Annotated in this window: 54 protein-coding genes and 1 pseudogene; 20 read left to right on the forward strand and 35 right to left on the reverse strand. The window is 66.7% G+C overall.

Annotation, left to right across the window (positions count from 1 at the left end):
* Positions 1-180 precede the first annotated feature (180 nt).
* From NLI89_RS15410 to rpmI, 7 genes are all read right to left on the reverse strand, one after another.
* Positions 181-1749 (reverse strand): peptide chain release factor 3, encoded by a 1569-nt coding sequence (locus tag NLI89_RS15410; protein WP_254687834.1) that lies wholly within the window; start codon positions 1747-1749, stop codon positions 181-183.
* 280 nt (positions 1750-2029) lie between these two features.
* Positions 2030-2911: an aldose 1-epimerase family protein gene (locus NLI89_RS15415; protein ID WP_254687835.1), complete on the reverse strand. Its 882-nt coding sequence runs from the start codon at positions 2909-2911 to the stop codon at positions 2030-2032.
* 274 nt (positions 2912-3185) lie between these two features.
* Complete coding sequence (pheT, locus tag NLI89_RS15420; protein WP_254687836.1) at positions 3186-5693, reverse strand: phenylalanine--tRNA ligase subunit beta; 2508 nt, start codon at positions 5691-5693, stop codon at positions 3186-3188.
* Positions 5690-6784, reverse strand: a complete 1095-nt coding sequence (gene pheS, locus NLI89_RS15425; protein ID WP_302675819.1) for a phenylalanine--tRNA ligase subunit alpha — start codon at positions 6782-6784, stop codon at positions 5690-5692. The genes pheT and pheS overlap by 4 nt, the downstream gene beginning before the upstream one ends.
* A 22-nt stretch (positions 6785-6806) precedes the next feature.
* Positions 6807-7148, reverse strand: coding sequence for a GIY-YIG nuclease family protein (locus tag NLI89_RS15430; protein WP_254687838.1), 342 nt, complete (start codon positions 7146-7148; stop codon positions 6807-6809).
* Positions 7149-7407: 259 nt separating this feature from the next.
* On the reverse strand, positions 7408-7773 hold the full coding sequence (rplT, locus tag NLI89_RS15435) for a 50S ribosomal protein L20 (protein WP_056054375.1): 366 nt from the start codon (positions 7771-7773) through the stop codon (positions 7408-7410).
* 19 nt (positions 7774-7792) lie between these two features.
* Positions 7793-7996 (reverse strand): 50S ribosomal protein L35, encoded by a 204-nt coding sequence (rpmI, locus tag NLI89_RS15440; protein WP_031395289.1) that lies wholly within the window; start codon positions 7994-7996, stop codon positions 7793-7795.
* A gap of 168 nt (positions 7997-8164) precedes the next feature.
* On the opposite strand from rpmI, the gene NLI89_RS15445 reads away from it, so the two are divergent.
* Positions 8165-10312 carry an AsmA family protein gene (locus tag NLI89_RS15445; protein WP_254687839.1) on the forward strand — a complete coding sequence of 716 codons (2148 nt, stop codon included), beginning with the start codon at positions 8165-8167 and terminating at the stop codon, positions 10310-10312.
* Positions 10313-10904: 592 nt separating this feature from the next.
* On the opposite strand, the gene NLI89_RS15455 is transcribed toward NLI89_RS15445, so the two are convergent.
* On the reverse strand, positions 10905-11729 hold the full coding sequence (locus NLI89_RS15455) for an inositol monophosphatase family protein (protein WP_254687840.1): 825 nt from the start codon (positions 11727-11729) through the stop codon (positions 10905-10907).
* A gap of 90 nt (positions 11730-11819) precedes the next feature.
* On the opposite strand from NLI89_RS15455, the gene NLI89_RS15460 reads away from it, so the two are divergent.
* The 3 genes from NLI89_RS15460 (at position 11820) to NLI89_RS21770 (ending at position 13966) form a co-directional block, all read left to right on the forward strand.
* Positions 11820-12356, forward strand: coding sequence for a peroxiredoxin (locus tag NLI89_RS15460; RefSeq protein WP_254687841.1), 537 nt, complete (start codon positions 11820-11822; stop codon positions 12354-12356).
* Positions 12357-12452: 96 nt separating this feature from the next.
* The gene (locus NLI89_RS15465) at positions 12453-13559 is read left to right on the forward strand and encodes a GGDEF domain-containing protein (RefSeq protein ID WP_254687842.1); all 1107 of its coding nucleotides are present in this window, start codon (positions 12453-12455) and stop codon (positions 13557-13559) included.
* A gap of 281 nt (positions 13560-13840) precedes the next feature.
* Positions 13841-13966, forward strand: a complete 126-nt coding sequence (locus tag NLI89_RS21770) for a hypothetical protein (RefSeq protein ID WP_302675817.1) — start codon at positions 13841-13843, stop codon at positions 13964-13966.
* Positions 13967-14007: 41 nt separating this feature from the next.
* Here NLI89_RS21770 and NLI89_RS15470 read toward each other — a convergent pair whose 3' ends face one another.
* Together NLI89_RS15470 and NLI89_RS15475 are read right to left on the reverse strand one after the other, a co-directional pair.
* Positions 14008-14625, reverse strand: a complete 618-nt coding sequence (locus NLI89_RS15470; protein ID WP_254687843.1) for a YbhB/YbcL family Raf kinase inhibitor-like protein — start codon at positions 14623-14625, stop codon at positions 14008-14010.
* A gap of 3 nt (positions 14626-14628) precedes the next feature.
* Complete coding sequence (locus NLI89_RS15475) at positions 14629-15138, reverse strand: hypothetical protein (protein WP_254687844.1); 510 nt, start codon at positions 15136-15138, stop codon at positions 14629-14631.
* An 81-nt stretch (positions 15139-15219) separates the two neighbouring features.
* Here NLI89_RS15475 and NLI89_RS15480 point away from each other — a divergent pair, with 81 nt between their 5' ends.
* On the forward strand, positions 15220-15648 hold the full coding sequence (locus NLI89_RS15480) for a DUF1810 domain-containing protein (RefSeq protein WP_254687845.1): 429 nt from the start codon (positions 15220-15222) through the stop codon (positions 15646-15648).
* Between the two features lie 83 nt (positions 15649-15731).
* Positions 15732-15857, forward strand: coding sequence for a hypothetical protein (locus NLI89_RS21775; RefSeq protein ID WP_259457500.1), 126 nt, complete (start codon positions 15732-15734; stop codon positions 15855-15857).
* 105 nt (positions 15858-15962) lie between these two features.
* On the opposite strand, the gene NLI89_RS15485 is transcribed toward NLI89_RS21775, so the two are convergent.
* Positions 15963-16610: a DsbA family oxidoreductase gene (locus NLI89_RS15485; RefSeq protein WP_254687846.1), complete on the reverse strand. Its 648-nt coding sequence runs from the start codon at positions 16608-16610 to the stop codon at positions 15963-15965.
* A 98-nt stretch (positions 16611-16708) separates the two neighbouring features.
* Here NLI89_RS15485 and NLI89_RS15490 point away from each other — a divergent pair, with 98 nt between their 5' ends.
* Entirely contained in the window at positions 16709-17296 is a 588-nt protein-coding gene (locus NLI89_RS15490) for an alpha-ketoglutarate-dependent dioxygenase AlkB (RefSeq protein ID WP_254687847.1), read from the forward strand.
* Between the two features lie 11 nt (positions 17297-17307).
* Here the strand turns inward: NLI89_RS15490 and gyrB are convergent, their stop codons facing one another.
* From gyrB to NLI89_RS15530, 8 genes are all read right to left on the reverse strand, one after another.
* Positions 17308-19839, reverse strand: coding sequence for a DNA topoisomerase (ATP-hydrolyzing) subunit B (gyrB, locus tag NLI89_RS15495; RefSeq protein ID WP_439144526.1), 2532 nt, complete (start codon positions 19837-19839; stop codon positions 17308-17310).
* A gap of 558 nt (positions 19840-20397) precedes the next feature.
* A complete protein-coding gene (locus NLI89_RS15500) occupies positions 20398-21192 on the reverse strand; it encodes an OmpA family protein (protein ID WP_254687849.1) in 795 nt (264 codons plus the stop codon).
* 107 nt (positions 21193-21299) lie between these two features.
* Positions 21300-22529, reverse strand: coding sequence for a DNA replication/repair protein RecF (locus tag NLI89_RS15505; protein WP_254687850.1), 1230 nt, complete (start codon positions 22527-22529; stop codon positions 21300-21302).
* 180 nt (positions 22530-22709) lie between these two features.
* Complete coding sequence (locus NLI89_RS15510) at positions 22710-23519, reverse strand: Coq4 family protein (RefSeq protein WP_254687851.1); 810 nt, start codon at positions 23517-23519, stop codon at positions 22710-22712.
* 56 nt (positions 23520-23575) lie between these two features.
* Positions 23576-24154: a hypothetical protein gene (locus NLI89_RS15515; RefSeq protein ID WP_254687852.1), complete on the reverse strand. Its 579-nt coding sequence runs from the start codon at positions 24152-24154 to the stop codon at positions 23576-23578.
* 33 nt (positions 24155-24187) lie between these two features.
* Positions 24188-24379, reverse strand: coding sequence for a type II toxin-antitoxin system Phd/YefM family antitoxin (locus tag NLI89_RS15520; protein ID WP_254687853.1), 192 nt, complete (start codon positions 24377-24379; stop codon positions 24188-24190).
* Positions 24380-24433: 54 nt separating this feature from the next.
* The gene (dnaN, locus tag NLI89_RS15525; RefSeq protein ID WP_056017955.1) at positions 24434-25552 is read right to left on the reverse strand and encodes a DNA polymerase III subunit beta; all 1119 of its coding nucleotides are present in this window, start codon (positions 25550-25552) and stop codon (positions 24434-24436) included.
* A 144-nt stretch (positions 25553-25696) separates the two neighbouring features.
* Positions 25697-26350 (reverse strand): outer membrane protein, encoded by a 654-nt coding sequence (locus NLI89_RS15530; RefSeq protein ID WP_254687854.1) that lies wholly within the window; start codon positions 26348-26350, stop codon positions 25697-25699.
* Positions 26351-26490: 140 nt separating this feature from the next.
* Here NLI89_RS15530 and NLI89_RS15535 point away from each other — a divergent pair, with 140 nt between their 5' ends.
* The 5 genes and pseudogenes from NLI89_RS15535 to NLI89_RS15555 all read left to right on the forward strand — a co-directional run bounded on the left by NLI89_RS15535 (position 26491) and on the right by NLI89_RS15555 (position 30607).
* A complete protein-coding gene (locus NLI89_RS15535) occupies positions 26491-27174 on the forward strand; it encodes a histidine phosphatase family protein (protein WP_254687855.1) in 684 nt (227 codons plus the stop codon).
* 155 nt (positions 27175-27329) lie between these two features.
* The gene (locus tag NLI89_RS15540; RefSeq protein WP_254687856.1) at positions 27330-27806 is read left to right on the forward strand and encodes an invasion associated locus B family protein; all 477 of its coding nucleotides are present in this window, start codon (positions 27330-27332) and stop codon (positions 27804-27806) included.
* Positions 27807-28401: 595 nt separating this feature from the next.
* Positions 28402-28539, forward strand: a pseudogene (locus tag NLI89_RS21780) (NYN domain-containing protein); the annotation flags it as partial.
* Between the two features lie 132 nt (positions 28540-28671).
* A complete protein-coding gene (gene rlmN, locus NLI89_RS15550; protein ID WP_254687877.1) occupies positions 28672-29856 on the forward strand; it encodes a 23S rRNA (adenine(2503)-C(2))-methyltransferase RlmN in 1185 nt (394 codons plus the stop codon).
* On the forward strand, positions 29849-30607 hold the full coding sequence (locus NLI89_RS15555) for a sulfite exporter TauE/SafE family protein (RefSeq protein WP_254687857.1): 759 nt from the start codon (positions 29849-29851) through the stop codon (positions 30605-30607). The genes rlmN and NLI89_RS15555 overlap by 8 nt, the downstream gene beginning before the upstream one ends.
* 426 nt (positions 30608-31033) lie before the next feature.
* Here the strand turns inward: NLI89_RS15555 and NLI89_RS15560 are convergent, their stop codons facing one another.
* The 4 genes from NLI89_RS15560 to hisS form a co-directional block, all read right to left on the reverse strand.
* Positions 31034-32263 carry a DUF4167 domain-containing protein gene (locus NLI89_RS15560; protein ID WP_254687858.1) on the reverse strand — a complete coding sequence of 410 codons (1230 nt, stop codon included), beginning with the start codon at positions 32261-32263 and terminating at the stop codon, positions 31034-31036.
* A 257-nt stretch (positions 32264-32520) separates the two neighbouring features.
* Complete coding sequence (gene prmC, locus NLI89_RS15565; RefSeq protein WP_254687859.1) at positions 32521-33384, reverse strand: peptide chain release factor N(5)-glutamine methyltransferase; 864 nt, start codon at positions 33382-33384, stop codon at positions 32521-32523.
* A 117-nt stretch (positions 33385-33501) separates the two neighbouring features.
* Entirely contained in the window at positions 33502-34575 is a 1074-nt protein-coding gene (gene prfA, locus NLI89_RS15570; RefSeq protein ID WP_056066153.1) for a peptide chain release factor 1, read from the reverse strand.
* A 145-nt stretch (positions 34576-34720) separates the two neighbouring features.
* Complete coding sequence (gene hisS, locus NLI89_RS15575) at positions 34721-35956, reverse strand: histidine--tRNA ligase (RefSeq protein WP_254687860.1); 1236 nt, start codon at positions 35954-35956, stop codon at positions 34721-34723.
* A gap of 49 nt (positions 35957-36005) precedes the next feature.
* On the opposite strand from hisS, the gene NLI89_RS15580 reads away from it, so the two are divergent.
* From NLI89_RS15580 to ppa, 3 genes are all read left to right on the forward strand, one after another.
* Positions 36006-36671: a DUF1345 domain-containing protein gene (locus NLI89_RS15580; RefSeq protein ID WP_254687861.1), complete on the forward strand. Its 666-nt coding sequence runs from the start codon at positions 36006-36008 to the stop codon at positions 36669-36671.
* Positions 36672-36866: 195 nt separating this feature from the next.
* Positions 36867-38792 carry a M61 family metallopeptidase gene (locus NLI89_RS15585; protein WP_254687862.1) on the forward strand — a complete coding sequence of 642 codons (1926 nt, stop codon included), beginning with the start codon at positions 36867-36869 and terminating at the stop codon, positions 38790-38792.
* A 74-nt stretch (positions 38793-38866) separates the two neighbouring features.
* Positions 38867-39445 (forward strand): inorganic diphosphatase, encoded by a 579-nt coding sequence (ppa, locus tag NLI89_RS15590; protein WP_254687863.1) that lies wholly within the window; start codon positions 38867-38869, stop codon positions 39443-39445.
* Between the two features lie 214 nt (positions 39446-39659).
* On the opposite strand, the gene NLI89_RS15595 is transcribed toward ppa, so the two are convergent.
* The 3 genes from NLI89_RS15595 to ispG form a co-directional block, all read right to left on the reverse strand.
* On the reverse strand, positions 39660-40136 hold the full coding sequence (locus NLI89_RS15595) for a GNAT family N-acetyltransferase (RefSeq protein WP_254687864.1): 477 nt from the start codon (positions 40134-40136) through the stop codon (positions 39660-39662).
* On the reverse strand, positions 40133-41032 hold the full coding sequence (locus NLI89_RS15600) for a DMT family transporter (RefSeq protein WP_254687865.1): 900 nt from the start codon (positions 41030-41032) through the stop codon (positions 40133-40135). The genes NLI89_RS15595 and NLI89_RS15600 overlap by 4 nt, the downstream gene beginning before the upstream one ends.
* A 309-nt stretch (positions 41033-41341) precedes the next feature.
* Positions 41342-42478, reverse strand: coding sequence for a flavodoxin-dependent (E)-4-hydroxy-3-methylbut-2-enyl-diphosphate synthase (ispG, locus tag NLI89_RS15605; protein ID WP_254687866.1), 1137 nt, complete (start codon positions 42476-42478; stop codon positions 41342-41344).
* A 116-nt stretch (positions 42479-42594) separates the two neighbouring features.
* Here ispG and NLI89_RS15610 point away from each other — a divergent pair, with 116 nt between their 5' ends.
* The 4 genes from NLI89_RS15610 to NLI89_RS15625 all read left to right on the forward strand — a co-directional run bounded on the left by NLI89_RS15610 (position 42595) and on the right by NLI89_RS15625 (position 46250).
* Entirely contained in the window at positions 42595-43116 is a 522-nt protein-coding gene (locus tag NLI89_RS15610) for a DUF1993 domain-containing protein (RefSeq protein ID WP_254687867.1), read from the forward strand.
* Positions 43117-43345: 229 nt separating this feature from the next.
* Positions 43346-44485, forward strand: a complete 1140-nt coding sequence (locus tag NLI89_RS15615) for an acyltransferase family protein (RefSeq protein WP_254687868.1) — start codon at positions 43346-43348, stop codon at positions 44483-44485.
* Entirely contained in the window at positions 44482-45402 is a 921-nt protein-coding gene (locus NLI89_RS15620; RefSeq protein ID WP_254687869.1) for an isoaspartyl peptidase/L-asparaginase family protein, read from the forward strand. The genes NLI89_RS15615 and NLI89_RS15620 overlap by 4 nt, the downstream gene beginning before the upstream one ends.
* On the forward strand, positions 45399-46250 hold the full coding sequence (locus tag NLI89_RS15625; RefSeq protein WP_254687870.1) for a S1/P1 nuclease: 852 nt from the start codon (positions 45399-45401) through the stop codon (positions 46248-46250). The genes NLI89_RS15620 and NLI89_RS15625 overlap by 4 nt, the downstream gene beginning before the upstream one ends.
* A gap of 146 nt (positions 46251-46396) precedes the next feature.
* Here NLI89_RS15625 and pal read toward each other — a convergent pair whose 3' ends face one another.
* The 9 genes from pal to NLI89_RS15670 form a co-directional block, all read right to left on the reverse strand.
* Positions 46397-46924 (reverse strand): peptidoglycan-associated lipoprotein Pal, encoded by a 528-nt coding sequence (pal, locus tag NLI89_RS15630; protein WP_248523970.1) that lies wholly within the window; start codon positions 46922-46924, stop codon positions 46397-46399.
* 51 nt (positions 46925-46975) lie between these two features.
* Complete coding sequence (tolB, locus tag NLI89_RS15635) at positions 46976-48385, reverse strand: Tol-Pal system beta propeller repeat protein TolB (protein WP_439144527.1); 1410 nt, start codon at positions 48383-48385, stop codon at positions 46976-46978.
* Between the two features lie 227 nt (positions 48386-48612).
* Complete coding sequence (locus NLI89_RS15640; RefSeq protein WP_254687878.1) at positions 48613-49647, reverse strand: cell envelope biogenesis protein TolA; 1035 nt, start codon at positions 49645-49647, stop codon at positions 48613-48615.
* A 24-nt stretch (positions 49648-49671) separates the two neighbouring features.
* Positions 49672-50109, reverse strand: coding sequence for a protein TolR (gene tolR, locus NLI89_RS15645; RefSeq protein ID WP_254687872.1), 438 nt, complete (start codon positions 50107-50109; stop codon positions 49672-49674).
* Positions 50110-50291: 182 nt separating this feature from the next.
* Positions 50292-50984: a protein TolQ gene (gene tolQ / locus NLI89_RS15650; RefSeq protein WP_248523962.1), complete on the reverse strand. Its 693-nt coding sequence runs from the start codon at positions 50982-50984 to the stop codon at positions 50292-50294.
* Positions 50981-51439 carry a YbgC/FadM family acyl-CoA thioesterase gene (locus tag NLI89_RS15655; RefSeq protein WP_254687873.1) on the reverse strand — a complete coding sequence of 153 codons (459 nt, stop codon included), beginning with the start codon at positions 51437-51439 and terminating at the stop codon, positions 50981-50983. Before NLI89_RS15655 ends, tolQ begins: the two co-directional genes overlap by 4 nt.
* Before the next feature lie 218 nt (positions 51440-51657).
* Positions 51658-52416, reverse strand: a complete 759-nt coding sequence (locus tag NLI89_RS15660; RefSeq protein ID WP_254687874.1) for a hypothetical protein — start codon at positions 52414-52416, stop codon at positions 51658-51660.
* Between the two features lie 410 nt (positions 52417-52826).
* Entirely contained in the window at positions 52827-53846 is a 1020-nt protein-coding gene (locus NLI89_RS15665; protein WP_254687875.1) for an NAD(P)H-dependent flavin oxidoreductase, read from the reverse strand.
* Positions 53847-54087: 241 nt separating this feature from the next.
* Entirely contained in the window at positions 54088-55341 is a 1254-nt protein-coding gene (locus tag NLI89_RS15670) for an aspartate kinase (protein WP_248523954.1), read from the reverse strand.
* A 52-nt stretch (positions 55342-55393) separates the two neighbouring features.
* Here NLI89_RS15670 and ubiG point away from each other — a divergent pair, with 52 nt between their 5' ends.
* Positions 55394-56134 (forward strand): bifunctional 2-polyprenyl-6-hydroxyphenol methylase/3-demethylubiquinol 3-O-methyltransferase UbiG, encoded by a 741-nt coding sequence (gene ubiG, locus NLI89_RS15675; RefSeq protein WP_254687876.1) that lies wholly within the window; start codon positions 55394-55396, stop codon positions 56132-56134.
* Positions 56135-56316: the final 182 nt, after the last annotated feature.

Raw genomic sequence — 56316 nt, forward strand, 5'->3', positions numbered from 1 at the left:
TCTAACGCTCATCGTAACCGGTGGTAGATTCCGTCAGATCGACTGGCGAAGCAGTGGTGCTGATATCGCGCTACCAATCTGCCGGACGTTAGGCAGCATACATCGCCACGAGCTAGAATTATGCGGGTGCGTGGTGCCGGCAAGTGGTTCGACAACACGCAGGAATGATCCCGACGCGTACTACCGCTCGCGCGTCGCGGCGAAGCGGATCTTCGCGTAGCGCTCGGCGATGTAGTTCACTTCCCATGCGCTCTTGGCGAGGAAGACCGGGTTGCCATCGCGGTCCTTGGCCATGGCGCCGCGGTTGATTTCGGCGAAGGTCTTGAGTTCCAGCGGGTCTTCCGCCGAGATCCAGCGCGCGGTCTCGTACGGCGCGGGCTCCAGCCCGGCGGCGACTTTGTATTCCGCATCCAGGCGCGAGAGCAGCACCTCGAGCTGGAGCTGGCCGACGACGCCGATGATCCAGTTCGAGCCGATGTCGGGATAGAAGACCTGCGTCACCCCCTCCTCGGCCATGTCGTCGAGGGCTTTGCGCAACTGCTTGGTCTTGGTGAAGTCCTTCAGCACGACACGGCGCAGGATTTCGGGGGCGAAGTTGGGCAGGCCGGTGAAGCGGATCGCCGCCTTCTCGCTGAGCGTGTCGCCCACCCGCAACGTGCCGTGGTTGGGGATGCCGATGATGTCGCCGGGGAACGCCTCGTCCGCCAGCTCGCGGTTCTGCGCGAAGAAGAGGATCGGGGAATGCACCGCGATCGGCTTGCCGTGGCCTGTCGGGGTCAGCTTCATGCCGCGCTTGAACACGCCCGAGCAGAGCCGCATGAACGCGATCCGGTCGCGGTGGTTGGGATCCATGTTGGCCTGAACCTTGAACACGAAGCCGGTGACTTCGGGCTCATCCGGGGACACAGGCGCAGGCTCGGCCGGCTGCGCGCGTGGTGGTGGCGCATAGTCGGCGAGCGCGCCGATCAGTTCGGCGACGCCGAAGTCCTTGAGCGCCGAACCGAAATAGACGGGGGTCAGGTTGCCCGCGCGATAGGCCTCGGGGTCGAAGCTGGAATAGCCGCCCTGGGCGAGTTCGGCTTCGTCGTTCAGGCGGATCATCGCTTCGGGGCTGAGGATCTTGGCAAGTTCCGGGTCGTCGATGCCGGTGAACGGGATCGCCTTCCCCATGAATTCGCGACTGTCGCCTTCGGGGCGGCTCAGCGTGTTGGCGTAGAGATCGTAGACGCCTTCGAACTCGCCGCCCATCCCGACCGGCCAGCTCATCGGGCAGACGTCGAGCTGGAGCATCTCGGCCACCTCGTCGAGCAGCGAGAACGGATCGCGGCCCTCGCGATCGACCTTGTTGACGAAGGTGATGATCGGCACGTTGCGCAGGCGGCAGACCTCGAAGAGCTTCCGCGTCTGCGGCTCGATGCCCTTGGCGGCGTCGATCACCATCACCGCCGAGTCGACCGCGGTGAGCGTGCGGTAGGTGTCCTCCGAGAAGTCCTCGTGGCCCGGCGTGTCGAGCAGGTTGAAGGTGATGCCCTGCCGCTCGAACGTCATCACCGACGAGGTGACCGAGATGCCGCGCTGCTGCTCGATCTTCATCCAGTCGGAGCGGGCGCGACGGGTCTGGCCGCGCGCCTTCACTTCGCCGGCGAGATGGATCGCGCCGCCGAAATACAGGAGCTTTTCGGTCAACGTGGTCTTGCCGGCGTCGGGATGCGAGATGATCGCGAAGGTGCGGCGGGGGAATTGGGTCATGGCGCGGGTCCGGTGAGCCGAGTCGTCGGACTTGGCTGGGAAAAGAAGGTTAGGCCGGGTTAGGCCAAGATGCAGTCCGCGCGCGGTGCGGCGGGATGCACTTGGAAACGCGGCGGGCTTGGCGCCGCTCTTGGCAGATGTGGGGCGTGTAGGACAGGGGGGAGGGCAGCAGAACATTGCCGTGCTGCAATAGGGCCGTGTTGCTCTAGCCGTACTGCTAAGAAGACCTCGTGCTCCCGGAGGCAGACGCTCTCCCCTCCCTGAAAGGGAGGGGTGTTCTTCAGTGCTCTGCCACCAGCGCCACGGTCATTTCGATGCGCTTCGTGTCGCCCGCGGCCACCTCGAACACGCCGGGCTTGTCGCGATAGTCGCCGGTATAGCCTTCGGGATCGGCGATGCCGTGCCACGGCTCGACACAGACATAGGCCGCGCCGGGCTTTGTCCAGATGCCGAGCTTGGGCGTGTCGGGGAAAGCGATCTTCAACTGCGGGCCGGTCTTGGCGCCGTAGGTGACGGCGTCGGAGTGCATCCGGTCCCAGACCAGCGCGTCGTTGGCGAACAACTCGTCGCGGAGGGCGATCACGCGGTCCTCGACCGGCGAGGGACGCTCTTCGACGGCGATCTGGCCATCGGGGCTGATCGCCTTCAGCTTGCCGGGCTCGTCCGCGTTGAACGTGATGCGGTGGTCGGCGCGGGGCTCGCCGTAGGGGAGCGGCCAGGCGAAGGCGGGGTGGAAGCCGAAGCTAACCGGCATCGCCGCGTCGGTGCGGTTGTGGATATGCGCCTCGATTGCGAGCGTCGCGCCGTCGAGCGTGAAGACGATGTCGAGCGCGAACGCGAAGGGGTAGGCGGCGCGCGTTTCTTCGCTGTCGGTGAGGCGGAAGGTGGCCGACGTTTCGGTCTGCGCGATCACGTCGAAGGTCGAATGGCGGGCGAAGCCGTGCTTCTGCATCGGGTAGGCCTGGCCGTCGAGGCGGATGACGCCTTCGTTGACGACGCCGACGACGGGGAAGAGGATCGGTGCGTGGCCGGTCCAATAGGCCGGGTCGGCGTCGGTCATGAGTTCGCGGCCGTCGGCGTCGTGGAGGTGGGTGAGTTCGGCGCCGTGGGGGTTGATTTGGGCGGTCAGGCGGTCGTTGGCGATCGTGATCAGGTCGGTCATGGGGTTCCTTCCGTGCGCTTCAAACGCGCGAGGCTTTAAAACGCTCACCCCACACAACCCCGGCGGAGGCCGGGACCCAAGTGGGAGGCGTCGCCAACTGCGCGCATCGTTCCGTTACTCTGGCCTTTCCACTTGGGCCCCGGCCTTCGCCGGGGTGGTGTGAGGCCGCTAACGCGTGCCCTCACCCTCGCCGCCTTCGGCGTCTCTCCCTCTCCCCTCGGGGGAGAGGGAAGGGGCCCGCGGCCGCTTGGCCGTGGGAAGGGTGAGGGCACGCTTAGACGCGCAGGCTAGCGCCCTGCTTGGCGGCCGTCGCGACCACCTTGTCGGCGATCGCCTTGATCTCCTCGTCGGTGAAGCTCTTGGCGGTGGGTTGCAGGACGATCTCGACCGCGACCGACTTGTGGCCGTCCTCGACCCCCGCGCCGGTGAACACGTCGAACACGCGGGCGGAGACGATCGCGACCTTGTCCGCGACCTTGACCGCGCGGACCAGCGTGTCGGTGGCGAGCGCTGTCGGCACAAGGAACGCGAAGTCGCGGCGGACGGCTTGCAGCGCCGGCGGCGTGTAGGCGGGGCGGGCGAAGCCGGTCGCCCGCTTGGGCGGGATCGCGTCGAGGTAGACTTCTACCGCGGCGACCGCGCCGTCGAGGTCGAACGCTTTCAGCACCGACGGATGGAGCATGCCGAAGCTCGCCAACACCGTCTTGGGGCCGAGGCGGAGCGTGCCCGACTGGCCGGGGTGCCATGCGTCACCGGCCTCTCCCATCACTTGCAGGTTGTCGACCGGTGCGCCCGAGGCTGCGAGCAGCGCGAGTGCTTCGGCCTTTGCGTCATACGCGTCGAAGCTTGCCGCCTTGCCGTCGCGCCAACCGCGTGGGCGGCGGTCGCCTGCAAGGACCACACCCAGAGTGGCGCGTTCGGCCTCCGCTAGGTAGCGACGGCCGATCTCGAACAGGCGGACGCTCTGTGCCCCGCGCTTGATGTTGCGGCCGGTGGCTGCGAGCAGGCCGGGGAGCAGCGAGGGGCGCATGACCTTGAGGTCTTCGCTGATCGGGTTGGCGAGCGTCCAGGCGCCGCCGCCGAACGGTGCGGCCTCGGCGTCCGACAGGAAGCTCCAGGTGATCGCCTCGTCGAGCCCGCGGGCTGCCGCCGCGCGACGCGCCCTGCGTTCGAGCTTCTGCTCGGGCGTGGCGGTCGGCTTGGCGACGCCGGGCATGCGGGGGAGCGGCGTCGAGGGGATCGAGTCGATACCCTCGATGCGGACGACTTCCTCGACGAGATCGGCGGGGCCGTCGACGTCGCGGCGCCAGGTGGGGATCGTGACCGGCCATTTGCCTTCGATCGTCGAGAACAGCGCGTCGCTGAACGCATCCGCGGACTTGATCGCGCCGATCGTGAAGCCGAGCGACAATAGCGTGCGCGCTTGGCGTTCGGGGGCGACGTGGAGCCCGCCGAGGTCGGCGCTGAGGCGCGGATCATAGTCGATCACGCGCGGTTCGAGCGGGGGCTCGCCGGAGCGGGTGACCTCGCTCGCGCTGCCGCCGCAGATGTGGAGGACGAGCGCGGTGGCGATCGCCAGGCCGTCATCGAGGAAAGCGGGGTCGACGCCGCGTTCGAAGCGGCTGCGCGCGTCGGAGGTGAGCGTGAGCTTCTGGCCGGTGCGGGCGATGTGGTCGGGATCGAAATACGCGCATTCGATCAGGACGTCGGTGGTGTCCGCGGAGACGCCCGAATGCTCGCCGCCCATGATGCCGCCGATGTCGTGCACGGCGGTGTCGTCGGCGATGACGGTCATGGTGTCGTCGAGCGTGTAGGTCTTGCCGTTGAGCGCGACGACCTGTTCGCCGGGCTTTGCCTTGCGCGCGACGAGGCCGCCGGAGAGTTTGGCGCGGTCATAGACGTGCAAGGGGCGGCCGAGGTCGATCATCAGGTAATTGGTGATGTCGACGAGCGCGGAGATGGGCTTCTGGCCGATCGCGATGAGGCTGCGGCGCATCCATTCGGGGGATTCGCCGTTGGTCACGCCGGTGACGGTTTGGGCGTAGAAGGCTGGGCAGCCTTCTGGGTCGAGGGTCGCGATATCGGGTCCGGATCCAGCCGTTGCTCCGTCATTGCCGCGACGGCGGGGATCGCGTTCGCCGTCAGCCCCTGCCGCACCTTGGGTCCCGGCGTCCGCCGGGATGACGGAGGGGGTGGCGGACGTCGGAATGACCAGCGGGGTGAACGTGCCGAGGCCTGCCGCCGCGAGGTCTCGGGCGATGCCGCGGACGCCCATGCAGTCCTGGCGGTTGGGCGTGATCGCGACGTCGATGACCGGGTCGGTTAGGCCCGCGTAATCCGGGTACGCGGTGCCGATCGGCGCGTCTTCGGGCAGTTCGATGATGCCGTCGTGATCCTCGCCGAGTTCCAATTCGCGCGTCGAGCACATCATGCCGTTGGACTCGACGCCGCGGATGCTGGCGAGCTTGAGCGTCACGTCGAGGCCGGGGACGTACGCACCGGGTGCGCCGAACACGCCGACCAGGCCGGCGCGGGCGTTGGGCGCGCCGCAGACGACTTGGAGCGGACCGTTACCGGCATCGACCGACAGGATCTGGAGCTTGTCGGCCTGCGGGTGGCGTTCGGCGCTGAGCACCTTGGCGATCTTGAACGCGGCAAGCTTCTCGCCGGGGTTCTCGACGCCTTCGACTTCGAGGCCGATGCGGGTCAGCGCCTCGACGATCTGGTCGAGCGTGGCGGTGGTTTCGAGGTGCTGCTTGAGCCAGCTGAGGGTGAACTTCATGCGCCGACTCCGCCGGACAAAGTGGGGACGTCGAGGCTCGAAAAGCCGTAATGCTTGAGCCAGCGGATATCGCCGTCGAAGAACGGGCGGAGGTCGTCCATGCCGTATTTGAGCATCGCCAGGCGGTCGATGCCGCAGCCGAACGCGAAACCCTGCCATTCGTCGGGGTCGAGCCCGCAGGCTTCGATCACCTTGCGGTGGACCATGCCCGAGCCGAGGATCTCGAGCCAGCCATCGGGTTCGGCGCCGCCGACGACGCGCTTGCCCTTCACCAGCGTGTAGCCGACGTCGATCTCGACCGAGGGTTCGGTGAACGGGAAGTAGCTGGGGCGCAGGCGAAGCACGATGTCGTCGCGCTCGAAGAACGCCTTCACGAACGTCTCGAGCGTCCACTTCAGGTGGCCGAGCGTGATGCCCTTGTCGATCACGAGGCCCTCGACCTGGTGGAACATCGGCGTGTGCGTCGCGTCGGAATCGGAGCGGTAGGTGCGGCCGGGGGCGATGATGCGGATCGGGGGTTTTTGGCTCAGCATCGTGCGGATCTGGACCGGCGACGTGTGCGTGCGGAGGAGCGAGAAGGTCGTCTTCTCGTCGGCGGTGCCCGCGGCCTTCGCGTCGATCCCCTGCTGGAGATAGAAAGTGTCGTGCATCGCCCGCGCGGGGTGCGTCTCGGGGATGTTGAGCGCGGTGAAATTATGCCAGTCGGTCTCGATCTCGGGACCGGTGGCGACCGCGAAGCCGAGGTCGGCGAAGATCTCGGCGAGTTCGTCCATGACCTGGCTGACCGGGTGGATCGTGCCGGCGGGCGTGGCGTCCGCGGGGAGCGTCATGTCGAGCGTTTCGCTGGCGAGACGCGCATCGAGCGCGGCGCGTTCGAGCGTGGCTTTGCGCTCGGCGATGCCGTTGGCCACTGCCTCACGCAGCCCCTGGATCTGCGGGCCTTGGACGAGGCGCTCTTCAGGGGTCATCTTGCCGAGCGTCTTCAGGAGCAGCGTGATCGTGCCCTGCTTGCCGAGCGCCTCGACCCGGCACGCGTCGAGCGCGTCGAGCCCGGATGCGGCGGCGATCGCCGTCAGCATGTGGTCGCGCATCTGGTTCAGGTCTTCGGTCACGTCATACTCCCAGGGTGGGTTCGGTCGATAGTTCAGGCAGGCGGGGCAGCCCGAGGCCGATACCCAGATCGTCCCAATTCTCGTTGCGCGCTTCGATCAGCTCGATCTTCCACGCTCTTCGCCATTCCTTCAGCCGCTTCTCGCGTACGATCGCGGCCTCCATCGTGTCGAACATCTCGTAATAGGCGAGACGCTTGATGCCGTACCGGCGAGTGAAGCCGGGGATCAACCCCTCTCGGTGCTGAACCAGCCTTGCGAGCAAGTTCGAGGTGACGCCGATGTAGAGCGTGCCGTGGCGGCGCGAGTGGAGGATGTAGACGCACGGCTGGAAGGTTTCGCGCATGTCGTGCTCCCCATTGTGCCCGCTACTCCGGTGCAATCTAGCTCCGTCATCCCGGCGGACGCCGGGACCCACGGTAGCGGGCCGGGTGATGGTAGCACGTTATCGCCGGGTCCGCCGTAACCATGGGTCCCGGCGTTCGCCGGGATGACGGAGGAGGGGCGAGGGGTGAACATAGTTGGGGCGTTCAATCCCCCCAAACGCAGAAAGGGCGCCGGTGGTCTCCCACCGACGCCCTCTCGAAACGCACCTCAGTCGCGAATTACGCGGCCTGGGGGAGTGCCGCCTTCACCTGGGCGACGATCGCGCTGAAGGCTGCGCCCTCGTGCATGGCGATGTCGGCCAGGACCTTCCGGTCGAGTTCGATCCCTGCAAGCTTCACGCCGTGCATGAACTGCGAATACGTCAGGCCCTCGGCGCGGACGCCGGCGTTGATGCGCTGGATCCAGAGGCCACGGAAGGTGCGCTTCTTAACCTTGCGGTCGCGATATGCGTACTGGCCGGCCTTCTCGACAGCCTGACGGGCGATGCGGATGGTGTTCTTGCGACGGCCATAATAGCCCTTCGCCTGAACCAAAATACGCTTGTGCTTGGCGCGGGTGGTAACACCCCGTTTTACGCGTGCCATTGTCTAATTCCTTCTCAGCTCAACGCAGGCCGTAAGGCGCCCAGGCCTTGACCGCTGCGGTATCGGCCTTCGACAGCAGCTTGGTGCCGCGGTTCTGACGGATGTACTTGCCGTTGTGATGCGCCAGACGGTGACGCTTGCCGGCGACGCCGTGCTTGAGCAGGCCGGTGGCGGTGAGCTTGAAGCGTTTCTTGACGCCGCTCTTGGTCTTCAGCTTGGGCATTTTTATCCTTTCGGTTACGAAGGAGGACGCTGAAATCGCCGCGGCAGCCCACACTGGCCGGGCGATTCGTCGAACGCGTTCCCTTCGAGGAAGCGGCGCCGATACCCGTAATGATCGGGAATATCAACCGCTGTGGAACTGGCGCGCCCGCCATGCGATAGGGCTTGCATGGACGCCAGCCCGACGCCGCCGATCGACGCCCCCTCCCCGGCTCCCGCACCGGCGCCGATTGCAGTGGAGACGCGAAAACGTCGCAAGCGGCGAATCATACGCAACATCCTGCTCGGGATCGTCGCCGTCATCGCCGCGATCTGGCTGGTGCTGTACATCACCAAGGGGCGCTTCCTGAAGCATCCGTTCGAGCGCGTCGTCGGCTCGCTCACCCACCGGACGCTGACCGTGCGCGGCGATTTCCAGCTCTATTTCGCGCCGTTCCGGATCAAGCTGTATGCCGAGAACTTCACGCTCTCGAACCCGGACTGGGCGAGCCGGCCGAACCTGTTCCGCGCGGACAAGCTCGACACGCGGATCGCGCCGCTGTCGCTGATCTTCGGCAAGCGGCGGCTGTACTGGCTCGACCTGGTCAACGGTGACCTCGATCTGGAGTGGAACAAGGCGCACAGCGCGAACACGTGGACGTTCTCCGACAAGAAGGGCGGCAAGCCGCTCGAGTTTCCGCGGATCGACGTCGCGACGGTGACCGGCACGTCGGTGCGCTATCTCGACCCGCGGATGCGGATCGTCGCGGACCTCGATATCGCCGACATCCGATCGGTCGATGCGACGATCGGCCGCGCCGTGGGGGTGAAGGGCCGGGGCCGGCTGCGCGAGACGCCGTTCACGCTGACCGCGCAACTCCTGTCGCCGGATGCGACCGCCAATCGGGGCCAGAACAAGCTGGTCGCGCGGGCGCGGGCGGCGGGCAACGTGATCGATGTCTCCGGCACATTGCCGAGCATCGCCGATGTCGAGAACGTGCCGCTCGCGGTCACCGCGCGGGGGGCCAACCTATCAACATTGCTGGGGGTGATCGACGTCGCGATCCCCAACACGCGGAAATACAAGCTGCGCGCGCAGCTCATCAAGCGGGGTGACGAATACGCCTTCACCCGCCTGCGGGGTATCGCCGGGCGGACCGATCTCGCGGGCAAGCTGACGATCATCCATGGCGATCGTATCCATCTCGATTCGGTACTGACGACGAAGAGCCTCGACATCATCGATGCGGCCCCGTTCATCGGGTTCAATCCCGACATCGTCGAAACGCGCGGCGCGGTGGCTGCGGCTGCTGCGACGGGCGCCGCACCGCAGCGCCTGTTGCCCGACGGCAACCTGCCGGTCGCGACGATGCAGATCTTCGATGCCGACCTGAAATGGACGATCAGCACGGTGAAGTCGCGCAACCTGCCGATCTCCAACGTCGACCTGACGCTCGACCTCGAGCGCGGTCGTCTGGCGCTGTCGCCGCTGACGTTCTCGATGGCGCGCGGCAACGTGGCCTCCGACGTCATCTTCGATACGCGCGCGCGGCCCAGCGCGGTGTCCTACGACATTCGTCTCGCACCGACGCCGCTGGGCCAGTTGCTCAAGGGCTATGGGCTGACCGAGGCTGGGACGACCGGGACCGTCAAGGGTCGGATCAAGCTCGACGGGCGCGGCGACTCGATCCACGATTCACTCGCATCGTCGCGGGGGCGGATCGCGTTCGTGCTGCCGTCGGGGGCGCTGTCGGTTCGCAACGTGCAGCTCGCCGAACTCGACATCGGCACGTTCGCGCAGCGGATGTTTCAGGGCAAACTCGACGAGCCGGTGCAGATGAACTGCGGGCTGGTCGGCTTTACCGTCCGCGGCGGCGTTGCGGCGGCGGATCCGATCCTGATCGACACGCGCAAGAACGTCATCGTCGGGCGTGGCGGGTTCAGCTTCCGCAACGAGGCGGTCGACCTCGCGTTTCGCGCGGATTCGAAGAAGTTCAGCCTGTTCGCAGGGCAGTCGCCGGTAAGTGTCGGCGGGATGTTCGCCGCGCCGAAGCTCAACGTGATCTCGAAGGACCTTCTCGCGCGGGTTGGCAGCGGGCTTGGCCTGGCACTGGTGGCGACACCGGTGGCGGGCATTCTGGCGTTCGTCGATGTGGGCGATGCGAAGTCGACCGCGTGCGGACCGGTGCTGGCGGGGGCGACTGCGGCGGCGCAGCGGACGACCAAGGGCGAGGCGCGCGATGATGTCGGCCGTGGAACGACGGCCAAGGCCGAGGACGGAAAGCCGACCCGCTCCGAGGGCAAGGCACAGCGGAAGAAGTTCCTGGGGATCTTCTGAGGGCGCGGGGTTCGTCATGCCGGTGGGGTTCGTCATCCCACAACATCCTCGTCATCCCAGCGGAAGCTGGGATCTCGTTCCGCTGGGGCGACACGCAATTTGGAGACCCCAGCGTTCGCTGGGGTGACGGACGGGGCTCGGGTGACGGACGGGGCTGGGTAACGGACGGGGCTGGGTAACGGACGGGGCTCGGGGACGGACCGGGCTCGGGTGACGGACGGGGGGAACCGTTGGTCCGCTAGTGTTAATGCGTCGCTCCCGCCCCGGTTGGAGAACGGCGCTTTCGACCATGCCTCTCCCCAACCCCATCCACCCCGTCACCCCGTCACCCCGTCACCCCGTCACCCCGTCACCCCGGCGGACGCCGGGGCCCATGGTTGGGTCCGCTTGGACGGTTAGCGCTTCGTGTCCGTAGGTCCCGGCGTCCGCCGGGATGACGGCTGGGGGTGGTGATGTGAGGGCTTTGCGGCTTGCGACACCGCTTTTGTCCTCCCTCCCGCTTGGCGGCTTGGGCAGGGTTGATCGCGGGCCGGACGGCCGGTACGTACGTCGTGCCCTCCCCTAGCCCCTCCCGCAGGCGGGAGGGGGACTTTTAGAGGCCGTGCCCATGGTCGTGGCCATCCTGCAACCGGTGCATCGCCTCGAGCACGTCGTCCATGCGCGCGGGGTCACCGATCGCCAGCACATGGCCTTCGCTGTCCGCGGTCAGTGGATCGCCGTTCCAGTCGCACATCATGCCGCCAGCGCCTTCGACCACCGGCACCAGCGCGGCGAAGTCGTACAATTTGAGGCCCGATTCACAGACAACGTCGAGATGGCCGCTCGCGAGCAGGCCGTAATTATAGCAGTCGCCGCCATAGACCGGCCCCTGCCGCGGGTTGCCGCCGGAGATCGCCGCGACCAGGGCCAAATACGGCTGCACGTCGCCTTCGTCGAAGAGGTGCGGGCTGGTGGTGGCGATCGTCGCGCCGGTGAGTTCGCGGCAGGCGCGCGTTCGGACGGGCACGCCGTTGAGCGTCGTCGGACGGCCTGCCACGCCGACCCAGCGTTCGCGCTGGACCGGCTGGTCGATGATCCCGAGTACCGGCCAGCCATCCTCGACCAGCGCGATCAAAGTCCCGAAGATCGCCCGGCCGACCGTGAAGCTGCGCGTGCCGTCGATCGGGTCGAGCACCCATTTGCGGTTGGTGACGCCGGCCTTCTCGCCGAACTCCTCGCCGACGATGCCGTCGCCCGAGCGCTCCGCGTCGAGCAGGCGGCGCATCGCCGATTCGGCCTCGCGATCGGCGCGCGTGACGGGGGACTGGTCGTCCTTGATCTCGACTCCGTGCTCATGACGGAAATACGGTCGGATGACGTGGCCCGCAGCATCCGCGAGGCGGTGCGCGAGGTCGATATCGGCTTGGGTTACTGGCATGGCTCCTGCCTATCGGTCGCAGCCGCAGGGAGCAATGGACGGAACGCCTGCGTCGGCGTAGGTCGTTGCAATCCAACCGGAGTATCGTCCATGCGCCTCGTCCAGACTCTCGCCGCCGCTGCCCTCCTCGCCGCAACGCCTGCCTTCGCGGCGCTCGCGCCCGGTGCCAGGGCGCCCGACTTCACGACGCGTGGCGCGATCGCCGGCAAGGTGTTCACGGTCCACCTCGCCGAGCAGCTCAAAAAGGGCCCGGTCGTGCTGTATTTCTTCCCGGCGGCCTATACCGGCGGCTGCAACGCCGAGGCGCATGCGTTCGCCGAGGCGATCCCGGCGTTCACCAAGGCGGGTGGCACGGTGATCGGCATGTCGGCCGACAACGTCGAGACGCTCAGCAAATTCTCGGCCGAAAAGTGCGCGGGCAAGTTCGCGGTCGCCAGCGCCGGCCCGAAGGTCATCGCGGGCTATGACGTCGCGCTCGGCAAGCAGATTGCAGGCCGCGACGTGACCAAGCGCACCAGCTACGTCATCGCCAAGGACGGCCGCATCGCGTTCGTCCATGACGACATGAACCCTGCCGAGCACGTCGCGACGACGCTCGCCGCCGTCCAGAAGCTGACCGGCAAGTAATCGCTCCCCACCGAACCGGCAGATACAGGCCGGTTCGGTGACAGTATGATAACGCTTTCGGGGCTATCTCTCGGCGAGAGGGCGCGGGGATCTATCATGCGGGACACGGGACGAGCCAACAGGGCGGCGGCGAAATCGGAGGCGGCGAAACCCGGCGCAAGACCGGCGCCTGCCGATGAGGCGACGCTGTTCGATCGGATCGGACGCTTCCTGAACGAGCAGGGCCTGAGCCCCGCCCCGCCGCATTATGAATTCGCGTTTGCCGTGGTGTCCGCGCCCGACCTGCCGCTCGGCAAGGCGGTCGCGCGCCTGACCGAAAACGGGGTGCGCCTGACCCGACGCGATATCGAGCAGTTGGGCGGACGCGTCGTCGACGGTCCCCCGCTGATGCAGTCCCCGCCCACCCGCGCTGCCCGCCCCGCCCGCCCTGCCGATATCGCCGGGGACGAGCGGGTCGATACCGCGATCGCTCTGGTCGCGGAGACGCAGCACCAGGTCGACGGCTTCGCGCAGATCATGCGGACGATGCAGGACGAGACGCGCGGCTTCGGTCGCGATCTGGCCCGGAGCGCGCATGCGATCACGCAGCTGGCGGAGATCGACGAGATCACGCGGATCACCAGCAGCATGATCGGCCGGATCCGCGACAGCGAGGTGCGGCTGGCGGAAGCGACCGCGGAGGCCGAGGCGTTGCGCGCCAAGCTGGCCGAAGCGCAGGAAAGCGCGCGCCGCGACGTGCTGACCGGACTGCCAAACCGGCGGGCCTTCGACGAAGCCCTGGCGAGCCGCGACGCGCACGCCGGCCCGCATTGCATCGCAGTGTGCGACATCGATCGGTTCAAGCACGTCAACGACGTTCACGGCCACGGCGTCGGCGACCGCGTGCTCACCGCGATCGGCCAGACGATCGCCGAGGAATGCGCGCCGCATCTGGTCGTCCGCCACGGCGGCGAGGAATTCGCGGTGCTGATCTGCGGCATCGACCTGGAGGATGCCGCGGCGTTGCTCGATTCGGTCCGGACGATCGTCGCCGCCAAGCGCTTTCGCAATCGCGAGACCGATGCGGCGCTGGGAACCATCACCTTCTCGGCCGGGATCACCGCGATCCATGCCGACGAACCCACCGAAACCGCGTTCTCGCGCGCCGATCGGCTGCTGTATGCCGCGAAGGATCAGGGGCGCGACCAAGTCTGCGCGGGCTGATCCCGAAATTTGGTGCGATCCGCGACGTCGCGCTGGTGAAATTTCCCAACTTCGCTGCGGGGAAACGTGGATTTCTAACGAAATCAGCCGGTTAAGAAACTGGCACGGGCCGTGCAGAGCATTCGATATCGGGGGCCGGATGGTCCGACACCCCGCCCATCGAAGGAAATCCCCATGTCGTTCCGTTTCGAAACCGCCCAGCGCATCGCTTTCTCGTTCGTCGGCGCAGTGTTCTTCGCAGCCCTTGCCGTCAGCGCCGCCACGCCAGTCATCCCTATCGTTTGACCCTGGCCCCTAACCTCATCTTCCGGAGAGCAATCATGGGTCGCAGCGTCCTTATCGGCCTCGCCGCCTTTTCCACCACCATCCTCCTGATCGTGACGCACACCGGCGTGGCACTCGTCTGAACCCCGACGTTTGAACCACGACGTCCGAACCACCGCAAGGTTCAGGCAGGTACGCCGAGTCCGACAGGTCCGATCGGCGCCTCCTCCTCCCGTGAATACGTCCCGATCAACAGCCCTGCCGCCAGCACATGGCCGGTGATGGCCGCGATTACCGCCGAGCGCCCGGGTGTCGGGCCGGCATCCCCTGCCCCCGCACCGATCGCGAACAGCTGGAACGCGTAACGGTGCTCGCCATGCCCGCTGGGTGGATCGGGTGGCAGCCAGCCCTCGCGCAGATATGAATTGCGCCCCACATCGCGCCCTGCGGCGTCGCCCGCATCATCGGCGACGATCGCACCCTCGGCCAGCCGCCCCGCATCGGCTTCGAGGCCCCAGATTATCGCATGGACCAGAGGCTGCGGCGTCGGTGCGTCGGCATCCTCGACGATCAGGACCATGCGCTCGGTCCCGACCGGCGGCTCGCTCCAGACGAGCGGCGGCGATACGCCCTCGCCATCCGCGGTGAACCGCGGCGGCAGGCGGGCCTCATGCGCAAACGCCGGGCTGGTCAGGTCGAGCGTTTCGAAATTACCACCGAGCTGTACGATCGCGAGCTTGTCGGCCCCGGCGCGCAGGCCGCTCATCGCATGGCCGAGCCAGGCGGGGATGTGTTCGAGCATGACTTATCCTTCCGAGGGACAGGTTTCTGCGCGACGGACGGGTGCGGCGCCGTCGTACCAATCGCTTTTCGCGCCCATGGTTGCCGCATCGTGATAACAGACCTGCGTCCTGCCGCGCTTGGGATCGACGATCACGGTCCAATTGCGATCGCCGCAATTATGCTGCTCGCAGCCCCAGGCCGCGACGCGATCGCCGACCTTGAACACCGGCGTCTCGGGACCGGAGCGACCGCGGATCGTCTCGCGCAGTTTCGGATCGCCGACCGCTGTGACCAGCCCGGACGCCACATCGGTACGGTCGTAGAAATCGACACCGCCGACTGCATCATGCGGGTATTTGCCGATATAGGCGGTGATCGGCGTGGTCTGGGCCTGTCCGGGGATCGGCGTCGGCGCGCGCGTTTGCGGCGGCCTGTAATTGCCTGCGGCGAGCGTGTCGGTCGGGTCTTCCTTCTTGCCGCACCCGCCCAGCAGGGGCAGCGCGAACACCGCGATCGCCATTATCCTCTTCATGCGCCATCCTCTTCGTTGGTGGATCAACGTATCGGCGCCTGTCGGGGTTGCGTCGAGCCGAGGTGCGACCATTTCGAGCGGATGGATCATGATCTCGACCGCTTCGTCGCCGCGCAGGACGGCGTGTATCCGCAGGCGCTCGCCGAGCTACGGCGCGGCGCGAAACGCAGCCATTGGATGTGGTTCGTGTTTCCGCAGATCGCCGGGCTCGGCCAGAGCGCGATGGCGCGGACCTATGCGATTGCGGATGCGGACGAGGCGCGGGCGTATCTGGCGCATCCGGTGCTGGGCGCGCGCCTGATCGAAGCCACCTCGGCGGTGACGGGGGCTCGAGGCTCGGCGGAGGCGATTCTGGGCGGGATCGATGCGGTGAAGCTGCGCTCGTCGATGACGCTGTTCGCGGCGGTCGCGGACGATCCGGCACCGTTCCGCGCGGCGCTGGACCGGTTTTTCGGCGGGGCGGACGATCCTGCGACGCTGGACCTGCTGCGTGGGACGTGGACTCGATAGGTCGGGGGGATCGATAAGATGGGGGCATTGGCGGCAACGCGTGTAGTGTGACCGCGGGGCCTTCCGCCCCATGAGGTGCCGTGATGGCGAAGAGCCAGAAGAAATCCAGCAAGGAAGTGCGCAAGCCCAAGGCCGAAAAGGCACCCAAGGCGAACGCGTCCAACCCGACCACCAAGGGCAAGCCCGTCGAGATGACGACGCTGAACTGAGGCGCGTAATCGAGGCGCTGAACTAAGGGGGCGAACCGGGAGTCGTCCGCAGTGAACTTTCACCGGGCAACGACGGGGATTCTCGGGCGGATCGGGCGGGCCGGATCAGCCGGCTGCGGCGATCCGGCGTAGCGCCTGTTCGAACACCTCGACCGGTTGGCCGCCCGAGATCAGATGCCGGTCGTCGATCACGATCGCCGGCACCGCATTGATCCCGCGGGCGCGCCAGAGCTCCTCCGCCGCGCGAACCTCGTCGGCATAGCGTCCTGACCGCAGCACTTCTTCAGCCGCCACCGGATCGAGCCCGGCCTTGGTCGCGGCATCGACCAGCACGCGATGATCGCCCAGATCGGCATTGTCGGTGAAATTGGCGGTGAACAGCGCGTGCTTGAGCGCCCCCTGGCCTCCTTCGATCTGCGCCCAGTGCAGCAGCCGGTGCGCGTCGAACGTGTTGTAGATCCGGCTCGCGTCGGTCATCGCCATGGTAAAGCCGAGGTCGCGGGCACGCTCGACGATCATTGCGCGGTTCGCCGCCGACTGCTCGCGGGTCGAGCCGTATTTCTCCGCGATGTGCTCGCCGATGTTCTGGCCGCCGGCTGGCATCGCCGGATTGAGTTCGAACGGCTGGAAGACGATCTCCGCGTCGAGCGCATCCGCCGCGCGAACCAGGGCCTCCTCCAACGCGCGCAGGCCGATGATGCACCACGGACAGGCGATGTCCGACACGAAGTCGATCTTGAGATGGGCGGTCATGTCAGTCTCCGGCATACGCGCTTCGCCGTAGATGGCAGCGGCTGGGTCGGCAACAGCGGGGCTTTCGGATGGGTGCGTCGCGTTCCTACATGTCGTCGATGGCGAACCCGACCGCAGACCTTTTCGGCACGCCGGTGCTGCCTGGCTTCGACTATCGTGACGCCTTGATCGACCGGGACGAGGAGGCGGCGCTGATCGCCCTGATCGACGAACAGGAGCTGGCGCCGTTCCAGTTTCAAGGCTGGCTGGGCAAGCGGCTGACCAGGTCGTTCGGCTGGCATTATGATTTCGACACTAGCCAGTTCGGCGCGACCGATCCGTTGCCCGACTGGCTGCTGCCGATCCGCCAGCGCGCCGCCGCGTTTGCGACACTGCCGGAGGAGGCGCTCGTCCAGGCTTTGCTGATCCGGTACGATCCGGGTGCCGGGATCGGCTGGCACCGCGACCGGCCGGTCTTCGAGCATGTCGTCGGGGTTTCGCTCGGCGTGCCCGCGACGATGCGGTTCCGGCGGCGCAAGCCGGGCGGTTTCGACCGCGTCGCCGTGCCCTTGCCGCCGCGCTCCGTCTATCATCTCAGCGGCGAAGCGCGCCACGATTGGGAGCACAGCATCGCCGAGATGGAGGTGACGCGCTGGTCGATCACCTTCCGCAGCTTCACCGCCAGCGCACGGCAGAACCGGCGCTGACGGTTCCGTCCTCAGACGTCGAGGTTGGCGACGTTGAGCGCGTTGTCCTGGATAAACTCGCGACGCGGTTCGACGACTTCGCCCATCAGCTGGGTGAATATCTCGTTCGCGCTCTCGGCGTTGACCGCGGTGACGCGGAGCATCGAGCGGACCGACGGGTCGAGCGTGGTTTCCCAGAGCTGTTCCGCGTTCATCTCGCCCAAGCCCTTGTAGCGCTGGATCGCAAGACCTTTCCGCCCCGCGGTCAGGATCGCGTCGAGCAGGTGGCTAGGGCGCGAAACCTGCGTCGAGCCGCGTGTGGCGACGGCGGTGACCGAGCCGATCACGCCGGCACCAGCCTCCGCCCCTTCTTCGGCCTCGGGCTCTTCGGCCTGCGCGGCCTTGCTGGCGGGGACGAGGTTCGAGGTCTGCGCATAGCTCTCGGCGTGCTCGCCCGACAGCGCGTGGAGTTTGCGCGCCTCGGCCGACACCAGGAAGCTCGCTTCGATGATGTGGTGGTCGGTGACGCCGCGCCAGGCGCGCTGGAAGTGGATACCGCCGTCTTCGGTCAGCACCGCGGTCCAGCGCGCGTCGCCGTCGTCGAGTTCGAGACGACGCGTGACGATCTCCAGGCGCGAGGTCCGGTCTTCGACCGACGCCTCGGGATCGAACACGCCACCGAGCGCCAGCGCCTCGATCATCCCGGCGTCGTAGCGCTTGGGGACGTAGCGCATCAGTGTCCGCATCCGGCGCGCGTGATCGACCAGATCCTTCAAGTCGCGCCCCGAGCGACCGCCGCCGGGACCGTCGAGCACCATCGTATTGACGCCGGCATCGACCAGATATTCGTCGAGCGCCGCGTCGTCCTTGAGGTACACCTCGGACCGGCCCTTGGTCGCTTTATACAGCGGTGGCTGGGCGATGTAGAGATACCCGCCCTCGATGATCTTCGGCATGTGCCGATAGAACAGCGTCAGCAGCAGCGTGCGGATGTGCGCGCCATCGACGTCTGCGTCGGTCATGATCACGATCTTGTGGTAGCGCAGCTTGTCCGCGTTGAAGTCGTCGCGGATGCCGGTGCCCATCGCGGTGATGAGCGTGCCGATCTCGCGGCTCGACAACATCCGGTCTTCGCGCGCGCGCTCGGTGTTGAGGATCTTGCCGCGGAGTGGGAGGATCGCCTGGAAATGGCGGTCGCGGCCCTGCTTGGCCGAGCCGCCTGCCGAGTCACCCTCGACCAGGAACAGCTCGGACTTGGCGGGATCGCGCTCCTGGCAGTCGGCGAGCTTGCCGGGCAGCGAGGCGATGTCCATCACGCCCTTGCGACGCGTCAGTTCGCGGGCGCGCTTGGCGGCTTCGCGGGCGGCGGCGGCGTCGATGATCTTGGCGACGATCGCCTTGCCGTGCGCGGGGTTTTCCTCGAGCCATTCGGCCATCTTGTCAGCCATCAGCGATTCGAGCGGCTGGCGGACTTCGGACGAGACGAGCTTGTCCTTGGTCTGGCTGCTGAACTTGGGATCGGGCAGCTTGACCGAGACGATCGCGGTGAGGCCCTCGCGCATGTCCTCGCCGGTGAGCTGGACCTTTTCCTTCTTCAACATGCCGGATTTCTCGGCGTAGTTGTTGAGCGTGCGGGTCAGCGCGGCGCGGAATGCGGCCATGTGCGTGCCGCCGTCGCGCTGCGGAATGTTGTTCGTGAAGGCTAGGACGTTCTCGTAGTAAGAATCATTCCACTGGAGCGCGACGTCCATCGTGACGTCGTCGCGCGTGCCGCTGATCGCGACCGGCTCGGGCATCAACGGCACCTTGGCGCGATCGAGATACTTCACGAACGCGGCGATCCCGCCTTCGTAATAGAGCTCGACGGTCTTCAGCTCCTCGTGCCGCGCGTCGGTGAGGAACAGGCGGACGCCCGAGTTGAGGAAGGCGAGCTCGCGGTAGCGATGTTCGAGCTTGTCGAAGTCGAAATCGGTGATCTTGAAGGTGGCGGGCGACGGGAAGAACGTGACGCGCGTGCCCTTCTGACCGTCCGTCGCGGGGCCGACGACCTTCAGCGGGGCGACCGCATCGCCGAATGCGAAGCGCATGTAATGCTCCTCGCCGTTGCGCCAGATCGTCAGGTCGAGCCACTCGCTGAGCGCGTTGACGACCGAGACGCCGACGCCGTGCAGGCCGCCCGAGACCTTGTACGCGTTCTCGTCGCTGGTGTTCTCGAACTTACCGCCGGCGTGGAGCTGGGTCATGATGACCTCAGCTGCGGATACACCTTCCTCGGTGTGGATGCCGGTCGGGATTCCGCGACCGTTGTCGGTGACGCTGACCGAGCCGTCGGCGTTGAGGACGATGTCGATCCGGTCGCAATGCCCGGCAAGCGCCTCGTCGATCGCGTTGTCGCTGACCTCGAACACCATGTGGTGGAGGCCCGAACCGTCGTCGGTATCGCCGATGTACATGCCGGGGCGCTTGCGCACCGCGTCGAGGCCCTTGAGGACCTTGATCGAGTCGGCGCCGTAATCGCCCATGTTCGGGAGGTTGGGATTATTGGATTCAGGGTTGGATGCCATGCCCAGCATATAGGCATCGGACGGCCGAAACGGAAGCGAAATGGCCGGGGTGCGCTGGGGCGCGGGGGAGTGAAGTATAGGAAGTGCAGACGCTGGGAGCGTTTTGTCGGGGGTGTAAAGTTCGGGAGTCGGGGGTGTTGGTTTCGAGGGGGTTGGGATCGCCATGCGGGGAAGGTGGCAGGGTCTGGCCTTGTAGGACAGCGGTTCGGAGGCGGCTTAACTTTCTCCCCTCCCTGGAAGGGAGGGGTTGGGGGTGGGTTGGCCGGCTTGAGCCACGGCGGTCGGACTTTGGGGAAACCAACCCACCCCCGGCCCCTCCCTTCCAGGGAGGGGAGCAGCATGTGTCACTCCTCCCTGGACATGGGTCGCCCTTCCCTTCCAGGGAGGGGCAGATTTCCCTGATCTCTCTCCCCTTGGGGAGAGGGAGGGAGGAGCCTTAGGCGACGGAAGGGTGAGGGGGCGTTGGGATTAGCCTCCCGAGCCTCACTCCCCTCTCCCTTCCCACCGCGAGGGCGGCGGGCCCCTTCCCTCTCCCCGGAGGGGAGAGGGAGACGGTGCTCAGAAGCGGTCGGCGCGCTGGCCTAGGAGGGTCACCTCCACGCGGCGGTTGAGGCGCATGCCGGCGGCCGTTGCATTTGTTGCGACCGGATCGCGCTCGCCGTGGCCGACCACGCTGAAGCGGGCGCGGACGACGTCCATGTCGTCGAACGCCTGGCGGACGCTCGCCGCGCGACGCTCGGACAGGTCCTGGTTATGCGCATCGGTGCCGCGCGAATCGGTGAAGCCGTCGATCGCCACGCGGACGCCGGAGTTGGCGCGCAGATAGCGGGCGAGCGGGCGCAGTTTCTCGATCGCGCCGGGACGCAGCACGGCGCTGTCGGTGCGGAACAGCACGTCCTCCTGCAGCGTCAGCGTCGCGCCGCGCGGGGTCTGGCGGAAACCGTAGTTGCGCATCGCGCCGCGATCCCAGGTGGTCACGGTTTCGACCACGGTGGTGCCGCCGCGGCCGCCGCGATAGCCGCGCGGATCGCGACCGTACGCGTCCCAGTCGAACCGGTCGCGACGCGGGCCGGCAAGGCGTGCGAATTCGCGATTGGCATCGTCGGCCTCCCGAGGGCTGATCCGGCCATCGCCGTTCGCGTCGAAGTTCGGCATCACGAACGCGCGGCCGCGCGGCGTATTGCGGAGTTCGGGGAACAGGACCGGCACGCCGGCGCCGACCAGCCGATAGCCCGGCCGGGTCCAGGGCGCGGTGCGCGGGTCGAAGCGTGCCTGGCCCTGCGCCAGTGCAGGCGCGACCGTCGCGGTGGCCATCAGGATGCCGAGGGCGGCGCGGGCAAGATTATGGGACATCGTGAACTCTCCGTGATCTTCGATGGGACGGGCTTTGCCCGCGGCCGCTTGAACGCACAGTGACCTCGATCGACAGCCTGTGTTCAGCCCAAGATTATCTTTTTCTTTCAGTGGGTAGTGTGGCCTACCGCGATCCGCGTCGCGCCGTTGTCGATCGCGTCGAACAGCGCATCCTCGGTGCCGGTTATCCATACCTGCCCGCGTCCCGCCAGCCGGTCGAACAGCGCCGCGCGCCGGGCGGGATCGAGGTGTGCGGCGACCTCGTCGAGAAGGAGGACCGGCGACTGGCCGGTCCGCTCCGCCACCAGTTCGGCGTGCGCGAGGACGATACCGAGGAGAAGCGCCTTCTGCTCGCCGGTCGAGGCGAGCGAGGCGGCGCGCGCTTTGTCGAGATGCGTTACCGCGAGGTCGACGCGGTGGGGGCCGACGAGCGTGCGGCCGGCGGCGGCGTCGCGTGCGCGGCCTTGCGCGAGGTCGGCTTGGAGGCGGGCGGTGTCGCCGTTCCAGCCTTCGAGCGTGAGGCCGGCGCGGGGGAACGGGCCGTCGTCCTGATGCGCGAGCCTCGTACCGAGCAGATCGACCGTCTCGCGGCGGGCGGCGTCGACCGCGGCGCCGTGCTCGGCCATCTGCGCTTCGAGCGCGGAGAGCCAGTCGCCGTCGGGGCGGCCTTCGTCGGCGAGCAGGCGGTTTCGCGCGCGCATCGCCGCGTCGTAGCGGGCGGCGTGGTGCGCGTGAGTGGGGGCGAGGGCCAGCGTGAGGCGATCGAGGAAGCCTCGGCGCTCGCCGGCGGGGGCGACGAACAGGCGGTCCATCGCGGGGGTGAGCCATAGGATGGTGAGCCACTCGGCGAGTGCGTTGGCGGTGGTGGTGGCGCCCTGTATGCGGACGATGCGGCGTTCGGGGGCGGAGGCTAGGGTGCCGGTGGCGAGGTCGACTTCGGCTAGCGCTTGCGGGGGGAGAGGTGAAAACTGCTCCCCTTCCGCTTGTGGGCGGGGTCGGGGGAGGGGCGCGCTTTCCTCGGGAGCGGACGCCAGTACGTACATCGCGCCCTCCCCTGACCCCTCCCGCATGCGGGAGGGGAATAAGGGGGCGCCCTGCCGCTCGCGTTGTGGGGATAAGGTGGCCGCGACGCCGAAGCCGCCTGCCCCGTTTTGTCGCGCCATCTCGCCCAGCGCGGCCCGGCGCAGTCCGCGGCCGGGCGCGAGCAAGGACACCGCCTCCAGGATATTGGTTTTCCCTGCGCCGTTCTCGCCGGTCAGCACGACGAACCCCGAGCCCGGCTGGAGCGTCAGGTCGGCGTGATTGCGGAAATTGGTGAGGACCAGGCGCGACAGCATTGCCCCGGCCTTAGAGCAGTTTCGAAAGTGATTGCATCGCCCTTTTCCGTTCGCCGCGGGCGACGTCGAAGGGCGCGGCTCAAGCTACGGTGCTTCGACGTCGCTCAGCACGAACGGGGTAGGGCATCGACCTGACCACGCCCCGTTAGCGACACGCCCAGTCCGCTATCGAGCATCGCGTCAGGCGGCGATCCGCTCCGGCGCGGTCGCGGGTGCCGCCGCTGCGGTCGCGGCCTTCTGCGTGCTGAGATATGACGCGAGCGCGGGCCCGAGCTCGCGCTGCGCCCGCAGATATGCGACCGGGGTGACGATGCCGAGCCGTTCGCGCGCGGCCTCCAGCGGTTCGTGGAGCAGGTCGAGATAGTCCTCGCCCGAGATCCACTTTGCTTTCCGCCCGTTGCGATAGCCTTCCCAGACCGCCTTCGCGAACAGCGTGCTGCCGGTGACGCGCATGCTCTTCAGCGCCGCCGCGGAACCGATCAGCGCCCAGCCGAGCCCGCCGACCTGCGCATAGCTGAACGCGACGAGCGCCGCTTCGCCCATGCTTTCATCAGCCTTATAGCCGGTCAGCACGTGCCAGATGTCGTGCGTATCGCGCACCCGCCGGCCGAACCACGCATAGGGATGCGCCAGATCGTCCTCGGACGGCGTAAGCCGCGAAACCTCGACCAGCCCGTCGGCGGAATAGCCCGTCGTCTCGAGGAACGTCCGATACGCGGCCCCGACCGTGCCCGGCGCGAAGCTCGCGACGAACGCGGGATCGGAGAAACGCTGCGCCAGTTCGACCCGGTCATAGGCGATCCGCCCGCCCTGTTCGGTGGCGATCAGTCGCGCGTAGTTCATCGGCGCATTGCCGACGTTCAGCGCGCGCATGATCCGGAACACCTGCGTCGTGTCGTCACCATTCGCGAGCAATTTCTTGATCGCATCGAACGCGGTGCGCCAATCGCGACGACCGGTCGTACCGGGAAACGGAGGAAGCTTCGCCATCGAGTCGACTCCTTACTGACATTGCTGTTAGTATTGAGTCGGCGATAAAAATCAAGTTAAGATGCGGCGTTTTTACCTGCGGAGTTAGGCGCAGAAATCTCATTTGCCTCGCCTCCGCAAAGTGACGGACTGAGGCCCTTTTCATGCGGATTGGACATGGTTGAGTCCACGATGAGCGATGAAAAATCAATCTCGTGCTCACATACCCACTGACTTTGATGCTCATCGCTGATAGCGAATCCGCTGCCGGGCAATTTAAAGCTCACCCTGAAATCTGACGTCACAGAAAGCGGGCTAGGGTCACCACCAAAAAAAGTCGCGGATTTAACCGCCCCGTTCCTTTCTATAGAAACGACTCGAACGGTTTGACTGAAACCATTGTAGCCCTCCACCGCTACAACGATAGTTCTGTCGGAAAACCTTTTGACGCTACTAAAGATAATATAGCCAGTTCCATCATTACCAGGAGTGCAATCCTCGGAGATGCCGGTCAGCAAGTTCCCGTTCAACGTGTATTGAATCTTGCCGGCTTCGACGTCCGCCGGGGAAATGACGCAACGCGCTGATAGTACACCAGCTACTGTAGGCGTCGATGTGCTTTGAATTGCCACGGCTACTGTCGAAGCAATCAACATCGGTGCGGCCGCAATGCAAGCGTAGCGCATGTCCTACGCCCGTTTCGGCGTTCGTGCGTTCGATGCCGAGGCATCCGCAGGTACGTCAGGCGAATTTGCAGATGTAGGGGTCGCGCAGGCGAAGGCCTGACCATCGCGCGTGATGTGCACGACCTCACCAGCCTCAAGCCAGCTAATAAATTTGGCCAGCTGCTCTTTTAGATCGGCAACATCAATCACGTTCATGATCCGGCTCCTGCCTGTCGCCCCGCTATACCACGGAGCGACAGGCAGACCGAATCACACCCGCATCGGCATTAGCACGTACAGCGCGGGCGACTTGTCGTTCTCGCGGATCAGCGTCGGGGCGGCGGCGTCGGCAAGGTGCACCTCGACCATGTCGCCGTCGATCTGCGCGAGGATGTCCATCAGGTAACGGCTGTTGAAGCCGATCTCGAACGGGAGCGCGACGTAATCGCCGGGGACTTCCTCCGCCGCGGTGCCGTTTTCGGGCGAGGTCACCGACAGCGTGATCTTGTCGCGGTCGAGCGCCATTTTCACCGCGCGCGTCTTCTCGGTGGCGATGGTGGAGACGCGGTCGACGCCTTCCATGAAGCTCTTCGGGTCGATCTTGAGGATCTTGTCGTTGCCGGTCGGGATCACGCGGCTGTAATCGGGGAAGGTGCCGTCGATCAGCTTCGAGGTCAGGATCGCCTGGCCCAGGTCGAAACGGATCTTGGTCGGCGACAGCGACACGCCGACCGAACCGTCGACCTCGTCAAGCAGTTTCCGCAGCTCACCGATGCACTTCCGGGGCACGATAACGTCGGGCATCGATTCGGCACCCTCGGGGCGCGGCAGCGTGACGCGCGCGAGGCGGTGGCCGTCGGTCGCGGCGGCCTTCAGCACCGGGTTCGAGCTGTCGCCGTCGGCCACGTGGAGGAAGATGCCGTTGAGATAATAGCGCGTCTCTTCGGTCGAGATCGCGAAGCGCGTCTTGTCGATGATCTGCTTGAGCGTCTCTGCGGGCAGTTCGAACTGGGTCGGCAGTTCGCCCTCGGCGATCACCGGAAAATCGTCGCGCGGGAGCGTGCCGAGCGAGAAGCGCGCACGGCCCGCGACGATGCTCATCCGGCCTTCCGACGCGGCGAGTTGGACCTGCGAACCCTCCGGCAGTTTGCGTGCGATGTCGAACAGCGTGTGCGCGGACACGGTGGTCGCGCCGGGCTGGTCGACGGCTGCTGCGATCGATTCGTTGATCTGGAGATCAAGATCAGTCGCCATCAGCTTGAGCGTGCCCTCGGCCGTCGCCTCGATCAGCACGTTCGACAGGATGGGGATGGTGTTGCGCCGCTCCACCACGGACTGGACATGGCTCAGCCCCTTGAGGAGCGTTGCGCGTTCGATCGTCGCCTTCATCGTAATTCCCCCCGCCACCGCAGCCGGACTCGGGGCTGGGGGCAATCCGCAGATGGCTTACCCAACAACAAAGGGTCGGAGCAAGCGCCCCGACCCTTCTTTGATCACGGTAAACGTCGCGTTAAAACGCGCGCACCGTTTCGATCAGAAGCGGAAGCCGTAGCTGGCGACCACCTGGTGACGATCCGTATCGACGTCGAATCGGCCGCTGGTGCCGCCGGTCGCATAGTCGATGTTGCTGCGCTCATACTTCGAATAGCGATATTCGAGCTTGGCATAGCTGTTCGGACCGACCGCGTGCTCGGCACCGGCACCGACGCGCCAGCCGTCGAGATTGAAATCGGTGTCGGTCGTCTGGTTGGTGTCGCCGGCGAGCACGTTCAGCTTGGCATTGGTGTAGCCGCCCTTGACGTACAGCATCGTCGTCGGTGCGACGACATAGCCTGCGCGCGCGCCGACATAGATATCACGGCCCTGCTTGACGCGACCGAAGCCGAAGTCGCTGGTATAGTCGTTGCGGTCGCTCTTCGAGGTCGAACCGGTCAGTTCGGCCTCGGCGCCGAGCACGATGTTGTCCGACGTCGCGATGTCGTAGCCGATACCGCCGCCGTACAGCAGTCCGTCGATCTTCTGGTCGTCGCGCCCGTTGTTGTTGGACACGCTGCTGCCGGCGCCGGTGTGGTCGTAGCCGAGCGTGGCCTCGACACGGGGGCCGGTGAAGGTCGGGTTGGTCTGCGCGAGGGCGGGTGCTGCGACTGCGGTGGTGGCGAGCAGCGAGACGGCGATAAGCGTACGCATTGGGGTTACTCCTTACTATCTGGTCACCCCAAAACGCGGGGTGGACCGCTCCAATGGACCAACCGCCCGAGCGTTGCATGAACCCCAGATAAACACGGAAATCCGTTGCTTTTGCGCCACAGGGGGTTGAAACGCGGGCTATGATTCCAAGCCAACGGCAGGGTGAAGCGGACGCCCGATCAAGCGCTATTCCGGCTGCGCGCACGGGTCGGGATTTCGTCGCGCGGCACGGCGAAACCGTGTTCAATGCGGCGCATCGGTTGCAAGGAGATGCCGCGCATACGCCTTTGACGCGGGCGGGGTTCGCGCAGGCGGACGAGCTTGGGCGGGCGTTGCGCGGATTGCTGGGGGCGAAACCGGCGCTGACTCTTTGGGCTTCGCCGACCGGGCGGGCTCTGCAAACTCTGGCGGTGATTTGCGAGCATCTGGAGCTGGATTGGCATGGCGCGCGGACCGATCCCCGGCTGGTCGAGATCGACATGGGGTCCTGGGGCGGGCGCTATTATGCCGACGTGATCGACGAGGTCGGGCCGGTGATGCTGCCGGGGGGTACGCTGAAGCCTGCGCCCGATGGCGAGACCTACACGCAAATAGCGGCACGGGTTGGCGGATGGCTCGCGGATACTGCGGAAGATCCGGGCGACCGGCTGGTGATCATGCACGGGATTTCGAGTCGGGTGATGCTGGGGGTGATGACCGGGGCGGCGGTCGATCCGGAGCTCGGGGCGCCGGTTGCGCCGGGCTTGCCGCAAGGGTCGGTGACGCTCGTCGAGAACGGACGCGCGACCGTGCCCCATCTGGGTACGGGATTCGCGCCGGCGTGAGATGGGATCTGGGCGACTGTTTCACACCGGGGCCTTCTGCCCCCCTCCCTGGAAGGGAGGGGTTGGGGGTGGGTCGGCTTCCGCACATTCGAACCGTGGGGGCTCGAGCGGGCCTACCCACCCCCTGCCCCTCCCTTTCAGGGAGGGGGGGTTCGATGCGTTTGGCGTTGGTGGTGGGATTGCTTGCGGTCGCTGCTCCGGTTTCTGCGCGTGATACGATCGGCATCTACAAGGGCTGGGGTGCGTTTCGCGATGCTTCTCCCGCACGGTGTTATGCGATTGCTCGGCCGGTGATGGCGGGGGGGCGTGCTTCCGGGTTCGCCAGCGTTGCGACATGGCCGAAGCGCGGTTTGCGTTCTTCGCTGTACGTGCGGCTGAGCCGTGAGCGCGATCGATCGGCGGGGGTGACGCTGACGGTCGGCGAGCGGCGATTCGCGCTCGTGGCGAACGGGCTGGACGCCTGGGCGAGCGATGCGCCTAGCGATCGCGCGATCGTCGCGGCGATGCGGTCGGGACGGAGCATGAGCGTGGAGGCGGTCGGCATCGGCGGGCGCCCGTTCGTTGATGTGTACGCGTTGTCGGGCGCGGCGACCGCGATCGATGCGGCTGTGCTTTCGTGTAGCCAAGGTTGATTTTTCTCGGTCAATACGCTACGTAAATCGTATCAAGCCCCCGGTAGCCGTCTTGAGGCGCTCGCAAGAGCAGATATCAGCTCAAGGCCCGCCCCCGGGGGCAACCTGTTTCTGGTGCTTTGACATGCCGACTGCCGTCGTGATCGATGGCGCGTTTTTCCTGCGCCGGTTCAACAGTGCATTTCCCAATCTCGACGCGTCGAATGCGAAGGATATCGCATTGGGCGTCGTCTGTATTGCGGCCTATCACGTATCTGCGCGACTGCATGCAACACCGTCGTGGCAGCAAGCGCCTGACTCCGCCTATCGCCCCGACGAAACGAGCGAACTCTACCGAATTTTCTTCTACGATTGCCCACCGCTGACGAAGCGACTGCACACTCCGATCTCCCGGCGCTCGATCAATCTGGCGATGACACCGGAAGCGCAGCTACGCCTGGCCATACATGCGCAATTGGACCAGACCCGCAAGGTTGCGGTCCGCCTCGGGCGGTTGAACGACAAGATAACGCCGTGGCGCCTCAAGCCCAGCGCGATGGCCAGATGGCAAGCGGATGGCTTCGCACCGCATGACGATGATTTCGAGCTCGACGTCATGCAGAAGGGCGTCGACATGCGGCTGGGACTGGACATCGCCTCGATGGCATACAAGCGACAGGTCGATCAGATCATCCTGATCGCCGCAGACGCCGATTTCGTACCGCCCGCCAAATTGGCCCGTCGCGAGGGCATCGACGTCGTGCTCGACCCGATGTCCGCGCACGTCGCCCCCGACCTGCTTCAACATGTCGACGGAGTCCGAAAACTGCCGAATGCAGATCGGCTCTCCCCTTCAGGAAAAGACGCAATGACCGCCGCGAACCTCATGCCTATCCCCGGGCACATCGATCCCGTGCCCGTTCCCCGCAGCTTCGTGCCGCGCAGCGATGGGCGGATCGACCTGCTCGGGCTGTCGCTCGCCGATCTGCGGATGGCGCTGGAGACGTCGCAGCTCGAGGAGAAGCAGGCCAAATTGCGCGCCAAGCAGCTGTGGCACTGGATCTACAATCGCGGCGCGACCGAGTTCTCGGCGATGACCGACATCTCGAAGACGATGCACCCTTGGCTGGAGCAGCGCTTCGTGATCAGCCGGCCCAATGTGGTCGAGGCGCAGGTATCGACTGACGGGACACGGAAGTGGCTGCTGCGATCCGATGACGCGCAGGATTACGAGATGGTGTTCATCCCCGACGCGGATCGCGGGACGCTGTGCGTGTCGAGCCAGGTCGGCTGCACGCTCAACTGCACCTTCTGCCACACCGGCACTATGCGGCTGGTGCGCAACCTGACCCCGGCCGAGATCGTCGGCCAGGTGATGCTCGCGCGCGATTCGCTGGGCGAATGGCCGAGCCAGCCCGAGGGCCGCATGCTCACCAACATCGTGATGATGGGGATGGGCGAGCCGCTGTATAATTTCGAGAACGTCCGCGATGCGCTGAAGCTGGTGATGGACGGCGCAGGGCTGGCGCTCAGCCGGCGGCGGATCACGTTGTCGACGAGCGGCGTAGTGCCGATGATGGCGCGTGCGGGGGCGGAGATCGGCGTGAACCTGGCGGTGTCGCTGCATGCGGTGACCAAGGAAGTGCGCGACGAGATCGTGCCGCTCAACCGGAAATACGGCATCGAGGAATTGTTGCAGGCGTGTGCGGACTATCCCGGCACCAACAACGCGCGGCGGATCACGTTCGAATATGTGATGCTCAAGGACAAGAACGACTCCGACGACGATGCGCGCGAACTCGTTCGGTTGCTGCGGAAATACGAGCTGCCGGCGAAGGTGAACCTCATTCCGTTCAATCCCTGGCCGGGTGCGGCTTACGAGTGTTCGACGCCGGAGCGGATCAAGTCGTTCTCCAGCATCGTGTTCGGCGCGGGGATCTCGGCACCGGTGCGGACGCCGCGCGGGCGTGACATCGATGCGGCCTGTGGCCAGTTGAAGACCGCGTCGGAGAAGAAGAGCCGGGCGCAACTCGATCGTGAGGCTGCTGTCGAGTCCGACGCTTTTGCTTGAGTGGAGTGCGGTCGCACTGGCGGCAGGGGCGGGCGTTCTAGGCGGTGCGATGAATGCGTTGGCGGGCGGTGGCAGCTTCGCGACGATGCCGACGCTGATCGGGCTCGGCGTGCCGTCGACCTTCGCCAACGCGACCAGCAACGTCTCACTCCAGCCGGGCGCGATGGCGAGCGCATGGGCGTATCGGCACGGGCTCCAGCGGATTTCCGGCGTCGGCATGAAGACTATGGCGGGGGTGACCTTTGTCGGCGGGCTGATTGGAAGTCTTTTGCTGGTCGCGACCTCGGCGCGGGCGTTCGACCTGATCGTGCCGTGGTTGCTGCTGTTCGCGACGCTGGCGATCGCGTTCGGGACGCGCGCGTCGCTTTGGCTGCGGTCGCGGGTCGAGATCGGACCTAAGTCGCTGGTGGCGGTGCAGGCGCTGCTGGGGATCTATGGTGGGTATTTCGGGGGCGGAGTCGGGCTGATGCTGACCGCCGCGTGGGGGCTGCTGTCGGGCGCGACGCCTGCGACGCTGGCGCCGCCGCGGACGCTGATGCTGGCAGTCGCGAACCTCGCGGCGACGATCATCTTCATCGCCACCGGCATGGTGGTGTGGGCGCTGTGCGTGCCGATGCTGCTGGGCGGGATCGTCGGCGGGCATTACGGTGCGAAGCTGGGGTTGTTGCTGTCGCCGCAGGTGATCCGCGTGTGGACGCTGCTGGTGACGATCGCGACGACGATCGTGTTCTTCTGGCGGGCGTATTCCTGAGTCTGGTGGCCGCGTGGGGGGGTGTTTGGGTGTTGAAGGGTGATGGCTCGAGCTGGCCTACCCACCCCCAGCCCCTCCCTTCCAGGGAGGGGGGCTTGGAAGATCTTTGGTGGCGAACGATCATCGCCTCTGATTCATCGAGACGACAGTGCGAGCAGAGTACTCGACGACTTCGAGGATCCCCCGCCCTTCCGATACGAAAAAGGCCGGTACCGCGGGATGCGGTACCGGCCTTTTTGGTGTTCACCAGGGAATGGATCGGCGGTCATACCGATCGAACATATAGAGCTTGTTTCCCCGCGAAGGCGGGGATCCAGACTGGACTCCCGCCTTCGCGGGAGAACAAAGCAGCAGCACCGGCCGGGGGTTGTCCAACGCATCCTTGCCGGAGAGGACAACCGCCGGATCAACCCAGAGCAGTCGAGATCAGCCGGCCTGAACCTCGTCGGGTACCGCGCGAACGCGGCGGCGGCGGGGCTTTTCCTCGGTGGCGGCGTCGGCGGCGGGGGCCGCTTCGGCTGCCCGAGTTGGGGCCGGCGCCGGTGCGACGGTGGCCGAGATGCCGAGCGAGGGCGGCAGGCGGTCCGCGTCGAACGCGGTCGGCGTGCCCTCGTCCTGCGAACCCTGGTCCTGAGTGGCGGGGGCGTCGAGGCTGCGATCGCGGCGCGGGCGACCGCGACGGCGGGGCTGCTCCTCGGCTGCCGCGACCGGCGCCGTGGTTTCGGCGGTTTCGGTCGGCTGGGCGGTCTCGGTCACCGAACGCAGCGTGTCGGTTTCCGAATCCTGGTTGGCGTTGGCCATCGGCGCGCTCACGCGTGGCGTGCGACGGGTCGTCTCACGCTGCGGCGCATCGCGGTAGTCGCTGCGCGGCTCGCGGACCTGCTCGTCGCGGGACTGGTTCTCGCGGGACTGGTTCTCACGGGCCTGGTTCTCACGGGCCTGGGCCTCGCGCGCCTGACCCTGCTCTTCGCCGCTACGCTCGTCGCGCTGCTGCGCATCGCGGGGGGCGTTGCGCTGGTTGCGCTGGCTGTCGCCACGGACGCGGTCCTCGCGCTGGCCTTCGCTGCGGGGGCCGTCGTTGCGGGAACCCTCGTTACGCTGACCCTCGTAGCGATTATTCTCGTAGCGCGGGCGCTCTTCGCGCTGCGGACGGTCTTCACGGCTCTGGCGGGGCGCATTCTGGTACTGGCCATTCTGCTGGCCGCCATTCTGCTGCTCGCCACGATTCTGTTCGGGCGCGGCCTGCTGGCCACCCTGCTGCTCGCCCGAGCGGATCGGCTCGCCCTCGTCGCCATAATCGTCGTCGCCGTCGAGATCGAAGGGCTGCTGGCGGCGCGGCTGCTGCTGCGCCTGCGGCTGGCTCTCTTCAAAGCGGGCGCGGGTTTCGCTCAGGACGCGGAAATAATGGTCCGCGAACTGGAGGTAATATTCGATGTTGACGCGGTCGCCCTGCATCTGTGCGTCGCGCGCGAGGTTCTTGTACTTCTCGTACAGCTGGCTCGCGTTGCCGCGCGCGCGGCTGTCGATCCGGTTGCCGGTGTCGCGACCGTTCTGGCCTCCGCCGCCACCCTGGCGTTGACCGCCACCGCCACCACCGCCGCCATTATTATTGTTGCCACGACCGCGACGGCGGCCGGCTTGCCGGTTGTTGATCAAGCTTGTGTCCTCAGTCGTCGAACCAAAATCTGGTCGTGCTCCGAAATGCGGTGCAAACCCCCCGCCGCGCAGCGATGATCCGTTCGAGATCGCTGGTCGGACTTCCCAGGGCCGCCGGACTGCAGCGACTTCAAGGCGAAGGATGCGGGTCAACGCTCAAAACCGACCATGATGTCGAGAGTGCGTGCCCCTGCCCGCGTGATAGCGGCCCCGACGGGCTTACTACAAGCGAAATGTACGTATTCGCGCCATATTCTTCAAGTCGCGGCTTTGATCGCGACCAGCGCGCGCGGGTTATTGCCGAAGTCGTGGTGGAGCGCGACGCGCAGACCTTGCGCCTCGAGCAGGGCCGTGACGGGCGCGCCCTGGGTCGATCCGATCTCGATCACCGCCGCGCCGCCGGAGGCGATCAGCGCGGGAAGCTGTGCGGCGAGGATGCGGTAGTCGTCGAGCCCGTCGCGGCCGGCGAACAGCGCGGCGTGCGGTTCGTGGTCGTGGACTTCGCGCGGGAGCGTCTCGTCGGTGGCGATGTAGGGCGGGTTGGCGAGGATCAGGTCGAACTGACCCGAGATGGCGCTGGCCCAGCTGCCGCGGACGAAATGGGTGCGGTCGGTCATGCCGAGGGTGGCGGCGTTGGCGCGCGCGTAGTCGAGCGCTTGCGGGGAATAGTCGACGCCTAGGCCTTGGGCGGGCCATTCGTCGAGAGCGGCGAGGAGCAGCGTGCCGGGGCCGGTGCCGAGGTCGAGCACGGTGGCGGGGGCGCGACCGGCGAAGTGCGCCTGGGCCGCGATCAGGAGCGTTTCGCTGTCGGCGCGGGGGACGAGCGCGCCGGGACCGATGGCGAGGTCGATCGACCAGAAGCCGCGGGTGCCCGTGATGTAGGCGATCGGCTCGTGGTTGAGGCGGCGGTCGACTAGGGAGGCGAAGGTGGCGGGGACGGTGTAGCGGTCGGGGTCGAGGAGGACGGCGTTACGCTCGACGCCGAGCGCGTGCGCCATGAGGAGTTCCGCGTCGAGGCGCGGGGTGGCGGAGAAGGCGAACTGTGCCGCGGCGGTGGCGATGGCTGCACTGACTCCCCCGCCCGCTTGCGGGAGGGGGTTGGGGGGTGGGCACGCGCTCACCGTGGACGCGCCGTTGGCGATTGGTCGAAAGACCAGAGCGACCCGTTCGTGTGGAACGAGCCGCGAGCCCACCCCCCGGCCCCCTCCCGCTTGCGGGAGGGGGGGAAGCAGGAACGCTCAGCCATCCAATTGCGCGAGGCGGTCCGCCTCGTCCTGCGCGACCAGTGCGCCGATCAGTTCGTCCATCTCGCCTGCGACGATCTCGGGCAGGCGGTGCAGAGTCAGGTTTATGCGGTGATCGGTCACGCGGCCTTGCGGGAAATTGTACGTCCGGATTCGCTCCGAGCGGTCACCCGAACCGACCATCGACTTCCGCGCGCCCGCCCGCTCGGCGTGGAGCCGGTCGCGCTCGGCCTCGTAGAGTCGCGTCCGGAGCACGCGGAGGGCCTTGGCCTTGTTCTTGTGCTGCGACTTCTCGTCCTGCTGGATCACGGTCAGGCCGGTCGGAATGTGGACGATCCTCACCGCCGAGTCCGTCGTATTGACCGACTGGCCGCCGGGGCCCGACGAGCGATAGACGTCGATGCGCAGATCCTTGTCGTCGATCTTCACGTCGACCTCCTCCGCCTCGGGCAGCACCGCGACGGTCGCCGCCGAGGTGTGGATGCGGCCGCCCGCCTCGGTGGTGGGCACGCGCTGGACGCGGTGGACGCCGCTTTCGAACTTCAACTTCGCGAACACGCCCTGGCCGGTGACGCTGGCGACGACTTCCTTGAAGCCGCCCGCGTCGGACGACGAGCCGGAGATCATCTCGACCCGCCAGCCCTGCGATTCGGCGTAGCGCTGGTACATGCGGAAGAGGTCGCCCGCGAACAGTGCGGCCTCGTCGCCACCGGTGCCGGCGCGGATTTCGAGCATCGCGGCGCGCTCGTCGGCGGCATCGCGCGGCAACAGCGCGAGCGCGAGTTTCCGGTCCGCGGTTTCGAGCAGCGTGCGGTTCTCGTGCAGTTCCTCGGATGCCATCGCGCGGAGTTCGTCGTCGGCATCGTCCGCCATGAACGCAAGGCTCTCCGCCTCCTGCCGCAACCGGCGCACCTCGGTGGCGGCTTGGGCTACGGGCTCGAGCTCGGCATATTCCTTCGACACCGCGACGAAGCGGTCGGAGGGGAGATCGCCGGTCGACATCAGCGCCTGCAACTCGTCACGCCGCGCCTCGATCGCGCGGATGCGGTCGGGGGAGATCTGGGTCATCAAATCCTCCCCGGCACGGGGAGGGGGACCGCCCGAAGGGAGGTGGAGGGGGCGGGCCGCAGGTGTTGCGCGACGTGGAAGCCCCCCTCCGTCAGTGCCGCGCACTGCCACCTCCCCGTGCCGGGGAGGATTTGCGGAAGACCCATCACGACAGGAGCGTCTTTAATTGGGCCTCAAGCCCTTCGATCTTGGTCCCAAGCACCTTCAATTTTCGAACGAGCTGGCCGTCGATACGACGAACGCTTTCAATCGCTTGGGGGTCTGCTTTGACGGCCTTGTCAAAGCGCTTCCGTGGCGAACCTGAAACAACCAAATCGGCGGACCACCCGTTTCTCCGGAACTTGGATACGGAAGCGATCGCATCAAGAATAGAGTCATCGTCCTCTGCAACGACGATGACCTGAGGACGCTGCTCAGTCGGCTCCTCCAGCAACATAGCCAGCCGCTCGACACCCGCGGCCCAACCCACGCCGGCCGTCTCAGGTCCGCCGAGCGAGCCGATCAGTCCGTCGTAACGCCCGCCGGCCAGCACAGTCCCCTGCGAGCCGAGCCGATCGGTAACGAACTCGAACGCGGTATGGCGGTAGTAATCCAGCCCGCGGACCAGCCGCGCGTTGCGCTCCCACGCGACGCCCGCCGCATCGAGCCCGGCGGTCACCGCCTCGAAGAACGCGCGCGCCTCGTCCGTCAGATACGCGTCGATGTCCGGCGCGCTGTCGGCGATCGGACGGTCGCGCGGGTCCTTCGAGTCGAGGATGCGCATCGGGTTCTTTTCGAGCCGCGTCAGGCTATCCTCGGACAGTTCCCCGCGATGCGCCTCGAAATGCGCCACCAGCGCCTCCCGCCACGCCTCGCGCGTCGCCGCGTCGCCCAGCGTGTTGAGCTGCAACGTCACGCCCTCGGAAATCCCGAGTTCGCGCAGCAACTGGTCGGCCAGCACGAGCAGCTCGACGTCCGCCGCTGGCTCGGCCGCCCCGATCACCTCGGCGTCGATCTGGTGGAACTGCCGGAAGCGCCCCTTTTGCGGGCGCTCGTAGCGGAACACCGGGCCGCTGGTGGTGAGCTTCAGCGGCGCGAACTGCTGCCAGCCTTCGGTCAGATACGCGCGGGCAATGCCGGCGGTGAACTCGGGGCGGAGCGTGAGCGAATCCCCGCCGCGATCCTCGAAACTGTACATTTCCTTCGACACGACGTCGGTCGTCTCGCCGAGCGAGCGCGCGAAGACCGCGGTCGATTCGAACACGGGGATATCGACCCGCTGGAAGCAATACAGAGCCCGCACGCGTTCGAACGTGGCGAGGACGTGCGCGAACCGGCGCTGCTCGTCGCCGAAAATGTCCTGGGTGCCACGGATGCGGCGCGGGGTTTCTATTCTGGCCATGATGCGCGCGTATCTAGGCGACGTCCCCGCTAAGCGCTAGCGCTGTGGCATGAGCAATCCCGCCGGATCCGACCGGGCCAGATATTGGGGCCTTGGCCAGCGCGTCGCCCCGCCGCGCTTCGTGCTGTTCGTGCTGGTCTTCGCGATCGGGCTGGTCGCGATGATCCCGCGATTGGGGCTTGGCCGGGGCACGATGGCGGCGTTCGACGTCGGTGCGGTCGTGTTCCTGATCGCGGTCTCGACGCTGTTCCGCAACGCCAGCGCCGAGCGCATGCGCCGCGCCGCCGAGGAGAACGACGCCAACCGCGCGGTGCTGCTCGGGTTCAGCGGGACGATCATGCTGGTCATCCTGGTCGCGGTCGCCAAGGAATTGCAGGGCAAGAACGACGCGGTCGGAATCGCGCTGACGATCGCGACGCTGGCGCTCGCGTGGCTGTTCTCGAACATGATCTACACGCTCCACTATGCGCATCTGTTCTACGTCGATGACGCCGACGGGAAGGATGCGAAAGGGCTCGATTTCCCGAACTGCGACGAGCCCGATTACTGGGACTTCGCCTATTTCGCGTTCACGCTGGGGATGACGTTCCAGACCTCCGACGTGCAGATCACCTCGCGGCGGGTGCGCAAGGCGGCGCTCGGCCAGAGCATGGCGGCGTTCGTGTTCAACATCGGCGTGCTGGCGTTCACGATCAACGTGCTCGGGAGTAGCTGAATCCTGCTCATTCACTCCGTCACCCCGGACTAGTTCCGGGGTCCATAGTTCCGCGAACTCACGACGATCGAGCGTGCGGAACCGTGGATGCCGGAACGAGTCCGGCATGACGGATAAGCCCGGTAAAGGACTGGACGGCTGCCCTTTATCGCGATTACACCTCGGGTCATCGTCTCTCAGCCGGAAGGCCCTTCCTTGATCCGCAAGCTTCTCGTCGCATCCCTGCTCGCGTCTGCACTTCCCGCGGCCGTTCCCGCCATCGCGCAGGTTCCCGCCGGCAACACCGCGCCGCAGCCGGTGCCGTTCGTCGACACCATCCCCGACGCGGTCGACACGCCCTATCCGGGCACGCTGCTGCTCGACGTCGATGCGACCGATACCGAGCGCGGCATCTTCCGCGTGAAGGAGACGATCCCGGTCGCCAAGGCGGGGCCCATGGCGCTGCTCTATCCGAAGTGGCTGCCCGGCGCGCACTCCCCGCGCGGCGAGATCGAGAAGCTCGCCGGCCTCGTGATCCGCGCCAATGGCAAGATCGTGCCCTGGACGCGCGATCCGGTCGACGTGTTCGCATTCCACATCGACGTGCCCACCGGTGTGAAGACCCTGGTGGCCGAGTTCCAGTTCATCTCCGCGACCAAGGCCGACCAGGGCCGCATCGTGATGACGCCGACGATGGTCAGCCTCCAGCCGAACCTCGTCAGCCTGTACCCGGCCGGCTATTTCACGCGCCAGATCCCGATCAAGATGACCGTTCAGTATCCGGCGGGCTGGACCGCAGCGGGTGCGGTGCCGGCCAAGGTGTCGGGATCGACCTACAGCTACGACACGACGAACTACGAGATCCTCGTCGATTCGCCGACGCTTGCGGGCAAATACGGGAAGGTCTGGCCGCTCAGCCCCCGCGTCGGCCTGAACGTGTTCGCCGACAGCCCCGACCAGCTCGCGGCCAAGCCCGAGCAGATCGATGCGCACAAGCGGCTCGTCGATCAGGCGGTGAAGACGTTCGGCGCGCAGCATTACGATCGCTACGAGTTCCTGCTGTCGATCACCGACCAGCTCGGCGGGATCGGCCTGGAGCATCACCGCAGTTCCGAGAACGGCGTCCGTCCCGGCTATTTCACCGAGTGGGACACGGGGGCCGCCGCGCGGAACCTGCTGCCGCATGAGTTCACGCATAGCTGGGACGGCAAGTTCCGCCGTGGCGCGGACCTGTGGACGCCCGATTTCCGCACGCCGATGCGCGACTCGCTGCTGTGGGTCTACGAGGGCCAGACGCAGTTCTGGGGCTATGTGCTCCAGGCGCGGTCGGGGCTGGTCAGCAAGCAGGACACGCTCGACGGCTATGCCTCGATCCTCGGCATCTACGACACCGCGAAGGGTCGCGAATGGCGCCCGCTGATCGACACGACCAACGACCCCGTCATCTCCGCGCGGAAACCGAAGGGCTGGACCAGCTGGCAGCGGTCGGAGGATTACTACAACGAGGGCCTGATGGTCTGGATGGAGGTCGACGCGATGCTCCGCCAGAAGTCCGGCGGCACCAAGTCGATCGACGATTTCGCGCGCGCCTTCTTCGGCGTCCGCGACGGTGATTATGGCGAGCTGACCTACACGTTCGCCGACGTCGCCAAGACGCTGAACGGCATCGTCCCCTATGACTGGGCGACGTTCCTCAACACGCGGCTGACCGAGACGGGCAAGCCCGCGCCGATCAACGGCTTCGCGATGAACGGCTACAAGCTGGTCTATGGCCCCGAGCAGAGCCCGTATCTGAAGCAGGCCGAGAAGACGCGTGGCACCGACGTCAGCTATTCGCTCGGCATGGTGATCAACAAGGACGGCGTCGTGACCTCGTCGATCTGGGACAGCCCGGCGTTCAAGGCGGGCCTCGACGTCGGCACCGAGATCGAGGCGGTCAACAGCGAGGCGTATTCGTCCGACCGGATCAAGGCAGCGATCCTGGCAGCGAAGGGCACCAAGGAGCCGATCCGTCTCACTGTAAAGAACAACGACCGATTCCGTGACATCTTGCTCGATTACCACGACGGCCCGCGCTATCCGCGTCTGCAGAAGGTGGGTACAGGTGACGGCGGGCTCGACAAGCTGCTGATGCCGCGTTGAGCCTTTGAAATCTACCGGTGCCGGCCGCTCTCCAAGCCGTGGAGCGCCGGCATCGTCATATCGAAAGGACCGCCATGCGTATCGATCTCATCCCGACCGGCAAGAACCCGCCCGAGGACCTGAACGTCATCATCGAAGTGCCGACCGGCGGCGAGCCGGTGAAGTACGAGTTCGACAAGGCATCGGGCGCGCTGTTCGTCGATCGCATCCTGCACACGCCGATGCGCTATCCGGCGAACTACGGCTTCGTGCCGCACACGCTGAGCCCCGATGGCGATCCGTTGGATGCGCTGGTGATCGCGCGCTCGCCGTTCATCCCGGGCTGCGTCGTCCGCGCGCGTCCGATCGCGGTGCTGAACCTCGAGGACGAAGCCGGCGGCGACGAGAAGCTCGTCTGCGTGCCGGTCGACGCCGTGTTCCCCTATTACGCCAATATCGGCGAGCGCGGCGACATGCCCGAGATCGTGTTCGAGCAGATCGAGCATTTCTTCACGCACTATAAGGACCTCGAGAAGACGAAGTGGGTCCGCGTCGGCAAGTGGGGCGACGCCGAGGAAGCCAAACGCGTCACTATCGAGGCGATCGAGCGCTACGAAGCCGAGAAGGCGAAGGGCAAGGAGCCGATGAATTCGGACGACGCCGCAGGGCGGTAAGCCTCGGACTCCTAGCCTCCAAATGCGGCTGGTCTCTGGCCCATTTAGATAAGTACACCTCCCCGGCGAAGGCCGGGGTCCAGTTGGGAAGGTCGATGTAACGAGGGACTATCCGTCGTTATATACGCGCACCAACTGGACCCCGGCCTGCGCCGGGGAGGTACTTGTTAGAGCAAGATTGGTCCCGTTACGGTACAGGCCGGCGGCGGCTTTCCTACCGCCCCGCCAGCCTGACCAGCGCATCCCCGGACATACGCTGGATCGTCCAGTCCTCCATCCCGACCGCGCCGACCTTCCGGTAGAACGCGATCGCATCGGCGTTCCAGTCGAGAACCGACCATTCGAACCGCGCACAGCCGCGATCGAGCGCCATGCCGGCGAGATGCGACAGCAGCGCACCGCCGACCCCCTGCCCGCGCGCGTCGGGCGTGACGTACAGATCCTCGAGATACAGCCCGCGCTTGCCCGTCCAGGTCGAGAAATTGTGGAAGAACAGCGCGAAGCCGAGCGGGCCGTGCTCGTTCTCCGCGATCAGGGCCTCCGCTGCCGGCTTTTCCCCGAACAGCGCCTCTGCCAGCATCGGCTCGGTCGCCTCGACCGCATCCGGCTCGCGCTCGAACGCGGCGAGTTCGCGGACGAAGCGCAGGATCGTGCCGACATCGGCGCGGGTGGCGGAACGGATATGGGTCATGCACTTGCCTCGATCGAACTCTGCGCGATGTCACGCCGCCGCGCCGCGTACAGGCACGCGACGACGATGATCGCCGCGCCCGCCAGCGTGAACGCCGATACCCGCTCGCCGAACACGACGAAACCCAGCACCGCGGCATAGACGAACGAGGTATATTCGGTGGTCGCCAGGAACCCGGTGTCGCCGTGCGCGTACGCCCAGCCGAGCAGCCAGAGCGACGCGGTCGCGAGCCCTGCCGCCAGCAGGAGCTTTGGCCACTGCGCGGCGTCGGGCACTACCGCGAGCCACGGCGCCGCCAGCGCCAGCGTCGCGGTGATGACGAGCGCCTGGAAGAACGCGATCTCGCCCGGCCGCGCCGCCTGGCTCTGCAGCCGCGCGATCACGAGGTTGACCGCATACAGCACCGCCGAGCCGAGGATCGCGAGCGTCCCGTGGAACGTCCCGGGTCCCGGCACTTCGCGTCCCTGCCCGATCATCACCACCAGCACGCCGCCGAGCGCCGCGATCGACGCGACGACCGTCTTCCACCCGACCCGCTCGCCCAGCGTGACCGCCGCAAGCAACAGCGCGAGGATCGGCGCGATGTAGGTCAGCGAAATCGCCTGCGCCATCGGTACGCGTGCCAGCCCCCAGAAGAAGAGCACCGCCATCGCCGTCGTCACCAGCCCGCGCGCCAGATGCAGCTTCAGCGCGCGCCCGCTCGGTCGCCCGCTGTTCCCCAGCTTCCACGCGACCGCTCCGAGCCCGACGCTGATCATCTGCCGCCACAGCAGCGCGTTGTAGACGCCGATCGCCAGCACGAGCGACTTCATCACCGCGTCCATCACGGAGAACAGCCCGATGCCCAGCGCGGCGATCGAGAAGGCAAGCGCGGGGGAAACTATGCGGGGTGTCATCGGACTAGACCGTATCATGAACGCTCACCGTTCGGATCATCCTCATGCGGTCCGCCTAAACTGCATCCGATCGCTGCGCCATCGACGGCGCTCGAGTCGTCGTTGCGGACATCGACGGTTCGATAGAGCGATACCCGAGGGTATTGCCGTTCCCTCGCGAACGCGGGGGTCCAGGATCACGGACGCTATCGGGTGTGGCCCTGGACTCCCGCCTCCGCGGGAGAACGGTAGAAAGACGCGCGCATCACGGCGTCATCCTCCCCAAAGTCAGGGTTCAGGACTGGAGCGTAAGCAGCCGAAAGCTCAGACCTATTCCGCCGCCACCGGCACCAACGCAGCCAACGCCTCATCCGCCGCGTCGATCTCAGCCGCTTTAGCCTCGACCAGCCGGACGATGTGGTCGACCATGTCGGCGTCCTGGACGTGATGATCGGTGACGCCCGAGAGGTAGACCATGTGCTTGCCGTTGCCGCCGCCGGTGATGCCGATGTCGGTCTCGCGCGCTTCGCCGGGGCCGTTGACGACGCAGCCGAGCACCGACAGGGACATCGGCGTGCGGATATGCTGCAACCGTTCCTCCAGCGCCTGCACGGTGCGGATCACGTCGAAGCCCTGGCGCGCGCAGGACGGGCACGAGACGACGCGGACGCCGCGGTTGCGGATGCCGAGTGCCTTGAGGATCTCGAAGCCGACGCGGACTTCCTCCTCGGGCTCGGCGGAGAGCGACACGCGGATGGTGTCGCCGATCCCGTACCAGAGCAGGCTCCCCATCCCGATCGCTGACTTCACCGTGCCGCCGACGAACCCGCCAGCCTCGGTGATGCCGAGATGCAACGGGCAATCGACCTGCTCGGCGAGCTGCTGGTACGCCGCCACGGCGAGGAACAGGTCGGAGGCCTTCACCGCGACCTTGAACTCGTGAAAGTCGTGGTCCTGCAACAGCTTGATGTGATCGAGCGCCGACTCGACCAGCGCATCGGGGCAAGGCTCGCCGTATTTCTCTAGCAGGTGCCGCTCCAGCGAGCCGCCATTGACGCCGATCCGGATCGCGCAGCCATTCGACTTGGCCGCGTCCACAACTTCCTTCACGCGCGCCGCCGAGCCGATATTGCCCGGATTGATGCGGAGGCAGGCCGCCCCCGCATCGGCGGCTTCGAGTGCGCGCTTGTAGTGGAAATGGATGTCGGCGACGATCGGTACGCGGCTGGCGCGGACGATCTGCTTCAGCGCGGCGGTCGATTCGACGTCGGGGCAGCTCACGCGGATGATGTCGACGCCAGCCTCTTCGCAGCGCCGAATCTGGTCGACCGTCGCCTTCACATCGTCGGTAGGCGTGTTGGTCATGGTCTGGACCGTAACCGGCGCATCGCCGCCGACGGGAACGTTGCCGACCATGATCTGGCGGCTCTTGCGGCGGGTGATATCGCGCCAGGGACGAAGGGACATGGGGATTCCTCGGGAGTTCGAGGCCGTATATAGCGACTAGCGCGGCGGAACGGAACATCGCTGGCAGGCGCCTCGAACGTCGGCCATAGCGGCGCGACACATTAGGAGCCCGGTCGATGACGCTTTCCCTCTACGATGCGACGATCCCCTCGAACCTCCAGATCCTCCGTGCGGTCGATGCGCTGCTCGACAAGGCGGAGGCGTTCGCCGCCGAGCGCGGGATCGAGCCCGCGACGCTGATCAACGCGAAGCTCGCCGACGACATGCTGCCGTTCGGCTATCAGGTGAAGTCGTGCGCAGCGCATTCGGTCGGCGGGATCGAAGGCGTCCGCTGTGGCACCTTCTCGCCCGACCGGTCGCCCTGGCCGACCGATTTCGCGGGGCTCCACGCGATCCTGCGCGACGCGATCGCCACGCTGGAAGCGATCGACCGGGAGGCGTTCGACGCGCTCGCCGACAACGACACCAAGTTCGAGTTCGGTACGTTCGTCATGCCGTTCACCGGCGCGAACTTCCTGCTGTCGTTCTCGCAGCCCAATTTCTATTTCCACGCCACGACGGCCTACGCGATCCTGCGCGCGCAGGGTGTCCCGATCGGCAAGCGCGACTTCATGGGCACGCCGCGCATGAAGGTTTGAGCCGAAAGCAGGCGTTGCGATGATTCGATCCTCCCCCGCCAGGGGGAGGTGGCACCGTAGGTGACGGAGGGGGAGGTAGGGGCAACCGTTGTTCCGTGTCCTCCCCCTCCGTCTGGCAAGAGCCAGCCACCTCCCCCTGGCGGGGGAGGATCGCGGGATCACCCGTCCTGAGCACCACACCACCCCTAGCGCGCTTGCGGCACCGGCCCCCGCCCCGTAGGGCCGCGCGATGAACCGGCATTTCGGCATGGACTGGCTGCGGATCGGCGCGTTCGCCCTGCTGATCGTCTATCATATCGGCATGGTCTTCGTGCCGTGGAACTTTCACGTGAAGTCGCTCCATGTCGAGAACTGGGTGCGGCTGCCGATGCTCGCCAGCAATGCGTGGCGGCTCACCTTGCTGTTCGTCGTCTCGGGCTATGCCAGCCGCGCGCTGTTGGCGCGGTCGAGCAGCACGGGCGGGTTCTTCGCCAATCGCTGCAATCGGTTGCTGGTGCCGTTGCTGTTCGGGATCGCGGTGATCGTGCCGCCGCAACCCTGGGTCGAGCTGGTCACCAAGCACGGCTATGCCGGCAGCTACTGGACGTTCTGGACACACGATTATTTCCGCTTCGACACGCTCGCCGGGCTGTCGCTGCCGACCTGGAACCACCTCTGGTTCGTCGTCTATCTCTGGGTCTACACCACCGTCCTGACGCTCGGGGTGGTCGTCGTCCGCGGCGACTGGCTGCAACGCGCGTTCGACCGGATTTTTAGCGGCTGGGCGGTCGTGCTGCTGCCGATCGCGTGGCTCGTGTTCGTCCATGGCTGGTGGCTGCGGATGGTCGGCGATACGCAGGCGTTGTGGGGCGACTGGATCGCGCACGTCACCTATTTCCCCGCCTTCCTGTTCGGCTTCGGCCTCGCGCGGTCGGAGGCGGCGATGGCAGCGATCGCACGCTGGTGGAAGGCGGGCGCGATCGCAGCGCTGCTGGCCTATCTCTGGATCATCGGCGTCGAACTGCGCTGGCCGGCGGATGTCCCGACGCCGCGCTGGGTCTACACGCCCTACGGCATCGCGCACGCGGTCGAGCAATGGGGCGCGATCGTCGCGCTGATCGGGATCGCCGAGCGCCACTGGAACCGCGATCATCGCTGGCGGCCGATGCTGACCGAGGCGGTGTTCCCCTTCTACCTGATCCACCAGACGATCATCGTCCTCGTCATGTACGCGCTGCTCCCCGCCGGCCTGCCGGGCTGGGTGGAGTTCGCATGCCTGCTGGGTGCGACGATCATCGGCTGCATCGCCTTCTACTGGATCGGTCGCAGCATCGCGCCGCTCCGTCCCCTCATCGGCCTTCGCGCCCTACCCTCGAAAGACTCAGCATGACCTGGACCCTCGTCATCCACGGCGGCGCCGGCAAACTCGATAGCGAGATGGTCTCGCCCGAACAGGATGCGGGCGCGCGCGCCGGCCTGTCGAGGGCACTCGACGCGGGGTCGAAAGTGTTGGCGGATGGCGGCAGCGCGCTCGATGCGGTCGAAGCGGCGGTCCGTGTGCTGGAGGACGACCCGCACTTCAACTCGGGGCGCGGCGCGGTGTTCACGCATGACGGCACGCTGGAGCTGGACGCGGCGATCATGGACGGGCGCACCCGAGCGGCGGGGGCAGTCGCGGCAGCCACCGCGACGCGCAACCCGGTCGGGCTCGCGCGTGCGATCCTGGACGACGGGCGCCACGTCTTCCTCGCCGGCAAGGGCGCCGACGCGTTCTCGCTCGAACGCGACCTGCCGCAAGCCGATGCCGACTGGTTCGCGACCCACGAACGCCGCCGGCAATTCGCCGAGTTCCAGGCCGATGGCGGCGGGTTCGACGTCGACATGAAATACGGCACGGTCGGCGCAGTCGCCTGCGATACGCACGGCCACGTCGCCGCCGCGACCTCGACCGGCGGAGTCACCGGCAAGCGCTGGGGCCGGATCGGCGATACGCCCGTGATCGGCGCGGGCACCTTCGCCGACGATCGCGCGTGTGCGGTGTCGTGCACCGGCTCGGGCGAGTTCTTCCTGCGAGTTGGTGTTGGCCACGAGATCGCCGCGCGCGTCCGTCTGTCGGGCGAGTCGCTGCAAGTCGCGGCCGACGCGGTGCTCGCCGAAGTGAAGGCACTCGGCGGCACCGGCGGGGTGATCGTCGCGGGGCCGGACGGCGAGATGGCGTGGGGTTTCAACACCGTCGGCATGTACCGCGGTCGCGCTTCGTCTTCGGGTAGCCGGACGGTCGCGATCTACGCTAACGAAGTGGTATGAAGCGCTTTCTCCTCGCCGCCTTGGCCGCCACCGGCCTCGCCTCCCCCGCCACCGCGTTCTGGGAATATGGCCACCAGACCGTCGCGCAGATCGCCTATGCCAACGTCACGCCCAAGACCAAGGTCGCGATCCGGAAACTGCTCGCGCAACAGGCGTTGCTCGACACGCCCGAATGCCCGGCGGGCACGATCGAGGAGGCGAGCGTCTGGGCAGACTGCATCAAGCCGCTCAAGACCGCCGACGGCAAGTCGCGCTTCGGGTTCGCGTATAGCTGGCACTATCAGAACGCCGACGTCTGCGCGCCGTTCGACCTGACGCCAGCGTGCAAGGACGGCGACTGCGTCTCGGCGCAGATCGACCGCGACGTGAAATTGCTGCGGGATCCCGCCACGTCGCAAAAGGACCGCGTCCAGGCGCTGGCGTTCCTGATCCACTTCGTCGGCGATCTGCACCAGCCGCTCCACGCCGGCGACCGCCACGACAAGGGCGGCAACGACGTGAAGGCGGATTACGGCATCTACGGGCCGGCGCGGTTCAACCTGCATTCGATCTGGGATGGCCCGCTGGCGGAGCGCGCAATCTCGACGCCGCCGTCGCTGGTCCGGCGCTATCCGGCGGCGGAGCGGGCGAAGATCGGGGCTGGGACGGTCGTCGACTGGAGCCGGGAGTCGTGGGAGGCGTCGCATACGGCGTATGCGGCGGCGCTGGGTGGGGACGCGTGTGGCGCGGTGCCGGCGCGGGTGAAGATGGATGACGCGACGATCGCGAAGATGGTGCCGGTATCGCGCGAGGAAATCCGCCGTGGGGGGATCCGCCTGGCGAAACTGCTCGACAAGGCACTGGGCTAAACCCCTCTCCCCTCCGGGGAGAGGGAGGGGCCCGCGTGCCCTTGCGCGTGGGAGGGTGAGGGCACGGCTCACCAAAGCACGTGCCCTCACCCTCCCGTCGCAAGCGCTCCTCCTTCCCTCTCCCCTGAAGGGAGAGGGGTAGAAGGTTAGTTCAACACCACCGTGACCGCACGGCGGTTTGCCGCCCAGCTCTGGTCGTCCGAGCCCATCGCCACCGGGCGCTCCTTGCCATAGCTGATCGTCGTCATCCGCGACGACGACACGCCCTTTGCGGCCAGATAGTTCTTCGTTGCGTTCGCACGGCGATCGCCGAGCGCGAGGTTGTATTCGCGCGTGCCGCGTTCGTCGGCATGGCCTTCGATCGTGATGCGCTGGTTCGGGAACTTCGCCAGCCACTGCGCCTGGCTGTCGAGGATCGCGCGCGCGGTCGGATCGATGTCGTACATGTCGAGCCCGAAATTCACCGTGTTCGAGCTGACCGAGCGCTGGAAGTCGGCATCCGACCCCGGCACGATCGCGCCGCCGACATTGCCGTTGTTCATCCCCGCATTGGGATCGACCGGCGCATTATTGTCGACCGGCGCGGGTGGCAACACCGCGGGACGCTTCTTCGCACAGCCAGCGACGGCGATCAGCGCAGTGCACGCGAGCAAGATGTTGGAAAGCTTCGACATAGACAGTCTCCCGTAGAAAATCATATTCCCCGTTACGCCCCCATAGCAGGTTTACGGACGAAGCGGGCCCCAGGCCGGATCGGAGCCGTCGAGCGGCGTCGGGATCTTGCGCTCGTTGACCCCGGTGAGGTCGACCGACCAGAGGTCCGCCTTGCCACCGCTGCCGCGCCCCGACCGATAGAAATTGATCACGCGACCGTTGGGCGACCAGCTCGGTCCCTCGTCCTGCCAGTCGTTGGTCAGCAATTTCTCGCCGCCGCCGCTCGGGCTCATGATGCCGATCCGGAAGCCGCCGCCGAGCTTGGTGAACGCGATCAGGTCGCCACGCGGGCTCCACACCGGCGTGGCATAGCGCCCGCCGCCGAAGCTGATCCGCTGCTGGTTCGAGCCGTCGGCGTTCATCACGTAGATCTGCTGCCCACCCGAGCGATCGCTCTCGAACACGATCTTCGAGCCGTCCGGCGAATAGCTGCCGCCCGTGTCGATCCCCGGCGAGTTGGTCAGGCGCTGCGGCGTGCCGCCCTGCGACGAGACGCGGTACACGTCGGTATTGCCGCCCTGCGCCATCGAGAACAGGATGTTGCGGCCATCCGGCGAGAACCTTGGCGCGAACGTCAGGTTCGCGTTGGCTACGACCAACCGCTGCTTGCCCGAGCCGATGTCGTAGACGTAGATCGCCGGGCGATTGTTGAGATAGCTCATATAGACGATCGACTGCTGGTTCGGCGCGAACCGCGGCGTCAGCACGATCGACTGGCCGTTGGTCAGGAAACGGTGATTGGCGCCGTCCTGATCCATGATGGCGAGCCGCTTGATGCGGCGACCCTTGGGGCCGGTCTCGGACACATAGACGACGCGGCTGTCGAAATACGCGCCTTCGCCGGTGAGGCGGGTATAGACCATGTCGGCGCATTTATGCCCTGCGCGGCGCCAGTCCGACGGCGACACGACGAAGCCGGTGCGCGTCAGTTCGGCCTTCGACGACACGTCGTAGAGGTAGCAGCCGACCGTCAGGTTTCCGTCGCCATTCGCGCGGATGAAGCCCTGCACGAGGGCCTGTGCGCCGGTGCTGCCCCAGTACTCGAACCCGGGCGCGGTGACTTCGGGGAAGCTGACCGGGCGAAGCTGGCCGGGGGAGAGCGGCGTGAACAGGCCGGAGTTGCGGAGGTCGTTCGTGACGATGTCGGCGAGCTGGCGGCCGAGCACGTCGGTCGAGCCGGCCGGTGTGGAGACGACCGCGGCAGTCGGCATGACGGGAATCGCGATCGGCATCGGCGCGGAGATACCGCCGGTGACGTCGACCACGAGACCGCCGGACTGGTCGCCGGCGGGGGCGGCGGGCGCTGCGGGGTCGGCCGGGGCTTGCTGGGGGGCCTGCTGGGGGGCCGGTGCGAGTGCGGGTGCGTCCTGCGCGCTGGCTACGCCACCAGAGACGAACGCGAGCAGCCCGACCGAAGCCAGAACCGATCGAGCCTTACGCCCACCAACCAAATGCGCCACCCCGGCGAAGGCCGGGGCCCAGTTGGGGGACGTTGCTGACTGAGGTCCGCGCATCGTTACATCGACCTTTCCAACTGGGCCCCGGCCTCCGCCGGGGTGGGTGCCGTGTAAAGGGAGGCGCTCCACCAACGCGTGCTGCGGGCATGAAGGGAAAAACCCCAGGATCGATCGAGTCATAACGGACATCCTCAGCCGGGAAGTTTGTAGCGCAGGCTGAAATTGCTCCAGCCGTTCTGCACGTCATACAGGTCGTCGGGCAAACCGCGTAGCGGCGAACATCCGACAAAGGTCGCGATCGCGAGATCGTCGACGCGGTCGACATAGCGCCGGTTGTCGTCGTCGACGCCGGCATGACCGGTGATCGTCGGTCGCGACTTCAGCGTCCCGTCGCGGTTGAGCTTCAGGTTGATCGTCACGCGGATCCGCTCCGCGCCGGGCCCCGGCGTGACCTGGCGGTTGGCGCAGGGCTGCACCTGGCGCAGGATCGCCGAGCCGATGTTCGCCGCCGCCTGCGCGCCGAGCTTGGCCGCCTTGGGCGCTTCGGACTTGCTCGGCGACGGATCGGCCGACAGCCCTTTGAGGAAATTGTCGCCGAGCCGCGATCCGCGCGGACGCGAGGTCTTGGCGTCCGCGGTCGAGCCGCTGCCCTTGGTCGAGGACGGCTTGGCGGGCTTGGCCGAACTGGACGACGACTTGGCAGCCGTATCCTTCGATTTCGTCGCGGTCTTCGCCGGTGCCGATTTCGCCGGCGCGGCCTTGGTCGGCTTGGCCTTGGTCGGCTTGGGCTGCGGCTTCACCACAGGCTTCGCGACTGGGGCCGGCTTGGCGGCGGGCTTTGGTGGCGCGGGCTTGGGTTTGGGCTGCGGCCTGGGCGCGGGTTCCGGCGTCGGTTGTGGCTTGGGTGCCGGTTTCGGCGGCGCGGGTTTGGGCTGCGGCGCGGGTGGTGTTGGATCGGGCTGCGGCTCGGGCTCGGCCTCTTGCGGGGCGGGCGGCGCGGCATCCTCGGGCGCACCCTCGTCCGGCGCGATCGATTGCGCGGGCGCCTCGGTCGATTGCGGCGCGGTCGCCTCCAGTGCCACGTCGGGCACCAAGCTCACGTCGATCGGCTGCTGGGTGATCTTCGGCGGTTCGGGCGCGCTGAGGAAGCCGAGCGACAACAGGCCGAACAGCACCGCATGCCCGACCAGCGCGACGCCCAGGCCGATCTTCTCCGAACGATCCATCAACAGGGGCCCATCAGTCAGCCATCAGTTCTGGTTGCCCTCGACGGTCACCAGCGCGACGCGGTTCAGCCCGGCGCGGTTGAGTTCGCCCATCACACGCATCACGCGGCCGTAATCGAGCTTCCGGTCGGCGCGCAGCAACACCTGCGGCTCGTCCCCCACCGCGCGGCTGGCGGCGATCGACGCGAGCCGGATCGGCAGCGCGTCGTCGGTCACCTGATCCTGGTCGATGAACAGCGCGCCGGTCTCGTCCATCGAGATCTCGACGGGCTTCTGCTCCTGGTCGAGCGCCTTCGCGCGCGCGTCGGGGAGGTTCACCGGCACGCCCGCGGTCATCAGCGGCGCGGTCACCATGAAGATGATCAGCAGCACCAGCATCACGTCGACCAGCGGCGTGACGTTGATGTCCGCCATCGGCGCGCGACGACCGCGGCCGCGGGAAGAAGGAAGGTTCATCGCCACTTAAAATCCTCCCCGCACGCGGGGAGGGGGACCAGCGAAGCTGGTGGTGGGGGCGTGCGTCATACGCTGCGTTGCGTTGGGCGCCTCGTTCCACATCCGCTGTGCGACGTGGAGAGCCCCCTCCACCCCGCCGCTGCGCGTCGCGGTCCCCCTCCCCGTGCCGGGGAGGATCTGCGTCGCGCTCATCGCGAGCCATCCAGTTGGCGCGAGAGGGTCGTGTGGAAGCCATCGGCGAACCGGTTCAGGCTCGCCTCGATCCGGTTGATGCCGTGCGAAAACCGGTTGTACGCGATCACCGCGGGGATTGCCGCGAACAACCCGATCGCGGTCGCGAACAGCGCCTCGGCGATACCCGGCGCCACCACCGCCAGCGACGTGTTCTGCGCCGCCGCGATGCTGGTGAAACTCCGCATGATGCCCCACACCGTGCCGAACAACCCGACGAACGGCGCGACCGAGCCGACCGTCGCCAGCACGTTCAGCCGATCCGACAGCGTGTCGATCTCGCTCGCGACCGCGGCGCCCATCGTCGTCGCCAGTCGCTCGCGCGTGCCGCTCTTGTCGATCGTGCCGCCCGCGGTCGAGCGCCGCCACTCGGTCACCCCCGCCGCGAACACGCGCGCGGACGGCAGGGCGCTCTCGCCCTCCGCCTTGTAGAAGACGTCGATATCCTCGGCCTTCCAGAAATCGCGCTCGAACCGCACCATGTTCTTGCGCGTCTTGCCGATCCGCCGCCAGAACGCGACGATCAGCGCCCAGGTCCAGATGCTGGCGAGCAGCAGCCCGATCATCACGCCCTTCACGACCCAGTCGGCCTGCAGGAACAAGTGGATCGGCGACAGCGTCGCGCTATCCATAGTCAACACCGGATTCATGCTTCCCCCTGCCAGACTAGGCGTTCGTAGATATCGATCCATGCGCGTGGCTGGCGGCGTGGGCGACCGTTGGGAGCGACCAACGCCGCCACAATGTCCGCCTCGGCCAAGACAAGCCCGTCGCGCATGACCCTTTGATGAATGGCGACCCCGGCTGCGCGGACCTGCACGATCCGCGAGACGACCAGCAGCGCGTCGTCGAGCCTGGCGGGCGCGGCATAGCGGATGGCGACGCTGGCGATCGCGTAGGAGCCTTCGCCTGCGTCGAACGCCGCGCGCTGGTCGATCCCGCCGACCCGCAGCATGTCCGACCGGGCGCGTTCCATGTAGCGCAGGTAATTGGCGTGATAGACCGCGCCCGACAGGTCGGTGTCCTCGAAATAGACGCGCACCGGAAACCGGTGCTCGCGCCCTTCGAAGCGGCCTTCCGCCGGACGATCTGAAACCTCAGCCATTCCCGCGGCTGTTAACCCAGTCTTCGCAGGGAAGCCAACCATTGCCTGCACGATGTTCGCGGTAACGGCGGTGAAGCGTTAACGCGATCCTCCCCCGCAAGGGGGAGGTGGCTGGCGCTTGCCAGACGGAGGGGGAGGCAAGCGGTCACGCCTGCTCCGTGTCCTCCCCCTCCGTCGCTTCGCGCCACCTCCCCCTGGCGGGGGAGGATCGAAGGATTTTACTGAAAGACGCTGGCGTCGAGCTTCAGGCGCGGCTGCGCGGGGGGCACCGGCTGGGAGATCGGCTGGAGCCGGGCCTGGGTGACCGTCTGCACCGGCATGTTCGATGCATATTGGCGCGAGGCGACCAGCTGCGGCTGGACCGGGCGCACGGTGCGACCGCGCCACGCGTCGACCGCGCGGTAGAAATCGGTGAACGGACGCTCGAGCAAGGGCAGGTTCTGCGCGGCGAACGCGGGCAAGGCCTCGGCCGCCAGCCCTGTGCTCTGCGCGAGGACGGCCCCTGCCGCCGCGCAGAACTCGTCGCGCGCAGGGGACTGCGAGAAGAAGTTGTAAAGGCGCGTCATCGAATCGTCGTAGCGATCCTGCCAGTCGCCGCCGCCCGCCTTGTATTCGCTGGCATAGGTCGCTTCGGCCTTGGCGAGCACCGGCTTCTGCGCCGACAGCAGCGCGTTGTAGCCCGCGACGATCGTCAATTCCTGCGGCCCGCGACAGGCTAGCGCGGCGACGTTGAGCGCGGCGCGGAGATGCCAGACCTTTGCCGAGGTCGTCAGGTTGCGATTCGGCGTGGGATAGGTGCCGTCGGCCAGCGCGACCGGGATGACGATCGTCGGCGACGCGCCCTTCGGCATCGTCGGCGCAGGGACCGGCACCATGATGACGGGCGGCGCGACCTGCGCCACGGTCCGCGGCTTCGACGTGCAGCCGGCCAGCAGGCCCAGCGCGGTAACGGACAGCAAAGCAAACCGACGACTCATCGCAACCACCTCGTAACGTCCCCCGACGGGACACTCTATGCATGGATTAGGTTAACGAGACGTAAGCCGTACGCGGTTTGCGGTGAGTGGAGAGGGGGTGGGGTTGGGGTTTCCGGATCGCTTCCACCCCGGCGTAGGCCGGGGCCCAATTGGAGAGGTTCAGGTAACGGAGCGCGACCTCGATCAGCGACGTCTCCCAATTGGGCCCCGGCCTTCGCCGGGGGGGTGCTTGGTGGAAACCGACGAACCAGAAGCACCGCAAAAAGACGCGCCCTCTCGATCCTCCCCCGCAAGGGGGAGGTGGCGCCGTAGGCGACGGAGGGGGAGGATGCGAAACAGAAGTCGGCGCCACCCTCCCCCTCCGTCAGGCAAGAGCCTGCCACCTCCCCCTTGCGGGGGAGGATCAGAAGTTAAACCGCGCGTGCTTCCAGCGCGGCGGCGGCCTGCGCCATCAGCCCGGCGATGATGTCCGCGACCGGCTCCTCGCGCTTGACCATGCCGACCGACTGGCCCGCCATCACCGAGCCATGCTCGACATCGCCGTCGATCACCGCGCGGCGCAGCGCACCCGCCCAGTAATGCTCGATCTGCAACTGCGCCTCGGCCATTTCCACGCGGCCACCGTCGAGATGGCCGGCGACTTCGCGCTGCTTGGCCGTGAACAGCTCGCTCGACGCGTTCTTCAGCGCGCGCACCGGGATTACCGGCAAACGCGCATCGATCTGCACGCTGGCGATCGCGTCGCGCGCCGACGCCCGGATGAACGCCTTCTTGAAATTGGCGTGCGCGATCGATTCGGTCGCGCACACGAACAGCGTGCCGAGCTGGACGCCCGCCGCACCCATGTCGAGATACCCCGCGATCGCCTCGCCGCGACCGATCCCGCCGGCGACGAACACCGGAACCTGGTCTGCGATCTCGGGCAGCATCTCCTGCGCGAGCACGCTGGTCGAGACCGGGCCGATATGCCCGCCAGCCTCCATCCCCTCGATCACCAGCGCATCGACGCCGCTGCGGATCAGCTTCTTCGCGAGCGCCAGCGCGGGCGAGAACGCGATCAGCTTCGCGCCCGTTTCCTTGATCGCCTCGATGCTGCCCTTGGGCGGCAGGCCACCGGCGAGCACGATGTGGCCGACGTTATGCCTGGTGCAGACCGCGATCAGCTCGAACAGATCGGGGTGCATGGTGATCAGGTTCACGCCGAACGGCTTGTCGGTCATCGCCTTGGTCGCGGCGATCTCGGTATCGAGCAGCGCGGGCGTCATCGCCCCGCACGCGATCACGCCGAACCCGCCCGCGTTCGAGATGGCGGAGACGAGGTGACGCTCGCTCACCCACGACATGGCGCCGCCGAGGATCGCAACCTCCGACCCGAGGAACGCGGCGCCGCGCGCCATCCGGCGTTGCAGCCGCTCAGTACCGATCGTCATGCATCCATCCCCGTCGTCGCAACCCTGTTCGTAGTCGCAACCCTGTTCGTCGTTACAATCACGTCCGCTATCCCAACTCTATCCGTCATCCCAGCGAAAGCTGGGATCTCCCGGTGATAGCGCGCGCCCTTGCCGCGGGAGACCCCAGCTTTCGCTGGGGTGACGGCATAGGTGAGGATGACGGTGTGGGTTGGGCTCACGCCTCGGACTGGGGCGAGCACGTCGAGAACGGCGTTGCGACTCAAGCCGCATCCTCGGCATCGAGCCCGTACGCCGTATGCAACACGCGCACGGCCAGCTCGGTATAATCCTCTTCGATCAGCACGCTGACCTTGATCTCCGAGGTCGCGATCGCCTGGATGTTGATGCCGCGCTCGCCGAGTGTGGTGAACATCGTCGAGGCGACGCCCGCATGACTGCGCATGCCGACGCCGACCACGGAGACCTTGGCGACGCGCGTATCGTGGACGATCGTCGCATAGCCGATCGCGTCCTTCGCCTTATCGAGCACGTCGAGCGAGCGCGCGAGATCCGCCGACGGGACCGTGAACGTCACGTCGGTCGAGCCGGTCGAATGCGCGACGTTCTGCACGATCATGTCGACGTTGATTCCCGCCTCGGCGAGCGGCGCGAAGATCGCCGCGACCGAACCCGGCCGATCGCTGACCTGCGTCAACGTGATCTTCGCCTCGTTCTTGTCGTGCGCGATGCCGGTGATGAGCTGGCGTTCCATATCGTCGATTTCCTCTTCGCCCACGATCAACGTGCCGCGGTGACCATCATTGGTATCGCCGTCCTCGAACGAAGACAGCACGCGTACCCGCACATTCTCTTTCATCGCCAGGCCGACAGACCGCGTCTGCAACACCTTGGCACCGACGCTGGCGAGTTCCAGCATCTCTTCGTACGTGACCTTGCTCAGTTTCCGCGCACGCGGGACGATCCGCGGGTCGGTCGTGTAGACGCCGTCGACGTCGGTATAGATGTCGCAGCGATCGGCCTTCATCGCCGCCGCCATCGCCACCGCCGACGTATCCGAGCCGCCACGGCCCAAGGTGGTAACGCGCTGGCCGTCCGCGACGCCCTGGAAACCGGGAATGACTGCCACGACACCATCCGCAAGGCTCGCGTCGAGCGCAGCCGTGTCGATCTCGCCGATCCGGGCCGATCCGTGCGCGTCCGACGTGTTGATCGGCAACTGCCAACCGAGCCACGACCGGGCCTTGCAGCCCGCCGCCTGGAGCGCGATCGCGAGCAAACCACTCGTAATCTGCTCGCCGGCCGAGACGACGACGTCATACTCCTTCGCGTCGTACAGCGACGACGCCTCGCGGCAGAAGCCGACCAGTCGATCGGTCTCGCCGGCCATCGCGGAGACGACGACGGCGACCTGGTTGCCGGCGTCGACTTCGCGCTTCACGCGCGCGGCGACGTTGCGGATACGCTCGATCCCAGCCATCGACGTCCCGCCGAATTTCATCACGATACGGGCCATTGGCAGCGCAAATCCCTTTGGGTCGAAGCGGCGGCCCTGATAGGTAGCGCGCATGATACTGGCAAGTGACACCGTAAACGGCGCAACAATCGATCCGCGCGAGGCCGCGCATTTCGGCACGATGGCAAAGGACTGGTGGGATCCGAATGGCTCGTCCGCCCCGCTGCACAAGCTCAACCCGCCGCGACTGCGCTATATCCGCGAGCAGGTCGACGCGCATTGGGGTGGCGACGGGGCGACCTTCACGCCGCTGGCAGGGAAGACCGCGCTCGACGTCGGTTGCGGTGCGGGGTTGCTGTGTGAGCCGCTCGCGCGGCTCGGCGCGACGGTGACCGGGATCGATGCGGCGCCCGAGAATATCGCGGTGGCGGAGATCCATGCCGCGCAGAGTGGGCTCGCGATCGATTATCGCGCGGGGGGAGTCGAGGGGCTGGTCGGGCAGTATGATCTCGTCACCAGCCTCGAGGTGATCGAGCATGTCAGCGACCCTGCCGGCTTTGTTCGGGGCTTGGCGCGGACTTTGGCGGAGGGGGGGCTGCTGATCCTGTCGACGCCCAACCGTACGCCGTTGTCGCGGCTGGCGATGATTACAGTGGCGGAGGGTGCCGGGGTCATTCCCAAGGGCACGCACGACTGGAACAAGTTCCTTACGCCGGAAGAGCTGACGGCGTTGCTGAAGGATGCGGGGCTGCGTGTGACGGATACGCGGGGGCTGAGCTTCTCGCCGGCTACGGGATTCACGCTGAGCGATTCGACGAGCCTCGATTACTTCCTGACCGCGGTAAAAGCCTGAGCGTGCCCACGGCGACACCACCCAGACCTTCCCCACCACCCCATTTCTCGCCACCACCCCGGCGAAGGCCGGGGCCCAGTTGGAAAGGTCATGGTAACGAAGCGCTGCCCCTAATCATCACCGTCCCCCAACTGGGCCCCGGCCTCCGCCGGGGTGGGGCCGAGTAATGGAGCCCCACCCGC

Source organism: Sphingomonas faeni, assembly GCF_024273235.1.
Lineage (GTDB): Bacteria > Pseudomonadota > Alphaproteobacteria > Sphingomonadales > Sphingomonadaceae > Sphingomonas > Sphingomonas faeni_A.

What these genes read in the sequence shown, in the direction of transcription:
- NLI89_RS15410 (WP_254687834.1), bottom strand. Translation starts at nt 1,749, where the DNA reads ATGACCCAATTCCCCCGCCGCACCTTCGCGATCATCTCGCATCCCGAC.
- NLI89_RS15415 (WP_254687835.1), bottom strand. Translation starts at nt 2,911, where the DNA reads ATGACCGACCTGATCACGATCGCCAACGACCGCCTGACCGCCCAAATC.
- pheT (WP_254687836.1), bottom strand. Translation starts at nt 5,693, where the DNA reads ATGAAGTTCACCCTCAGCTGGCTCAAGCAGCACCTCGAAACCACCGCC.
- pheS (WP_302675819.1), bottom strand. Translation starts at nt 6,784, where the DNA reads ATGCGCGACCACATGCTGACGGCGATCGCCGCCGCATCCGGGCTCGAC.
- NLI89_RS15430 (WP_254687838.1), bottom strand. Translation starts at nt 7,148, where the DNA reads ATGCGCGAAACCTTCCAGCCGTGCGTCTACATCCTCCACTCGCGCCGC.
- rplT (WP_056054375.1), bottom strand. Translation starts at nt 7,773, where the DNA reads ATGGCACGCGTAAAACGGGGTGTTACCACCCGCGCCAAGCACAAGCGT.
- rpmI (WP_031395289.1), bottom strand. Translation starts at nt 7,996, where the DNA reads ATGCCCAAGCTGAAGACCAAGAGCGGCGTCAAGAAACGCTTCAAGCTC.
- NLI89_RS15445 (WP_254687839.1), top strand. Translation starts at nt 8,165, where the DNA reads ATGGACGCCAGCCCGACGCCGCCGATCGACGCCCCCTCCCCGGCTCCC.
- NLI89_RS15455 (WP_254687840.1), bottom strand. Translation starts at nt 11,729, where the DNA reads ATGCCAGTAACCCAAGCCGATATCGACCTCGCGCACCGCCTCGCGGAT.
- NLI89_RS15460 (WP_254687841.1), top strand. Translation starts at nt 11,820, where the DNA reads ATGCGCCTCGTCCAGACTCTCGCCGCCGCTGCCCTCCTCGCCGCAACG.
- NLI89_RS15465 (WP_254687842.1), top strand. Translation starts at nt 12,453, where the DNA reads ATGCGGGACACGGGACGAGCCAACAGGGCGGCGGCGAAATCGGAGGCG.
- NLI89_RS15470 (WP_254687843.1), bottom strand. Translation starts at nt 14,625, where the DNA reads ATGCTCGAACACATCCCCGCCTGGCTCGGCCATGCGATGAGCGGCCTG.
- NLI89_RS15475 (WP_254687844.1), bottom strand. Translation starts at nt 15,138, where the DNA reads ATGAAGAGGATAATGGCGATCGCGGTGTTCGCGCTGCCCCTGCTGGGC.
- NLI89_RS15480 (WP_254687845.1), top strand. Translation starts at nt 15,220, where the DNA reads ATGGATCATGATCTCGACCGCTTCGTCGCCGCGCAGGACGGCGTGTAT.
- NLI89_RS21775 (WP_259457500.1), top strand. Translation starts at nt 15,732, where the DNA reads ATGGCGAAGAGCCAGAAGAAATCCAGCAAGGAAGTGCGCAAGCCCAAG.
- NLI89_RS15485 (WP_254687846.1), bottom strand. Translation starts at nt 16,610, where the DNA reads ATGACCGCCCATCTCAAGATCGACTTCGTGTCGGACATCGCCTGTCCG.
- NLI89_RS15490 (WP_254687847.1), top strand. Translation starts at nt 16,709, where the DNA reads ATGGCGAACCCGACCGCAGACCTTTTCGGCACGCCGGTGCTGCCTGGC.
- gyrB (WP_439144526.1), bottom strand. Translation starts at nt 19,839, where the DNA reads ATGGCATCCAACCCTGAATCCAATAATCCCAACCTCCCGAACATGGGC.
- NLI89_RS15500 (WP_254687849.1), bottom strand. Translation starts at nt 21,192, where the DNA reads ATGTCCCATAATCTTGCCCGCGCCGCCCTCGGCATCCTGATGGCCACC.
- NLI89_RS15505 (WP_254687850.1), bottom strand. Translation starts at nt 22,529, where the DNA reads ATGCTGTCGCGCCTGGTCCTCACCAATTTCCGCAATCACGCCGACCTG.
- NLI89_RS15510 (WP_254687851.1), bottom strand. Translation starts at nt 23,519, where the DNA reads ATGGCGAAGCTTCCTCCGTTTCCCGGTACGACCGGTCGTCGCGATTGG.
- NLI89_RS15515 (WP_254687852.1), bottom strand. Translation starts at nt 24,154, where the DNA reads ATGTTGATTGCTTCGACAGTAGCCGTGGCAATTCAAAGCACATCGACG.
- NLI89_RS15520 (WP_254687853.1), bottom strand. Translation starts at nt 24,379, where the DNA reads ATGAACGTGATTGATGTTGCCGATCTAAAAGAGCAGCTGGCCAAATTT.
- dnaN (WP_056017955.1), bottom strand. Translation starts at nt 25,552, where the DNA reads ATGAAGGCGACGATCGAACGCGCAACGCTCCTCAAGGGGCTGAGCCAT.
- NLI89_RS15530 (WP_254687854.1), bottom strand. Translation starts at nt 26,350, where the DNA reads ATGCGTACGCTTATCGCCGTCTCGCTGCTCGCCACCACCGCAGTCGCA.
- NLI89_RS15535 (WP_254687855.1), top strand. Translation starts at nt 26,491, where the DNA reads ATGATTCCAAGCCAACGGCAGGGTGAAGCGGACGCCCGATCAAGCGCT.
- NLI89_RS15540 (WP_254687856.1), top strand. Translation starts at nt 27,330, where the DNA reads ATGCGTTTGGCGTTGGTGGTGGGATTGCTTGCGGTCGCTGCTCCGGTT.
- rlmN (WP_254687877.1), top strand. Translation starts at nt 28,672, where the DNA reads ATGCCTATCCCCGGGCACATCGATCCCGTGCCCGTTCCCCGCAGCTTC.
- prfA (WP_056066153.1), bottom strand. Translation starts at nt 34,575, where the DNA reads ATGACCCAGATCTCCCCCGACCGCATCCGCGCGATCGAGGCGCGGCGT.
- hisS (WP_254687860.1), bottom strand. Translation starts at nt 35,956, where the DNA reads ATGGCCAGAATAGAAACCCCGCGCCGCATCCGTGGCACCCAGGACATT.
- NLI89_RS15580 (WP_254687861.1), top strand. Translation starts at nt 36,006, where the DNA reads ATGAGCAATCCCGCCGGATCCGACCGGGCCAGATATTGGGGCCTTGGC.
- ppa (WP_254687863.1), top strand. Translation starts at nt 38,867, where the DNA reads ATGCGTATCGATCTCATCCCGACCGGCAAGAACCCGCCCGAGGACCTG.
- NLI89_RS15595 (WP_254687864.1), bottom strand. Translation starts at nt 40,136, where the DNA reads ATGACCCATATCCGTTCCGCCACCCGCGCCGATGTCGGCACGATCCTG.
- NLI89_RS15600 (WP_254687865.1), bottom strand. Translation starts at nt 41,032, where the DNA reads ATGACACCCCGCATAGTTTCCCCCGCGCTTGCCTTCTCGATCGCCGCG.
- ispG (WP_254687866.1), bottom strand. Translation starts at nt 42,478, where the DNA reads ATGTCCCTTCGTCCCTGGCGCGATATCACCCGCCGCAAGAGCCGCCAG.
- NLI89_RS15610 (WP_254687867.1), top strand. Translation starts at nt 42,595, where the DNA reads ATGACGCTTTCCCTCTACGATGCGACGATCCCCTCGAACCTCCAGATC.
- NLI89_RS15615 (WP_254687868.1), top strand. Translation starts at nt 43,346, where the DNA reads ATGAACCGGCATTTCGGCATGGACTGGCTGCGGATCGGCGCGTTCGCC.
- NLI89_RS15620 (WP_254687869.1), top strand. Translation starts at nt 44,482, where the DNA reads ATGACCTGGACCCTCGTCATCCACGGCGGCGCCGGCAAACTCGATAGC.
- NLI89_RS15625 (WP_254687870.1), top strand. Translation starts at nt 45,399, where the DNA reads ATGAAGCGCTTTCTCCTCGCCGCCTTGGCCGCCACCGGCCTCGCCTCC.
- pal (WP_248523970.1), bottom strand. Translation starts at nt 46,924, where the DNA reads ATGTCGAAGCTTTCCAACATCTTGCTCGCGTGCACTGCGCTGATCGCC.
- NLI89_RS15640 (WP_254687878.1), bottom strand. Translation starts at nt 49,647, where the DNA reads ATGGATCGTTCGGAGAAGATCGGCCTGGGCGTCGCGCTGGTCGGGCAT.
- tolQ (WP_248523962.1), bottom strand. Translation starts at nt 50,984, where the DNA reads ATGAATCCGGTGTTGACTATGGATAGCGCGACGCTGTCGCCGATCCAC.
- NLI89_RS15655 (WP_254687873.1), bottom strand. Translation starts at nt 51,439, where the DNA reads ATGGCTGAGGTTTCAGATCGTCCGGCGGAAGGCCGCTTCGAAGGGCGC.
- NLI89_RS15660 (WP_254687874.1), bottom strand. Translation starts at nt 52,416, where the DNA reads ATGAGTCGTCGGTTTGCTTTGCTGTCCGTTACCGCGCTGGGCCTGCTG.
- NLI89_RS15665 (WP_254687875.1), bottom strand. Translation starts at nt 53,846, where the DNA reads ATGACGATCGGTACTGAGCGGCTGCAACGCCGGATGGCGCGCGGCGCC.
- NLI89_RS15670 (WP_248523954.1), bottom strand. Translation starts at nt 55,341, where the DNA reads ATGGCCCGTATCGTGATGAAATTCGGCGGGACGTCGATGGCTGGGATC.
- ubiG (WP_254687876.1), top strand. Translation starts at nt 55,394, where the DNA reads ATGATACTGGCAAGTGACACCGTAAACGGCGCAACAATCGATCCGCGC.